Source organism: Streptomyces sp. PL-29 (genome assembly GCF_058344425.1).
In genome coordinates this window covers 2,371,569-2,428,363 of record NZ_CP136996.1, presented here as the reverse complement: position 1 = coordinate 2,428,363, position 56,795 = coordinate 2,371,569, and the positions used below count along the sequence as shown (strand labels likewise).

Annotated in this window: 48 protein-coding genes, 1 tRNA gene and 2 pseudogenes (2 of these 51 cut by a window edge); 17 read left to right on the top strand and 34 right to left on the bottom strand. The window is 73.5% G+C overall.

The window, feature by feature from the left end:
• A protein-coding gene (locus R4Z63_RS11090; RefSeq protein ID WP_052030847.1) for a LysR family transcriptional regulator crosses the window boundary here: on the bottom strand, positions 1-41 show its 5' portion. 952 nt of this gene lie to the left of the window's left edge; only the first 41 of its 993 coding nucleotides appear in the window; its start codon is at positions 39-41; its stop codon lies beyond the left edge, outside the window.
• A 90-nt stretch (positions 42-131) separates the two neighbouring features.
• Here R4Z63_RS11090 and R4Z63_RS11085 point away from each other — a divergent pair, with 90 nt between their 5' ends.
• The gene (locus R4Z63_RS11085) at positions 132-1,079 is read left to right on the top strand and encodes an EamA family transporter (RefSeq protein WP_384445947.1); all 948 of its coding nucleotides are present in this window, start codon (positions 132-134) and stop codon (positions 1,077-1,079) included.
• Here the strand turns inward: R4Z63_RS11085 and R4Z63_RS11080 are convergent.
• Both R4Z63_RS11080 and R4Z63_RS11075 read right to left on the bottom strand, forming a co-directional pair.
• A complete protein-coding gene (locus R4Z63_RS11080; protein ID WP_052030849.1) occupies positions 1,030-1,578 on the bottom strand; it encodes a GNAT family N-acetyltransferase in 549 nt (182 codons plus the stop codon). The genes R4Z63_RS11085 and R4Z63_RS11080 overlap by 50 nt on opposite strands.
• An 84-nt stretch (positions 1,579-1,662) precedes the next feature.
• A complete protein-coding gene (locus R4Z63_RS11075; RefSeq protein WP_384445945.1) occupies positions 1,663-2,190 on the bottom strand; it encodes a DUF937 domain-containing protein in 528 nt (175 codons plus the stop codon).
• Between the two features lie 278 nt (positions 2,191-2,468).
• Between R4Z63_RS11075 and recD2 the strand changes: the two genes are divergently transcribed.
• Together recD2 and R4Z63_RS11065 are read left to right on the top strand one after the other, a co-directional pair.
• The gene (gene recD2, locus R4Z63_RS11070; protein ID WP_384445944.1) at positions 2,469-4,724 is read left to right on the top strand and encodes an SF1B family DNA helicase RecD2; all 2,256 of its coding nucleotides are present in this window, start codon (positions 2,469-2,471) and stop codon (positions 4,722-4,724) included.
• 182 nt (positions 4,725-4,906) lie between these two features.
• Positions 4,907-6,196, top strand: a complete 1,290-nt coding sequence (locus R4Z63_RS11065) for a citrate synthase (protein WP_037923550.1) — start codon at positions 4,907-4,909, stop codon at positions 6,194-6,196.
• A 380-nt stretch (positions 6,197-6,576) separates the two neighbouring features.
• Here the strand turns inward: R4Z63_RS11065 and R4Z63_RS11060 are convergent, their stop codons facing one another.
• The 5 genes and pseudogenes from R4Z63_RS11060 to R4Z63_RS11040 form a co-directional block, all read right to left on the bottom strand.
• Positions 6,577-8,856, bottom strand: a complete 2,280-nt coding sequence (locus tag R4Z63_RS11060; protein WP_491522532.1) for a heavy metal translocating P-type ATPase — start codon at positions 8,854-8,856, stop codon at positions 6,577-6,579.
• Positions 8,857-8,969: 113 nt separating this feature from the next.
• Positions 8,970-9,204, bottom strand: a pseudogene (locus R4Z63_RS11055) (heavy-metal-associated domain-containing protein).
• Between the two features lie 139 nt (positions 9,205-9,343).
• Positions 9,344-9,544 carry a helix-turn-helix transcriptional regulator gene (locus R4Z63_RS11050; protein ID WP_037923554.1) on the bottom strand — a complete coding sequence of 67 codons (201 nt, stop codon included), beginning with the start codon at positions 9,542-9,544 and terminating at the stop codon, positions 9,344-9,346.
• A 240-nt stretch (positions 9,545-9,784) separates the two neighbouring features.
• A complete protein-coding gene (locus R4Z63_RS11045) occupies positions 9,785-10,798 on the bottom strand; it encodes a Gfo/Idh/MocA family protein (RefSeq protein ID WP_384445942.1) in 1,014 nt (337 codons plus the stop codon).
• Between the two features lie 20 nt (positions 10,799-10,818).
• The gene (locus R4Z63_RS11040; RefSeq protein ID WP_037923556.1) at positions 10,819-11,733 is read right to left on the bottom strand and encodes a sugar phosphate isomerase/epimerase family protein; all 915 of its coding nucleotides are present in this window, start codon (positions 11,731-11,733) and stop codon (positions 10,819-10,821) included.
• Positions 11,734-11,816: 83 nt separating this feature from the next.
• Between R4Z63_RS11040 and iolC the strand changes: the two genes are divergently transcribed.
• Genes iolC through R4Z63_RS11020 form a run of 4 tightly spaced genes read left to right on the top strand, consistent with a single transcriptional unit; the run spans position 11,817 to position 16,995 of the window.
• Entirely contained in the window at positions 11,817-12,740 is a 924-nt protein-coding gene (iolC, locus tag R4Z63_RS11035; RefSeq protein WP_384445987.1) for a 5-dehydro-2-deoxygluconokinase, read from the top strand.
• A gap of 7 nt (positions 12,741-12,747) precedes the next feature.
• Complete coding sequence (gene iolB, locus R4Z63_RS11030) at positions 12,748-13,602, top strand: 5-deoxy-glucuronate isomerase (protein WP_384445986.1); 855 nt, start codon at positions 12,748-12,750, stop codon at positions 13,600-13,602.
• Complete coding sequence (gene iolD / locus R4Z63_RS11025; protein WP_384445941.1) at positions 13,599-15,482, top strand: 3D-(3,5/4)-trihydroxycyclohexane-1,2-dione acylhydrolase (decyclizing); 1,884 nt, start codon at positions 13,599-13,601, stop codon at positions 15,480-15,482. Before iolB ends, iolD begins: the two co-directional genes overlap by 4 nt.
• A 13-nt stretch (positions 15,483-15,495) precedes the next feature.
• Positions 15,496-16,995, top strand: coding sequence for a CoA-acylating methylmalonate-semialdehyde dehydrogenase (locus R4Z63_RS11020; protein WP_037923561.1), 1,500 nt, complete (start codon positions 15,496-15,498; stop codon positions 16,993-16,995).
• 136 nt (positions 16,996-17,131) lie between these two features.
• On the opposite strand, the gene R4Z63_RS11015 is transcribed toward R4Z63_RS11020, so the two are convergent.
• The 6 genes from R4Z63_RS11015 to R4Z63_RS10990 form a co-directional block, all read right to left on the bottom strand.
• On the bottom strand, positions 17,132-18,355 hold the full coding sequence (locus R4Z63_RS11015) for a hypothetical protein (RefSeq protein WP_384445940.1): 1,224 nt from the start codon (positions 18,353-18,355) through the stop codon (positions 17,132-17,134).
• A gap of 59 nt (positions 18,356-18,414) precedes the next feature.
• A complete protein-coding gene (locus R4Z63_RS11010) occupies positions 18,415-19,509 on the bottom strand; it encodes a WxL protein peptidoglycan domain-containing protein (protein WP_384445939.1) in 1,095 nt (364 codons plus the stop codon).
• Between the two features lie 92 nt (positions 19,510-19,601).
• Positions 19,602-20,897, bottom strand: coding sequence for a hypothetical protein (locus tag R4Z63_RS11005; protein WP_384445938.1), 1,296 nt, complete (start codon positions 20,895-20,897; stop codon positions 19,602-19,604).
• 227 nt (positions 20,898-21,124) lie between these two features.
• Entirely contained in the window at positions 21,125-22,384 is a 1,260-nt protein-coding gene (locus R4Z63_RS11000) for a S8 family peptidase (RefSeq protein WP_384445937.1), read from the bottom strand.
• A 168-nt stretch (positions 22,385-22,552) separates the two neighbouring features.
• Positions 22,553-22,966, bottom strand: a complete 414-nt coding sequence (locus R4Z63_RS10995; RefSeq protein WP_384445936.1) for a GNAT family N-acetyltransferase — start codon at positions 22,964-22,966, stop codon at positions 22,553-22,555.
• A gap of 277 nt (positions 22,967-23,243) precedes the next feature.
• Entirely contained in the window at positions 23,244-23,729 is a 486-nt protein-coding gene (locus R4Z63_RS10990) for a hypothetical protein (RefSeq protein WP_384445935.1), read from the bottom strand.
• A 187-nt stretch (positions 23,730-23,916) separates the two neighbouring features.
• Between R4Z63_RS10990 and R4Z63_RS10985 the strand changes: the two genes are divergently transcribed.
• A complete protein-coding gene (locus tag R4Z63_RS10985) occupies positions 23,917-24,378 on the top strand; it encodes a phospholipase (protein WP_037923570.1) in 462 nt (153 codons plus the stop codon).
• On the opposite strand, the gene R4Z63_RS10980 is transcribed toward R4Z63_RS10985, so the two are convergent.
• The 3 genes from R4Z63_RS10980 to R4Z63_RS10970 all read right to left on the bottom strand — a co-directional run bounded on the left by R4Z63_RS10980 (position 24,375) and on the right by R4Z63_RS10970 (position 27,205).
• Complete coding sequence (locus R4Z63_RS10980) at positions 24,375-25,505, bottom strand: sulfite oxidase (protein WP_384445934.1); 1,131 nt, start codon at positions 25,503-25,505, stop codon at positions 24,375-24,377. The genes R4Z63_RS10985 and R4Z63_RS10980 overlap by 4 nt on opposite strands.
• A gap of 60 nt (positions 25,506-25,565) precedes the next feature.
• Positions 25,566-26,840, bottom strand: a complete 1,275-nt coding sequence (locus R4Z63_RS10975) for a phosphoribosyltransferase family protein (RefSeq protein WP_384445933.1) — start codon at positions 26,838-26,840, stop codon at positions 25,566-25,568.
• Between the two features lie 292 nt (positions 26,841-27,132).
• A tRNA-Arg gene (locus tag R4Z63_RS10970) sits at positions 27,133-27,205 on the bottom strand.
• 343 nt (positions 27,206-27,548) lie between these two features.
• On the opposite strand from R4Z63_RS10970, the gene R4Z63_RS10965 reads away from it, so the two are divergent.
• The 5 genes from R4Z63_RS10965 (at position 27,549) to R4Z63_RS10945 (ending at position 34,450) form a co-directional block, all read left to right on the top strand.
• Positions 27,549-29,174: a dynamin family protein gene (locus tag R4Z63_RS10965; protein ID WP_384445921.1), complete on the top strand. Its 1,626-nt coding sequence runs from the start codon at positions 27,549-27,551 to the stop codon at positions 29,172-29,174.
• Between the two features lie 4 nt (positions 29,175-29,178).
• The gene (locus R4Z63_RS10960; RefSeq protein ID WP_384445920.1) at positions 29,179-31,023 is read left to right on the top strand and encodes a GTPase; all 1,845 of its coding nucleotides are present in this window, start codon (positions 29,179-29,181) and stop codon (positions 31,021-31,023) included.
• Between the two features lie 100 nt (positions 31,024-31,123).
• Positions 31,124-31,531, top strand: a complete 408-nt coding sequence (locus R4Z63_RS10955; protein ID WP_384445919.1) for a single-stranded DNA-binding protein — start codon at positions 31,124-31,126, stop codon at positions 31,529-31,531.
• A 194-nt stretch (positions 31,532-31,725) separates the two neighbouring features.
• On the top strand, positions 31,726-32,889 hold the full coding sequence (locus tag R4Z63_RS10950; protein WP_384445918.1) for a thioester domain-containing protein: 1,164 nt from the start codon (positions 31,726-31,728) through the stop codon (positions 32,887-32,889).
• An 82-nt stretch (positions 32,890-32,971) separates the two neighbouring features.
• On the top strand, positions 32,972-34,450 hold the full coding sequence (locus R4Z63_RS10945) for a bifunctional phosphatase PAP2/diacylglycerol kinase family protein (RefSeq protein ID WP_384445917.1): 1,479 nt from the start codon (positions 32,972-32,974) through the stop codon (positions 34,448-34,450).
• 28 nt (positions 34,451-34,478) lie between these two features.
• Here R4Z63_RS10945 and R4Z63_RS10940 read toward each other — a convergent pair whose 3' ends face one another.
• The 5 genes and pseudogenes from R4Z63_RS10940 to R4Z63_RS10920 all read right to left on the bottom strand — a co-directional run bounded on the left by R4Z63_RS10940 (position 34,479) and on the right by R4Z63_RS10920 (position 36,598).
• Positions 34,479-34,706, bottom strand: coding sequence for a hypothetical protein (locus R4Z63_RS10940; RefSeq protein ID WP_384445916.1), 228 nt, complete (start codon positions 34,704-34,706; stop codon positions 34,479-34,481).
• Positions 34,707-34,929: 223 nt separating this feature from the next.
• Positions 34,930-35,193: pseudogene (locus tag R4Z63_RS10935) on the bottom strand (tyrosine-type recombinase/integrase); the annotation flags it as partial.
• 338 nt (positions 35,194-35,531) lie between these two features.
• Positions 35,532-35,975 (bottom strand): DUF6941 family protein, encoded by a 444-nt coding sequence (locus R4Z63_RS10930; RefSeq protein ID WP_384445985.1) that lies wholly within the window; start codon positions 35,973-35,975, stop codon positions 35,532-35,534.
• A gap of 64 nt (positions 35,976-36,039) precedes the next feature.
• Positions 36,040-36,372 carry a type II toxin-antitoxin system HicB family antitoxin gene (locus tag R4Z63_RS10925; RefSeq protein WP_384445914.1) on the bottom strand — a complete coding sequence of 111 codons (333 nt, stop codon included), beginning with the start codon at positions 36,370-36,372 and terminating at the stop codon, positions 36,040-36,042.
• Position 36,373: 1 nt separating this feature from the next.
• On the bottom strand, positions 36,374-36,598 hold the full coding sequence (locus tag R4Z63_RS10920; protein WP_384445984.1) for a type II toxin-antitoxin system HicA family toxin: 225 nt from the start codon (positions 36,596-36,598) through the stop codon (positions 36,374-36,376).
• Between the two features lie 352 nt (positions 36,599-36,950).
• Here R4Z63_RS10920 and ettA point away from each other — a divergent pair, with 352 nt between their 5' ends.
• From ettA to R4Z63_RS10905, 3 genes are read left to right on the top strand one after another with little or no spacing between them, the layout of a single operon-like run.
• On the top strand, positions 36,951-38,615 hold the full coding sequence (gene ettA / locus R4Z63_RS10915; protein WP_037923637.1) for an energy-dependent translational throttle protein EttA: 1,665 nt from the start codon (positions 36,951-36,953) through the stop codon (positions 38,613-38,615).
• Positions 38,616-38,632: 17 nt separating this feature from the next.
• On the top strand, positions 38,633-39,082 hold the full coding sequence (locus R4Z63_RS10910; protein WP_030031525.1) for an acyl-CoA thioesterase: 450 nt from the start codon (positions 38,633-38,635) through the stop codon (positions 39,080-39,082).
• The gene (locus R4Z63_RS10905) at positions 39,079-39,837 is read left to right on the top strand and encodes a DUF8010 domain-containing protein (protein WP_384445913.1); all 759 of its coding nucleotides are present in this window, start codon (positions 39,079-39,081) and stop codon (positions 39,835-39,837) included. The genes R4Z63_RS10910 and R4Z63_RS10905 overlap by 4 nt, the downstream gene beginning before the upstream one ends.
• Before the next feature lie 86 nt (positions 39,838-39,923).
• Here the strand turns inward: R4Z63_RS10905 and R4Z63_RS10900 are convergent, their stop codons facing one another.
• A complete protein-coding gene (locus R4Z63_RS10900; RefSeq protein WP_037923641.1) occupies positions 39,924-40,328 on the bottom strand; it encodes a globin in 405 nt (134 codons plus the stop codon).
• An 82-nt stretch (positions 40,329-40,410) separates the two neighbouring features.
• On the opposite strand from R4Z63_RS10900, the gene R4Z63_RS10895 reads away from it, so the two are divergent.
• Positions 40,411-41,400 carry a methyltransferase domain-containing protein gene (locus R4Z63_RS10895; protein WP_384445912.1) on the top strand — a complete coding sequence of 330 codons (990 nt, stop codon included), beginning with the start codon at positions 40,411-40,413 and terminating at the stop codon, positions 41,398-41,400.
• Here R4Z63_RS10895 and R4Z63_RS10890 read toward each other — a convergent pair whose 3' ends face one another.
• From R4Z63_RS10890 to R4Z63_RS10840, 11 genes are all read right to left on the bottom strand, one after another.
• Positions 41,401-42,393, bottom strand: coding sequence for an FHA domain-containing protein (locus R4Z63_RS10890; protein WP_384445911.1), 993 nt, complete (start codon positions 42,391-42,393; stop codon positions 41,401-41,403).
• Between the two features lie 45 nt (positions 42,394-42,438).
• A complete protein-coding gene (locus R4Z63_RS10885; protein WP_384445910.1) occupies positions 42,439-43,764 on the bottom strand; it encodes a VWA domain-containing protein in 1,326 nt (441 codons plus the stop codon).
• A 33-nt stretch (positions 43,765-43,797) separates the two neighbouring features.
• Positions 43,798-45,246: a PP2C family protein-serine/threonine phosphatase gene (locus R4Z63_RS10880; protein WP_384445909.1), complete on the bottom strand. Its 1,449-nt coding sequence runs from the start codon at positions 45,244-45,246 to the stop codon at positions 43,798-43,800.
• A gap of 48 nt (positions 45,247-45,294) precedes the next feature.
• Entirely contained in the window at positions 45,295-48,132 is a 2,838-nt protein-coding gene (locus R4Z63_RS10875) for a serine/threonine-protein kinase (RefSeq protein ID WP_384445908.1), read from the bottom strand.
• The gene (locus tag R4Z63_RS10870) at positions 48,129-49,415 is read right to left on the bottom strand and encodes a hypothetical protein (RefSeq protein ID WP_384445983.1); all 1,287 of its coding nucleotides are present in this window, start codon (positions 49,413-49,415) and stop codon (positions 48,129-48,131) included. Before R4Z63_RS10870 ends, R4Z63_RS10875 begins: the two co-directional genes overlap by 4 nt.
• 128 nt (positions 49,416-49,543) lie before the next feature.
• Positions 49,544-50,482, bottom strand: coding sequence for a glutamate ABC transporter substrate-binding protein (locus R4Z63_RS10865; RefSeq protein ID WP_384445982.1), 939 nt, complete (start codon positions 50,480-50,482; stop codon positions 49,544-49,546).
• A 143-nt stretch (positions 50,483-50,625) separates the two neighbouring features.
• On the bottom strand, positions 50,626-52,032 hold the full coding sequence (locus R4Z63_RS10860) for a GlnX family signal transduction membrane protein (RefSeq protein WP_384445981.1): 1,407 nt from the start codon (positions 52,030-52,032) through the stop codon (positions 50,626-50,628).
• A 209-nt stretch (positions 52,033-52,241) separates the two neighbouring features.
• Complete coding sequence (locus tag R4Z63_RS10855; RefSeq protein WP_384445907.1) at positions 52,242-53,231, bottom strand: N-acetylglucosamine kinase; 990 nt, start codon at positions 53,229-53,231, stop codon at positions 52,242-52,244.
• Positions 53,222-54,508: a family 4 glycosyl hydrolase gene (locus R4Z63_RS10850; RefSeq protein ID WP_384445905.1), complete on the bottom strand. Its 1,287-nt coding sequence runs from the start codon at positions 54,506-54,508 to the stop codon at positions 53,222-53,224. Before R4Z63_RS10850 ends, R4Z63_RS10855 begins: the two co-directional genes overlap by 10 nt.
• A 362-nt stretch (positions 54,509-54,870) precedes the next feature.
• Positions 54,871-56,109: an ROK family transcriptional regulator gene (locus R4Z63_RS10845; RefSeq protein ID WP_384445903.1), complete on the bottom strand. Its 1,239-nt coding sequence runs from the start codon at positions 56,107-56,109 to the stop codon at positions 54,871-54,873.
• Between the two features lie 140 nt (positions 56,110-56,249).
• Positions 56,250-56,795, bottom strand: the 3' portion of a protein-coding gene (locus R4Z63_RS10840; RefSeq protein WP_384445901.1) for a mechanosensitive ion channel family protein. The gene runs 537 nt beyond the window's last position; only the last 546 of its 1,083 coding nucleotides appear in the window; its start codon lies off the right edge, out of view; the stop codon is at positions 56,250-56,252.

Here is a 56,795-nt window from a genome sequence, read left to right as displayed (position 1 = left end):
GAGACGGCGTGCAGTGCGCGCAGCCGGGCGAGATCGAGCATGCCCCCCATGCTATTCGTCAGCGATGCTTCATCCATGGATGAAGAGATCCGTGCTGGTGCTACACGGTCGGGCCGGTCGATGCTCGGTTCATGCGTCCCGTACACACCGCACTCGCCGTGCTCGTCGCCGCCGTCTGGGGTTTCAACTTCGTGGTGATCGAGGTCGGACTCGACCACTTCCCGCCCCTGCTGCTGTCCGCGCTGCGCTTTCTCGTCGCCGCCCTGCCCGCCGTGTTCTTCGTCGGGCCGCCCAAGGTCGCCTGGAAGTGGATCGTGGGGGTGGGGGTCGCCCTCGGCATCGCCAAGTTCGGACTGCTCTTCACCGGCATGGACGCGGGCATGCCGGCCGGGCTGTCCTCCCTGGTCCTGCAGGTCCAGGCCGTCTTCACCGCCGTCCTGGCCGCCGTCGTGCTCCGGGAGCGGCCGGGCCGGGCAAGGGTGACCGGCATGGCCGTGGCGCTCGCCGGGATCGTCGTCGCCGCCGTGGACGGGGGAAGCTCCGGGCCGGTGCTCGGCTTCACGCTGGTCGTGGCTGCCGCCGCCTGCTGGGGCGTCTCCAACGTGCTGACCCGCAAGGCATCCCCGCCCGACGCGCTGAACTTCATGGTGTGGGTGTGTACCGTGCCGGTGCTGCCGCTGCTCGGGCTGTCGCTGCTGCTGGAGGGGCCCGAACGCGACCTGGCCGCGCTGCGGGCCCTGGACTGGTCCGGGGCGGGCGTCATCGCCTACGTCGCGTGGGTCTCGACCGTGTTGGGCTTCGGGGCCTGGGGCTACCTGCTGCGCCGCTACCCGGCCTCGGCGGTGGCACCGTTCAGCCTGCTCGTACCGGTCTTCGGGATGTCATCGGCCGCGCTGTTGCTGGGGGAGCAGGTGTCGGGCCTGCGCTGGGTGGCGGCGGTGCTGCTGGTGGGCGGGGTGGCACTGACGTCGCTGGCCCCCGCACGGCCGGGGCCCCGTACGGCCGCCCGCGCGCCGGTCGGCGGGGCCGTCAGCGCGGCGAGCCGTCCTGCAGCGGCAGACGCCAGTCCTGCCCGATGAGGGAGACCCCGTAGGAGCGGTGCGGGCGCTCGGCGACCAGGGTGAAGCCCGCCCTCAGGTAGAGCCCGCGGGCGTCGGTCAGCACGTCGTTGGTCCACAGCACCAGCTCGCGGTAGCCCACCGAGCGGGCGAAGGAGACGACCGTGTCGACCAGCAGGCTGCCGATGCCGCGGCCGCGTCCCGCCGGGTCGACCAGGAGCAGCCGCAGCCGGGCGGTGCCGGGTGCGCCCTCCTCGCGTACGCACATCACCGAGCCCACCGGCCGTCCGTCCAGCTCGGCGATCCAGACCCGTTCGAGGTACGGGTCGTGGTCCTCGGCGAAGTCGGCGACGATCCGGGCCACCAGGCCCTCGAACGAGGCGTTCCAGCCGTACTCGGCGGCGTACAGCGCGCCGTGCCGCTGGACGATCCAGCCCAGCTCGCCGGGTGCCGGGTCGCGCAGGAGCAGGCCCTTCGCCCCGGGGTCCGCAGGTGCCTGGGGTGCCGCGGGCGTGTCCATGGCGCCCGAGGATAGCGCGCGGGGCGGTCCGGGGGGACGCCCCGCGCGCGCCGGACCGCCCGGCCCGTGCGGGCACCGGGGCGGCTACTTCCTGTCGCCGCCGAGGACCTGGCCCAGCAGGTCGCCGAGGCCGCCCCCGCCCGCGGGGGGCGCGCCGGGGGCTCCTCCGGCGGGCGTGCCGGCGGCCCGGCCGGAGGCGGCGCGCTTGGCGAACACCGCCAGCAGGACCGGGATCAGCAGCTCGACGACCCGGCTGACGGTGGCCGCGGGGATCCCGGTCTTCTTCGCGACGGCGTCGGCCACGGGCCGGCTCAGCCTGGCCAGCACCCCGGCCATCATTCCGCCGCTCAGCAGCCCGCCGAGACCGCCGCCCAGCGTGGACACGCCCTGCAGCGGGGGCTCGGCGACCTCGGCGAGGGCCCTGCGGACCTCCGCGCCGTCCGCGTCGTCGGCGTCGGCCTGCTGCCGGAGGCCGCCGGTCATCGCCCCGACCGTGGTCGTCACCGTGTCGCGCGCTCCGGCGGTGTCCGTGCCGAGCAGCGAGGCGATCTCGTTCAGCCGGTCGTCACCGAGCTCGCCCAGCACGTCGTCCTGCAATGAGGATTCGCTCATGCCTGAAACGCTACGTCCGTACCGATTTGCCAGCACCTCGGATAGGCGTTGGGTAACGGAAACATAAAGGTGGGACTTCGGATGCAACCCTGCGGTGGGGGTCGAGGGTCGTAGGGTGCGTCGGGACTTCCGGGGAGGGATCCGGGGGGATCGGGAAGTCCGACACGGGAGGGGTAACCGTGAGGGGGTCCGGCCGCGAGGCGGGACCCCCTTCGCGCTGTCCGAGGCCTCGTCCACAGGCCTGACGGGATGTCGGCGCGGCCCGGTAGTTTCGGGTCATGGAAACGGACGGGGTACGGGCGGCGGTGCAGCGGGCGGTGGTCGAGGGCGTCCTCGAACGCATCACCTACGCCAATGAGGAGAGCGGCTACACCGTCGCCCGCGTCGACACCGGCCGCGGCGCCGGCGACCTGCTCACCGTGGTCGGCTCCCTGCTGGGCGCGCAGCCCGGCGAATCACTGCGCATGGAGGGCCGTTGGGGCTCCCACCCGCAGTACGGCAAGCAGTTCACCGTGGAGAACTACCGGACCGTCCTGCCGGCCACCATCCAGGGCATCCGCCGGTACCTCGGATCCGGCCTGATCAAGGGCATCGGACCCAAGATCGCCGACCGGATCGTGGAGCACTTCGGGACCGGCACGCTCGACGTGATCGAGGCCGAGCCGAAGCGCCTGATCGAGGTCCCCGGGCTGGGGCCCAAGCGGACGAAGCTGATCGGTGCCGCCTGGGAGGAGCAGAAGGCCATCAAGGAGGTCATGGTCTTCCTTCAGGGCGTCGGCGTCTCCACCTCCATCGCCGTGCGCATCTACAAGAAGTACGGCGACGCCTCCATCTCCGTCGTCAACAACCAGCCCTACCGTCTCGCCGCCGATGTGTGGGGCATCGGCTTCCTGACGGCGGACCGCATCGCGCAGGCCGTCGGGATCCCGCACGACAGCCCCGAGCGCGTCAAGGCCGGACTGCAGTACGCGCTGTCCCAATCCACCGACCAGGGCCACTGCTTCCTGCCCGAGGAGAAGCTCATCGCCGACGGGGTCAAACTGCTCCAGGTCGACACCGGGCTGGTGATCGAGTGCCTGGCCGAGCTCGCCGCCGACCCCGAGGGGGTCGTGCGGGAGTCCGTGCCGGACCCGCAGGGCGGGCCCGACCCGCTGACCGCCGTGTACCTGGTGCCCTTCCACCGGGCCGAGCTGTCCCTGGTCGGGCAGGTGCGCCGGCTCCTGCGCGCCGAGGACGACCGGCTGCCGTCCTTCCAGGACGTGGACTGGGACAAGGCCCTCGGCTGGCTCGCCGGGCGTACCGGGGCCGCGCTCGCCCCCGAGCAGCGGGAGGCGGTCAGGCTGGCGCTGACCCGCCGGGTCGCCGTCCTCACCGGCGGGCCCGGCTGCGGCAAGTCCTTCACCGTGCGCTCCATCGTCGAGCTGGCCCGGGCGAAGAAGGCCAAGGTGGTGCTGGCCGCACCCACCGGACGGGCCGCGAAGCGGCTGTCGGAGCTCACCGGGGCCGAGGCCTCCACGGTGCACCGGCTGCTGGAGCTCAAACCGGGCGGGGACGCCGCGTACGACCGGGACCGGCCGCTGGACGCCGACCTGGTCGTGGTCGACGAGGCCTCGATGCTGGACCTGCTGCTGGCCAACAAGCTGGTCAAGGCGGTGGCCCCGGGGGCCCACCTGCTGCTGGTGGGGGATGTGGACCAGCTGCCGTCGGTGGGCGCGGGGGAGGTGCTGAGGGACCTGCTGGCCGAGGACGGCCCGGTGCCCGCGGTGCGCCTGACCCGGATCTTCCGGCAGGCCCAGCAGTCCGGCGTGGTCACCAACGCGCACCGCATCAACACCGGGCTGCCGCCGATCACCGACGGGCTGCCGGACTTCTTCCTCTTCCCCGAGGAGGACACCGAGGCGGCGGGCGTGCTCGCCGTGGACGTGGCGGCCCGCAGGATCCCGGCCAGGTTCGGCCTCGATCCCCGGCGGGACGTCCAGGTGCTCGCACCCATGCACCGCGGCCCGGCGGGCGCCGGGAACCTCAACGGGCTGCTCCAGCAGGCGATGACGCCGGCCCGCCCCGACCTGCCGGAGAAGCGCTTCGGCGGCCGGGTCTTCCGGGTGGGCGACAAGGTCACCCAGATCCGCAACAACTACGAGAAGGGGGCCAACGGCGTCTTCAACGGCACCGTCGGGGTGGTTGTCGGCCTGGACGCGGACGAACAGCGCCTGACGGTGCGGACGGAGGAGGACGAGGAGATCGGCTACGAGTTCTCCGAGCTCGACGAGCTGGCCCACGCCTACGCCGTCACCATCCACCGCTCCCAGGGAAGTGAATATCCCGCCGTGGTGATCCCGGTCACCACCGGGGCTTGGATGATGCTCCAGCGCAATCTGCTCTACACGGCGGTGACCAGGGCGAAGAAGCTGGTCGTCCTCGTCGGGTCCCGAAAGGCTCTCGGTCAGGCCGTGCGGACCGTTTCCGCAGGTAGGAGGTACACGGCGGTGGCGGCGCGGCTCTCCGGCCGCATACCGGTGGGAAACATCACCTAAATGATCGATCATTTGGGGTTCCCGCCGCCGTTCGGAGGGGGCAGGATGGACAAGTTGGCGGCACTCAGTGCCGTCGGAAGGACCAAACGCCGACCCCGAGTGCACTCTCCTGCGCCAAATGGGGGAAGGTAGAGGCAGTCAGGGCACCTCGAAGAAGAGGCACTACGTCGGTGAGGGATGACGTGAGCGACAACTCTGTAGTACTCCGGTACGCGGACGGCGAATACACCTACCCGGTGGTGGAGAGCACCGTCGGCGACCAGGGCTTCGACATCTCGAAGCTGCGGGCCCAGACCGGGCTCGTGACGTTGGACAGTGGCTACGGCAACACCGCCGCCTACAAGTCCGCGATCACCTACCTCGACGGTGAGCAGGGCATCCTGCGCTACCGCGGCTACCCGATCGAGCAGCTGGCCGAGCGGTCGTCCTTCATCGAGGTGGCCTACCTGCTGATCAACGGTGAGCTGCCCACCGTCGACGAGCTCGCGTCCTTCCGCAACGAGATCACCCAGCACACGCTGCTCCACGAGGACGTGAAGCGCTTCTACGACGGCTTCCCGCGCGACGCCCACCCGATGGCCATGCTGTCGTCCGTGGTCAGCGCGCTGTCCACGTTCTACCAGGACAGCCACAACCCGTTCGACGAGAAGCAGCGCCACCTCTCGACGATCCGCCTGCTGGCCAAGCTCCCGACGATCGCGGCCTACGCGTACAAGAAGTCGGTCGGCCACCCGGTGGTCTACCCGCGCAACGACCTCAGCTACGTCGAGAACTTCCTGCGCATGACCTTCTCCGTGCCGGCCCAGGAGTACGACCTGGACCCGGTCGTCGTCTCCGCGCTCGACAAGCTGCTGATCCTGCACGCGGACCACGAGCAGAACTGCTCCACCTCCACGGTGCGCCTGGTCGGCTCCTCGCAGGCGAACATGTTCGCCTCGATCTCCGCCGGCATCTCGGCCCTGTGGGGTCCGCTGCACGGTGGTGCCAACCAGTCCGTCCTCGAGATGCTGGAAGGCATCAAGAACGACGGCGGCGACGTCGACGCCTTCATCCGCAAGGTGAAGAACAAGGAGGACGGCGTCCGCCTGATGGGCTTCGGGCACCGCGTCTACAAGAGCTTCGACCCCCGGGCGAAGATCATCAAGGCGGCGGCGCACGATGTCCTCTCGGCACTCGGCAAGAGCGACGAGCTGCTCGACATCGCGCTCAAGCTGGAGGAGCACGCGCTCGCCGACGAGTACTTCGTCTCGCGCAACCTCTACCCGAACGTGGACTTCTACACCGGTCTGATCTACCGGGCCATGGGCTTCCCCACCGAGATGTTCACCGTGCTCTTCGCGCTCGGCCGCCTCCCGGGCTGGATTGCCCAGTGGCAGGAAATGATCAAGGAGCCGGGTTCCCGCATCGGGCGCCCCCGCCAGATCTACACGGGCGAGGTCCTGCGCGACTTCGTTCCCGTCGAGGCCCGCTGACCCGAGGCCCCAGGGTGCCCCGCCGAGCCGCGCGGCACCGCCCCAGGCACACAAGAAGCGCCCCGCCGTCGATCCCCCCACGGGTCGACGGTCGGGGCGTTTCCCATTCCCCCCGAAACGGATTCCCCCCACGGGACCCGGATCGGGGCGTCCTTGAGCCGGGACCCGTTCGGGTCGGGAGGGCCGCTCAAAGCCTCCCGCGGGCACGTGTCCCGGCCGGCGGGTGCCACGGAAAACCCCCAAGGTTTCCGTGGAACGTCCCCCAAGACGTTCCTGGCACCGCCCCATTAGACCCGTCACGGCCCCGGATGGTTACGCCGAGGTCACTGTGATCTGCGTCTCCCGTGAAGGAAGTGTGGGAACGATGCGAAGGTCATCCCCTATCGGAAGGACCTCAACCGCAGGCTGTTGGTCACCACGAAGACCGAGGAGAAGGCCATCGCGGCTCCCGCGATCATCGGGTTGAGCAGGCCGGCCGCCGCCAGCGGCAGCGCGGCGACGTTGTAGCCGAAGGCCCAGAAGAGGTTGCCCTTGATGGTGGCCAGGGTCCGGCGGGAGAGCCGGATCGCATCCGCCGCCACCCGCAGGTCGCCCCGTACGAGGGTCAGGTCGCCGGCCTCGATGGCTGCGTCGGTGCCGGTGCCCATGGCCAGCCCCAGGTCCGCCTGGGCCAGCGCGGCCGCGTCGTTGACCCCGTCGCCGACCATGGCGACCGTGCGCCCCTCGGCCTGGAGGCGGCGCACCACGTCCACCTTGTCCTGCGGGAGCACCTCGGCGATCACCTCGTCGATGCCCACCTCGCGGGCCACCGTCTCGGCCGCGGCCCGGTTGTCGCCGGTCAGCAGGACCGGGGTCAGGCCCAGCTCCCGCAGTCGCGCGACCGCCTCGGCGCTGGTCTCCTTGACCGCGTCGGCCACGATCAGGACCCCGCGCGCCGCTCCGTCCCAGGCCACCAGTACCGCGGTGCCGCCCTCGGCCTCGGCGGCCGCCTTGGCCTGTGCGAGCCCCTCGGGCAGGGTGATCGACCAGTCGGCCAGCAGCCGCTCGCGGCCCACCAGGACGGCATGCCCGTCGACCACGCCCTGGACGCCGAGCCCGGCGATGTTCTCGAAGCCCTCCGGCACGGGCAGGGCGCCCGCCCGGTCGGCGGCGGCGGTGGCCACGGCCCGGGCGATCGGGTGCTCCGAGGCGTGCTCCAGGGCCCCGGCCAGGCGCAGCAGTTCGAGTTCGTCGATCCCTTCGGCGGTGACGGCGCGGGAGAGGGTCATCCGGCCGGTGGTGACGGTGCCGGTCTTGTCGAGGACCACGGTGTCCACCCGGCGGGTGGACTCCAGCACCTCGGGGCCCTTGATCAGGATGCCGAGCTGTGCGCCCCGCCCGGTGCCGACCATCAGCGCGGTCGGCGTGGCCAGTCCCAGGGCGCACGGGCAGGCGATGATCAGGACGGCAACGGCGGCGGTGAAGGCGGCCGTCGCGTCGTCGGTGGCGAGCAGCCAGCCGGTCCAGGTGGCGAGCGCGAGGACCAGGACGACGGGCACGAAGACCCCGGAGATCCGGTCGGCGAGGCGCTGCACCTCGGCCTTGCCGCTCTGCGCGTCCTCGACCAGCTTGGCCATCCGGGCGAGCTGGGTGTCGGCCCCGACCCTGGTCGCCTCCACGAGCAGGCGCCCAGAGGTGTTGACGGTGGCGCCGGTGACGGAGTCGCCCGCGGACACCTCGACCGGGACGGATTCACCGGTCAGCATGGAGGCGTCCACGGCGGAGCTGCCCTCGACGACCGTGCCGTCGGTGGCGATCTTCTCGCCGGGGCGCACGACGAAGCGGTCGCCCACGGCGAGCTCGGCCACCGGGATGCGCACCTCCCCGCCCGCGCGCAGGACGACGACGTCCTTGGCGCCCAGTTCCAGCAGGGCCTTGAGGGCCGCGCCGGCCTTCCGCTTGGAGCGCGCCTCCAGGTAGCGGCCGAGGAGGATGAAGGTGACGACCCCGGCCGCGACCTCCAGGTAGATGGCGGAGGAGCCGTCCGTGCGGGAAATGGCGAAATCGAAGCCGTGCCGCATGCCGGGCATGCCCGCGTGGCCGAAGAACAGGGCCCACAGCGACCAGGCGAAGGCGGCGAGCGTGCCGACCGAGACCAGGGTGTCCATGGTCGCGGCACCGTGCCGGGCGTTGGTCCAGGCGGCCTTGTGGAAGGGGAGGGCCCCCCACACCACGACGGGCGCAGCCAGGGTCAGCGACAGCCACTGCCAGTTGTCGAACTGCAGGGCGGGGATCATCGCGAGCAGGACGACGGGCAGGGCGAGTGCCGCGGAGACCAGCAGGCGCTGCCGCAGGGCGGACAGCACCGGGTCGGGCGCCGGTGCCCGGTCCGCTTCCTCGCCGCCGCTTCCCCCGGCGGCCGCGGGGGCGGCAGGGGTGGGCGGCGCGGGCTCCTCGGCGGTGTAACCGGTCTTGACGACGGTCGCGATCAGGTCCGCGACCCGGACGTCGCCGCTGTAGGAGACGTGGGCCTTCTCGGTGGCGTAGTTCACCGTGGCCTCGACGCCGTCCATCCGGTTGAGCTTCTTCTCGATGCGGGCTGCGCAGGAGGCGCAGGTCATCCCGCCGATCGAGAGTTCGACCGCCGCCGTTATCGGTCCGTCGTGCACTGTGCTGGTCATGTTCCGGCTCCAGGGGGATGGCCGGGCCGTGCGGGTCCAGTATGAGCTGGCCGGCACGGCCCGGCGGGTGCTGCGCAATGCCGCGGGTGCGGCCGAAGGGGGACGGGTGTCGCTCAGAGCCGTCCGGCGAACTCGTAGCCGGCCTCGTCCACGGCGGCGCGGACGTCCTCGTCGGCCAGCGGGGCGGCGGAGATCACGGTGACCTCGCCGGACGCGGCGACGGCCTTGACCGAGGTGACGCCCCGGCAGCGCGGCGATCTCGCTGTTCACCGCGCCCTCGCAGTGGCCGCAGGTCATGCCGGTCACCCGGTAGACGGTGGTGGTCTGGGTGTCCGTCTCGGCGCTCATGTCGTTCTCCTCTTCAGCGGTGTGTCCGGTCGCCGGGGTGGCGGCCGATGCTCCCACCGTCCTCCCGACGACCCAAGAGTATACCCCTGGGGGGTATAAAGCGAGCATCGGCGTCCGGTCCCTCTCCGCCGTGGCGGGCTCAGTCCTCGCGGCGCCCCCGGTTGCCGGGCCGCCGGGCCACCCATGCGCGGACCGTGTCGGCGTACCAGTAGGGCCGGCCGCCCTCCACGTGGTCGGGCGGGGGGAGAAGTCCGTGCTTGCGGTAGGAGCGCACGGTGTCCGGCTGGACCCGGATGTGTGCGGCGATCTCCTTGTACGACCACAGCTGTCGGTCGCTCATCTGGGACACCCTCCTGGTCCACACCGCCGGGCCGGCCGGGAGGCCGTCGGGGGATCCGGCGCGCGGACGCTGACGATCACGTGCCCGGGGAACGACGCGGGCCGGGGGCCGGGGAGGGGCTGTCGACCGCCTGTGACGGAAGACCCGCGTAACGCGGACATGCGTGACACGAGGGCGACCCCCGTGACCGAAGAGTCACGGGGGCCGAAGGGGAGAACGCCGGGGGATGGGCCCCGTGAATCAGCGGTATAGGGCCGGCCGGTCCGCCAGCTCCACCACCGTCCGCGCACCGGTGCGCGCGGCCGCGAGGCCCGCCTCCGAGACGGCCGCCGCCGCGTAACCGTCCCACGCCCCGGGCCCCGTCACGCGGCCGCGTGCGGCCGCGGCCACCCAGCGCCGCAGTTGCCGGTCGTAGGCGTCGGCGAAGCGCACCGTGAAGTCCTGGACGATCTCCCCGCCCCACCGGCCCGCCGCCTGCACCACCATCGCGTGGCCGTCGCCGATCCGGGCGCTGCCCGCCTCACCGACCGCCTCGCACTGCACCTGGTAGCCGAAACCACAGTTGACGAAGATCTCCACGTCGACGACGGCCCCACCGGAGGTCTCCAGCACCACCATCCGGGGATCGGCCAGCCCCTCGGGCGCCGCCGACGTGGGCCGCGGCGACAGCACCGTCACTGCGGTGATCTCGTGCCCCAGCAGCCAGCGGGCCGCGTCCACCTCGTGCACCACGGAGTCGCTGATCAGCATGTCGCTGGTGAAGAAGGACGGCGAGGAGGCGTTGCGGTGCCGGCAGTGCAGGAAGAGCGGACGGCCGATCCCGCCCGCGTCCAGCAGCTCCTTGAGTCGCTCGTACTCGCTGTCGTACCGCCGCATGAACCCCACCTGGACCAGGCGCCGCCCCAGCCGCTGCTCGGCTTCCATCACGCGCAGCGCCCCCTCCGGCTCCGGAGTCAGCGGCTTCTCGCACAGCACCGGCAACTCCCGCTCCAGGGCCCGCAGGATCGCCTCTTCGTGGGCGGGCCCCGGGGACGCGATCAGGACGGCCTGCACCCCGGGCGCGGCTATCGCCGCCGCCGGGTCGGTGTGCGCACTCGCGCCGTCGAGGGCGCCCGCGACCTCCTTGACCCGATCCCCGTCCGGGTCGGCCACGGCCACCACCCGGGCGCCACCGACGGTCCGCCCGAACCGGCGCACGTGGTCCGCGCCCATCTTCCCGGTGCCGATGACGGCGATGCCGAGCGTGCTGGTCATGTGGTGTTCCTTCCGGAGTGTCAGCGGGCGCCGCAGGAGCGGAGGTAGGCACGGGTACGACGGGCGATCGGCAGCGGCCGGTCAGGCGGGCAGGGATACATGTCCTGCTCCACGATGGCGAACAGGTCCACGCCCAGACGCTGGGCCGCGGCCAGTACGGGTTCCAGCGCGGGCACCCCCGACGGCGGTTCGCACATCACCCCGCGGCCCACCGCCGGCCCGAAGGGCAGCTCCTCGGCGACGACTTCGGCGAGGATCCGCGGATCGACCTGCTTGAGGTGGAGGTAGCCGATCCGCTCGGCGAACGTCTCGACGGCCTGCACGCTGTCGCCGCCGCAGTACGCGTAATGGCCGGTGTCCAGGCAGAGCGAGACCAGGGCGGGGTCGGTGGCGTCCAGGAAACGGGCCACGTTCTCGGGGGTGTCGATGTGGGTGTCGGCGTGCGGGTGGACGACGATCCGCAGCCCGTACCGGTCCTGGACCTCGTGGCCGAGCCGCTCGGTCTGGGAGGCCAGGTCGCGCCACTGGGAAGCGGTGAGGGTGCGGTCCTCCAGCACCTTCCCGGTCCTGTCGTCCCGCCAGAAGGAGGGGATGACGACGAGATGGGCGGCGCCCACGGCCCGCGTCAGCGCCGCGATCCGCGACACGTGCTCCCAGGTCTCCTCCCACACGGCGGGTCCGTGATGGAGTCCGGTGAAGACCGTTCCGGCCGAGACGCGCAGGCCGCGAGCGGCCGTTTCCTCGGTGAGCCGGGCGGGATCCGTGGGCAGGTAGCCGTACGGGCCGAGCTCGATCCACTCGTACCCGGCGTCGGCGACCTCGTCGAGGAAGCGCCGCCAGGGGGTCTGCTGCGGGTCGTCGGGAAACCAGACACCCCAGGAGTCCGGAGCCGAACCGATGCGGATACGGGTCAACGCGGGCGGGGAGGACGTCATAACGGCCACCTTAGGGTGGAGGACGAGTGGGAGGACTGACTGTGACCGGCACCGGCGATCCGTATCCGTTCGACCTGATCACGATGGGCCGGATCGGGGTGGATCTCTACCCGTTGAGGACCGGCGTACCACTGGCCGAGGCGGAGACCTTCGGCCGGTTCCTGGGCGGTTCCGCGGCCAACGTGGCCGTCGCCGCGGCCCGCCTCGGGCGGCGGACCGCGCTGATCAGCCGTACCGGTGCGGACCCTTTCGGCACGTATCTGCGCACTGAGCTGCGGGGCTTCGGGGTGGACGGCCGCTGGGTGGCCGAGGTCGCCGGGCTCCCCACACCGGTCACCTTCTGCGAGATGTTCCCGCCCGACCGCTTCCCGCTGTACTTCTATCGGCTGCCGAAGGCGCCGGACCTGGAGATCGCAGCGGACGAGGTGGACCTGGCGGCGGTACGGGCGGCCCGCGTGTTCTGGATGACGGGCACCGGCCTGAGCGAGGAGCCCTCGCGGGCGGCGACGCTGGCGGCACTGGAGGCCAGGGGCCGGACGGGCACGACAGTGTTCGACCTGGACTGGCGGCCGATGCTGTGGCGGGAGAAACCGGAGCCGTACTACGCGCGGGCGCTCGCGCACGCGACGGTGGCCGTCGGCAACCCGGAGGAGTGCGAGATCGCCACCGGCGAGTCCGAGCCGTACGCGGCGGCCCGGGCGCTGCTCGCCGCGGGGGTGGAACTGGCGGTGGTCAAGCGGGGGCCGCTGGGCGTGCTGGCGGTCCACCGCGACGGGACGACGGTGGAGGCTCCGCCGGTCGAGGTCGACGTGGTCAACGGGCTCGGCGCGGGTGACGCGTTCGGCGGGGCCCTGTGCCACGGGCTGCTGGCGGGGTGGGAGTTGGGGCGTACCGTGCGCTACGCCAACGCGGCGGGGGCCATCGTGGCCTCGCGGCTGGCGTGCTCCAGCGCGATGCCGTTCTCCCCCGAGGTGGAGGAGGTGCTGGGGCGTGCCGGTGGTGTCTGAGTGGGGGATGGAGTGGACCCGGCTGAGCGTGCTGGAGCTCGATCCGGGGGAGGCGTACCGGTTCCCGTCGGTGGACTGCGAGTGGATCGTGCTCCCGCTGTCGGGCGGCTGCGAGGTCCGCTGCCGGGTCCTGCCCGGACCCGGGGGCGCCGACCCCGCGGCGGAGCAGCACGTCTTCGAACTGCGCGGCCGCAAGGGGGTCTTCGGCGGACCCACCGACTTCGCGTACCTGCCCCGCGAGGCGCACACCGAGATCCGCTCCGCCGCGGGCGGCAGGTTCGCTCTCGCAGGTGCCCGCTGCCCGCGCCGCCTGCCCCCGCGGTACGGACCGGCCGAGGGCGTGAGCGTCGAGTTGCGCGGCGCCGGCCGGTGCTCGCGGCAGGTCAACAACTTCGCCGCCGCGGGCCCGGAGGGCTTCGACTGCGACCGGCTGATCGCCGTCGAGGTGCTCACCCCCGGCGGGAACTGGTCCTCGTACCCGCCCCACAAGCACGACGAGCACCACCCCGGCGAGGAGTCCCGCCTGGAGGAGATCTACTACTTCGAGATCTCCCCCCACGGGGACACCCCCGGCCTCGGGTACCAGCGCGTCACGCCCTCCCCGGCCGGGAAGACCGACATCCTGGCCGAGGTGCGGACCGGCGACGCCGTGCTGATCCCCGATGGCTGGCACGGCCCGTCCATGGCCGCCCCCGGGCACGACATGTACTACCTGAACGTGATGGCCGGACCGGGCGGCGGGCCGCGGGAGTGGCTGATCCGCGACCACCCCGACCACGGCTGGATCCGCCACACCTGGGCGGGGCAGGACGTCGACCCCCGGCTGCCCTTCCCCCGAGCAGGAACGGAGGACCACCGATGAGGCTCACCGTCGCCCAGGCGCTCGTACGCTTCCTCGCCGCCCAGTACACCGAGCGCGACGGCCGCCGCCACCGGCTGATCGCCGCCACCTGGGGGATCTTCGGGCACGGCAACGTGGCCGGCATCGGCCAGGCCCTGCTGGAGACCGGCGGGACCGGGCCCGGCGCCATGCCCTTCCTCCAGGGCCGCAACGAACAGGCCATGGTGCACGCCGCCGTCGGCTACGCCCGCCAGAGCGGCCGGCTCTCCACCCACGCGGTCACCACGTCCATCGGCCCCGGTGCCACCAACCTCGTCACCGGCGCCGCCCTCGCCACGATCAACCGGATCCCGGTCCTCCTGCTGCCCGGTGACACCTTCGCGACCCGGCCCGCCGATCCGGTCCTCCAGCAGCTGGAGGTCCCGTACGCCGGTGACGTCTCCGTCAACGACACCCTGCGACCCGTCTCCCGCCACTTCGACCGGGTCACCCGGCCCGAGGCCCTGATCCCGGCCGCCCTCCAGGCCGTACGCGTCCTCACCGACCCGGTGCAAACCGGCGCCGTCACCCTCGCGCTGCCGCAGGACGTGCAGGCGGAGGCGTACGACTGGCCCGCGGAGTTCTTCGCCGAGCGCGTCTGGACGGTGCGCCGTCCGCGGCCCGACCGCGCCGAACTCGCAGCCGCCGCGGACGCCGTACGGGGCGCCGCGCGCCCGCTGGTCGTCGCCGGCGGCGGAATCCGGCACAGCGCGGCCCAGGACTCCCTCGCCGCCCTCGCCGAGGCCACCGGGATCCCGGTGGCCGTCACGCAGGCGGGCAAGGGCGTGCTGCCTCACGGCCATCCCGCCGACGTCGGCGGGATCGGCCACACCGGTACGGCCACCGCTGCCGCTCTCGCCCGGGAGGCTGACCTGGTCCTCGCCGCCGGAACCCGGCTCAGCGACTTCACCACCGCCTCGGCGACCCTCTTCCAGAACCCGGCCGTCCGGTTCGTCGGGCTCAACCTGGATCCGCACGACGCCCACAAGCTCGCCGCCCGCCCGCTGGTCGCCGATGCCCGCGAGGCCCTCGACGCCCTCCGGGAGGCGCTGGCCGGCCACCGCGTGGACGCCGGCTACGAGGCGGTGTACCGGCAGGAGGCCGCCCGCTGGGAGGCCCGCGTGGACCGGGCCTACGCCGTAAGCGCGCCCGAGGAGGAGCTCCCGCCCACCCAGGCCCAGGTGCTCGGGCTCCTCGACCGCCTCGTCGACGGCTCCGACATCCTGGTCAACGCGGCCGGCTCGCTCCCCGGTGACCTGCACAAGCTGTGGCGGGCCCGGTCCGCGGACCAGTACCACCTGGAGTACGGCTACTCCTGCATGGGCTACGAGATCCCGGCCGCCCTCGGGGTCGCGCTCGCCGCCCCCGGCCGGCCCGTGTGGGCGCTGGTCGGCGACGGCACCTACCTGATGAACCCGACCGAGATCGTCACCGCCGTCCAGGAGGGCGTCCCCATCAGGGTGGTCGTCCTCGACAACCACGGCTACGCCTCCATCGGCGGCCTCTCGGGGGCGGTGGGCGCCGAGGGCTTCGGCACCGCCTACCGCTTCCGGGCGTCCGACGGCGCGTACACCGGAGACCCCCTCCCGGTGGACCTGGCCGCCAACGCGGCCTCTCTCGGAATGGCCGTGATCCGCGCCCACACCGTACGTGACCTGCGGGAAGCCCTCACCGAGGCCCGTTCGGCGACGCGCCCCACATGTGTCTACGTACAGACCCGAACGCCCGACACTGTGTCGGGCCCACCCCCGGCACCGGCGTGGTGGGATGTTCCTGTGGCCGAGACCGCGACCCGCAAGGCGGCGTCCCGGGCCCGTGAAGAGTACGACCGGCAAGCCGCGCAGCGACGTCGCCATCTGTGAAGGAGCAATAGGCATGAAGACCGTCAACCACTGGATCGGTGGCAAGACCGTCGAGGGCGCGTCGGGCACCTACGGTCCGGTCACCGACCCGGCCACCGGCGAGGTCACCACACAGGTCGCCCTCGCCTCGGCCGAGGAGGTCGACGCCGCGGTACAGGTCGCCAAGGAGGCCTTCCTGTCCTGGGGCCAGTCCTCGCTGGCCGCCCGTACCAAGGTGCTGTTCGCCTACCGGGCCCTGCTCGATGCCAACCGCGACGCCGTCGCCGAGCTGATCACCGCCGAGCACGGCAAGGTCCACTCGGACGCGCTGGGCGAGGTCGCCCGCGGCCTTGAGATCGTCGAGCTGGCCTGCGGGATCACCACACAGCTCAAGGGCGAGCTGTCGACGTCGGTCTCCAACCGGGTGGACGTGGCCGCCATCCGCCAGCCGCTCGGCGTCGTCGCGGGCATCACGCCCTTCAACTTCCCGGCGATGGTCCCGATGTGGATGTTCCCGCTGGCCATCGCCTGCGGCAACACCTTCGTCCTCAAGCCGAGCGAGAAGGACCCGTCGGCGTCCAACAAGCTGGCCGAGCTGATGGCCGAGGCCGGTCTGCCGGCCGGCGTACTGAACGTCGTCCACGGCGACAAGGCGGCCGTCGACGCGCTGCTCGCCCACCCCGACGTGGCGGCCGTCTCCTTCGTCGGCTCCACGCCGATCGCCCGCCACATCCACACCACCGCCTCCGCCCACGGCAAGCGCGTGCAAGCGCTCGGCGGTGCCAAGAACCACATGCTGGTCCTGCCCGACGCCGACCTGGACGCGGCCGCCGACGCGGCGGTCTCCGCCGCCTATGGCTCGGCCGGTGAGCGCTGCATGGCCATCTCCGCCGTCGTCGCCGTCGGCTCCATCGGCGACGCCCTCGTCGACAAGATCCGCGAGCGGGCCGAGAAGATCAAGATCGGCCCCGGCAACGACCCGGCCTCCGAGATGGGCCCGCTGATCACGGCCGCCCACCGCGACAAGGTCGCCTCGTACGTGAAGGGCGCGGCGGCGCAGGGCGCCGACGTGGTCCTGGACGGCACCGGATACACGGTCGAGGGCAAGGAGAACGGCCACTGGATCGGCCTCTCCCTGCTCGACCACGTCCGCACCGACTCCGACGCCTACCGCGACGAGATCTTCGGCCCGGTGCTGTGCGTCCTGCGCGCCGAAACCTACGAAGAGGGCGTGGCCCTCATCAACGCCTCGCCGTTCGGCAACGGCACCGCGATCTTCACCCGCGACGGCGGCGCCGCCCGCCGCTTCCAGTTGGAGATCGAGGCGGGCATGGTCGGCGTCAACGTCCCGATCCCGGTGCCGGTGGGCTACCACTCCTTCGGCGGCTGGAAGGACTCGCTCTTCGGCGACCACCACATCTACGGCAACGACGGCATCCACTTCTACACCCGCGGCAAGGTCGTCACGACCCGCTGGCCGGACCCCTCGGACGCCCCCGCCGGCGTGGACCTGGGCTTCCCGCGCAACCACTGATCCACGCCCGCGCCCGTCCGGGAGCCCGGGCCGCCGTACGTACGATCCGTACGGCGGCCGGGCCGCGGGCCCCGAAGGACCGACCCGCCCCCCCCCGCGACCTCACCGCGGGGGGCGGGTTCCGTGTTGCGGCGGGTCAGAACCTCGACCAGACGTCCGACGCGGCCGCGCCGGCCCGGACCGCGTCGCCGTGGCCGTAGCCCGGGACCACGTCGAAGGAGACGTGCGCGTTGCCGCCCGCGCGGATCAGCTCCGCACCGCGCGGGTGGTCGCCCCGGCCCAGCTCGGTGTTGAGCCAGACCACCTCCGCGGTGATGCGGTCCCAGGCGATCCGGTACGTGTCCTCGTCGCCCGCCCAGACCGCCGCCAGATCCCGCAGCAGCGCCGCCGGAAGCAGGCCGCTGCCGAGGGCCGCGGTCGCCGCGTGCCAGGTCGCCAGCGAGGTCCGGGTCAGGGCGAAGCGGTCCTCGGCGGGAGTCGCTCCGAAGTCGTAGGTCCCGGCGGAGCGCCCCTGGGTGTGGATCCAGTTCGTGGGCCCCGGAAGCGCGGCCGTGCGGATCAGGGCGAAGTGGGCGAGTCCGGCCTGGGTGAAGCGCAAGGTCCGGTCCGGCGGCCACGGCGCCGGGGAGACGCCGTCCGGATCGGCCACCGCCTTCGAGATCAGGGCCGCGAGCCCCGGATCGACCCCGGGGACGCCCTGTGCGAGCTGGGTGGCGTACGCGTCCCGGGCGTCGGCCGCCCGCAGCGCGAGATCGCCCGTGTAGGGCCCGGTCGTGTCCAGGGCCACCACCCGGCGCAGCCGGGGCGAGGCGTCGTGCGAGGCCGCGTCCAGCGCGAGGGCGGCCCCCGCCGCGTGCCCCACGTACGCGTAGGGGAGTCCCAGTTCGCAATCCAGCGCGTCCACCACTCGGGCCAGGTCCCGGCGGTGCGCTTCGAGGCCCCAGGCGGCGGAGACGTCGGCGGGAGCGGCGGCATCCTCGCGCGGGGTGACCCCGACGACGAGCAGGCCCCGGCGGCGCAGCGTATGGGCGAGGTTGCGCTCACCCCGGCCGCCCTCGGTGACCACACCATGCGGAGCGCCCGCATTGGCCGGAGTGATCGGAGTGATCGGAGTGAAGAATTCCGCCGCGAAGTTCAGTCCGCCGCCGGGCAGCAGGTACGCGATCCCCTCCGGTTCCCGGGCCGTGTCCGCGACCACGTCCACCGTGACGGGGGCCGGGCCGCCGTCGTCGAGCGGGAGGGTGAGGCGGATCCAGCCGTCGCCGGGCAGGTAGGCAGCGGTGCCGGTGCCCAGGGCGCGCTCGATGCGGGTCAGCAGTCCGATGCCCCCGGCCGCGTCGCCGTGCTGTCGTTCCCTCACAGGTGTCCCCCTTGAGCCGGTGATGGCCGAATACCGTCACCTGGGGACACCCTTGCCGGTCAGCGCCTTCCAGCCAAGTCCAGGACGGAATCATCCTGTTCGCTCTCGGCGCGACGGCGGCCGCGCAGCACCCGCATGGTGATGCCCGCGCCCGCCAGGACCAGCAGCAGGCCGGCGGCCGGCCAGGGAACGGCGACGAACTCGGTCTCGGACCGGGAGGTGAGACCGGGGTGGGCGGCGGCACCCGCCGTGACTCTGACGGTCACCCGGTCCGACTGGGGCGCGTCCGGCCACGGTTCGGTCAGCTCGATCCGCCGGCCCGGCAGCAGCGTCAGCTTCAGTTCCCGTGCCGGCCGGTCCAGCACCCGGCGGCCGAACAGTCCCTCCGCGGACACCGCCACCGTCGGCTCGACCACCACGTTGCCACGGTTGACGAGCGTGTAGCGGACCGTAGCGCGGGCCTCCCGCACCCAGGGCAGCAGCGGCGCGGACCGGGTGACCCGCACGTCCTCCACGCTCAGCCCGGGCGTGACGGGACCCGGCACCCGCAAGTACAGGCGGGCGCCCACCGAACGCCGCACCCCGACCTGGACCTTGCCGTCCTGCTGTACGCCCTCCACCGCAGTGCCCAGGGCCACGATCCCGCCCACGTGGTCACCGGGCGTCGCGTCCGCCGGGACCCGCAGGGTGAAGGGGATGTCCTTGCGGCCCCCGGCGGGAACGGTGACGTTGCCCGCCGTCTCCGGCGCCAGGGTGATCCACGCGCCGACGTCCTCCGGCGCCGTCTCCACCGGCAGTAGCGCGAACGCGCCGCCGTCGGTGGTGTTCACGGCATCGGTGGCGAAGATCCGGAAGGTCAGATCCCGGTCCGAGGAGTTCAGCACCGTCACGCTGTCGGAGAGCGTGGTCCCGGCCGCGCCCTGGTGGAAGAAGTACCCACGGCCGGTCATGGCAGCGCCGGCCGATGGCGTCGGGAACACCGCCCATGTGCCGTTGTCCGCGGCCGCCGCCGGGCCCGCCGCCAGCGGGCCGGCGCCCAGCAGCAGCCCGAGGAGCAGGCAGCTGAGAAGCAGACCGGGGAGACCGGTGCGGGTGCGGGAGCGGCCGGGTATGCGCGTGCGGGAGCGGCCGGGCGTGCTGCTGCGGGTGGGCATGGGCGGTCTCCAGGCGGCGCGGAGAAGGGGAGGGGGTGGTGCGGCGCCGGAGCGCCGCACCACCCGGGCGGAGCGGGCCGTACGGGTGCCGGTCAGGCGATCGAGAAGGTCACGACCGTCTGGTAGGTGTCGGCGAACATGAACGCCGGGAGCTGGATCATCCCGGCGCCGCCGACGGCGAACTCGCCACCGGTCAGCTCGTCGCCCCCGGCGGCCTGGGAAGCCACCTTCATCGGGACGTCGGTGATCGCGCCGGGCGTGCCCGCGGTGCAGGTGCTCGGGCTGTCCGGGTTGGTCACGGTGCAGGTCGGCTGGATGCCGATCTGCGCCTTCGGCATCGAGTGGCCGGTGGTCTGGTTCAGGAACGGGGTGCGGGTGGCCGTCACGTCCCAGCCGAGCGAGCCGCCGCGGAAGTCCTGGACGGTCGCGGCGTTGAAGACGCCGACCACCGACTGGGCCTTGCCGTTGATGGTGACCGAGCCGAAGCTGACCGCCGGCTGGCCGTCCTTCGGGCCCAGGGCGAGCGGTCCGGGAAGGACCTCGACGTCGACCGGGTTCTTCACGCCCGGCTGCTCCTCCACGAACACGAAGGCCTTGTACGGAGTGATCGAACCGTCGATCCTGATCGCGTCGGCCTTCTTGGTGATCGTGATGTCGCAGGTGGCGGCGCCGGAGGCGTCCGCGGTGCCGGTACCGGTGTCGCCGGTCACCGCCCCGGCGAGCAGTGCGGAACAGGTGACCGCGCCGGCCGGGAAGTTGGCGCCGCCCACGACGACGGCGGTGCCCGCCGGGCCGCTGTTGGGTGTCAGCTTCGTGGTGACCGGGTCCTTGGGCAGGGCCTCGACGGCGACCGATCCGAGCGAGGCACTCGGGCGGGGCGCCGGGGTGCAGGTGGTGGTGAAGACCGACCCGGAGAGGTCCGCGTCGGTCACCGCCAGGTCGAGGGCGATCTGGACGGTCGTCCCCTCGGTTCCGTCCGGGATCTTGATGGTCCCGGAGAACGCCTTGGGGTCGAGCGGCTGCCCGGCCACGACCGACACGGTCTCCGGCGGGCTGGTGACCACCTGGGTGGTCGTACCGACCTTGAGGGTGATCCTGGTCGTGTTCACCGTGGTGACGGAGAACGACGGGATCAGGGGGCTCGCACCCGGGTCGATCGTGATCGGGACGACGTCGCCGGCCTTGGCGCCGTCGGGCAGCGTGACCGTCCAGTCCTGGTTGCCCGAGCCGTCCGGCTGCGGAGCCGGGGCGTCGCAGTTCTCGAAGACGGCGGTGGTCTTGGTCGCGGCCTGCGCGGAGCCCGCCAGGCCCACCACTGCGCCGGTCAGGGCCAGCGACAGGGCCCCCGCCCCTGCCAGCACCTTGCGTAGATGCGTTCTCGTAGTCACTGGGTCGCGACTCCTTCGTCATGACGAACCCCTCCCCCCACCCGCTGTGTGGGGGAGGCCGAGCCGGTGCGGTGGCCGATATTGACGCGTCATGGTGATGAGAAGTCAATGGCTTGCTTTCCCCTGAAGCACACACACATTGATGGGCCATCAGAGAGAGGGCGATGGCCCATCGCATACCGACCGGTCGGGGTGGACCGGTGCCGGTCTGCCGCCGTCGGCCGAAGTCAGTTCGGGCCGGCGGCGACGTGCAGCAGCCGGTTGGGGGTGCCGGCCGGCAGTCCGGTGATCCGGTCGCGTACGGCGTCGCGCACCAGCACCTCGGACACCTGCGCCGGGGTGCGCGCCGTACCGGCGGCCAGGAGCAGCGCGGCGGCGCCCGCCACGTGCGGGGCGGCCATCGAGGTGCCGGAGGAGCGGGCGGTGGCGGTGGCGGAGCCCTTCCAAGCGGAGGTGACGGCCACTCCCGGTGCGAACAGGTCCACGCAGGAGCCGTGGTTGGAGAACGCTGCGCGGCGGTCCGCGGCGTCGGTCGCGCCGACGGTGAGGGCCTGCGGGACGGAGGCGGGGGATCCGCCGCAGGCGTTCCGGCGGTCGTTGCCGGCGGCGGCGACGAAGGTGACCCCGGAGGACACGACCCGTACGACGGCGGCGTCGAGGGCGCGGCTGCGGCTGCCGCCCATGCTCATGTTGGCCACGGCCGGGGTGCCCGGCGCGCGGGCGGCGTCCCGCACCACCCAGTCGAGCCCATTGATCATGGCCGAAAGGCGCCCGTCGCCGCGGCAGTCGGCCACTTTCACCGAGACGAGCGCGACGCCCTTGGCGACCCCGTAGGTCTTCCCGCCCACGGTTCCCGCGACATGCGTGCCGTGACCGTTGCAGTCGCGGGAGCTCTCCATGAACACCGCGTTGTGTCCGGTCCGGGCACGGCCCGTGAACTCCTGGTGGCGGGTGTTGATGCCGGTGTCGAGGACGTAGACGGTGACGCCTCCGGCCTTCGTGGCGTACGTGTACGAGCCGTCCAGCGGCAGTTCGCGTTGGTCGATCCGGTCGAGGGGCCAGGGGGCGGGCGCCTGCGGCAGCGTCTGCGGTGTGTCGGCGGTGCCGGTGACGTGGAAGACGGCATCCGGCTCCACGAAGGCCACTCGGGGGTCGGCGGCCAGGGCGGCGGCCCGCGCGGCGGTGGCGCGGACGGCGAAGCCGTTCAGAGCCGCCTCATAGACGGGACCGACCACGTCCCCGGCGTCCGCGGCCTCGGCGGCGAGCGCGCGGGTCGGGGCGCGGGAGGCGGTGTCCTTGAGGACGACGACATAGGGGGCGGTGGAGTCAGGGCCGGAGGCGGAGTCAGGGCCGGAGGCGGAGGCGGAGGCGGAGGCGGGGCCGGGCCCGGGGCCGGAGGCGGGGCCGGGCCCGGGGGGTGGGCCGGTGACGGCTGCCGCGAGCAGGGCGGTCGCGGGCAGGAGCGTGGCGAATGCGGTGGGGGTCATGCGCCCGATGCTCCGTCAGGGGTGGCGCGGGCGCGCGGAGGGTGCGCCGAGTGGGCTCACGACACGCCGCCTCCGGGGGCGGCCCGTGCCGTGTGGACCGGGGCGGGTCCGCAGCGCCCCGATCCCCACGACACGGCCTGGAGCCCGCTCCGGCCGAGGCGGCGCGCCCTACCGGGCGAGGGGCCAGCCGCGCATCGAGAACACACCCTCGTCGCGGGCCCCGGCGGCGTCGTAGGTGGCCAGCGCGGCCTCGTTGTCGGTGTCGACCCCCACCCACATCCCATAGCAGCCGCGTTCCCTCGCCTCGTCCGCGAGGGCCAGCGTCAGGGCCCGGCCGATGCCGCGCCGCCGGTAGCCCTCGTCCACGGAGAGCTCGTACAGGCACATCTCGGTGCCCTTGTCCGGGTGGACCATCTCGATGCCGGAGACTATTCCGGCGGGCACGCCGTCGACGTAGGCGATGAGCATCAGGTGCCCGGGGGACGTGAGGAAGCGCTCGGACCATTCCTGGCGGGCGGGCCCGTCGAAGAGGGATTCGGCGGCCGAGAGCTCGGCGGGTGTGAAGGCCCGGCGGATGTCCATGACGGTCACGATAGTGCGCGCCCGGCCGCGGGCGGGGCGCGGCCGGGCGCGGCGTGGCGACCTGCTGCCCGAGGCGGACGGACCGCTCCCGGGTGCCGACGCCCTCCGGGCCGCGGTGCCGACGCCCTCCGGGCGCGGGTGTTGCTGCGGTGCCCGTGCCCGATTGCGGCCACGACATCATGCTCTCGCGCTGGTCGCCGTCCTCGCGGGACACGCCTGCGCGGAGCCGTTGGACCTGGTGCGGGCACCGCCGGTGAAACCCGCCGCCGCGCCCCGCTCAGCCGCGGGCCGGCGGGGACGGCGTGCCGTCGGTCCACGCATAGACCCGCTTGCCGCGCACCGCGACCTGGTACTGGTGGAAGTCCCGGCACTCGGCGTGCACTTCGGCCCGCAGGGAGCGGCGCGGCCACCACCTGGCGTGCAGGTCCGGCGCACCCTGCCGCCGAGGGGTACCCGCCGCGCACTGCGGACCGTCCAGCGGGGTCTTGCCGAGGTCGAACCGTATGAGCCGGTCGTCGCCGCCGGTGCGCACCCGTATGCGGACGTCGGTGGCATCCCTCGGTATCCAGGACGGCAGGGCGAACGGCGCTGCCGCCCGTGTGGGGGCATCGCCGGCGGTCGCGAAGCGCTTGCCCTTCTCCTTGAACACCTTCTGGTCGATCGCGTCCGTCACGGGATTGGGCGGCAGGTTGGGGAGGGCGAAGGCGGCGGTGGCGAGGACTCCTACGGTGGCGGCGGCGACGACGAGCGGGCGGCGGTTCATGCGTCCAAGTCTCGGTCGGGCGAACTTCTTCGCGCGTCCCTCCACAGAACGAACCGCGCCTTGGCCGGAGGTCGCACACGGTGTCATACCTGCGAGGGTCTCCGGTCACGGGCACGCGACGCCCAGTAACCGGCCGGCGCCCGGCCCCGTTGGCCGGATGACCGTCCGCCCGGCCCCGAGGACCCCCATGCCGCGTCGCCTCCTGCCCGCCCTCGCCACCGCCACGGCCACCGCCGTGCTCGCCCTCGCGCCCGCCGCCTGGGCCGCCCCCGAGGTCCCGGCCGACAAGCCGCAGGTGCTGAGTCGCTGGACGCAGCCCAGCGCGGCGAGTTACGAGGCCTGGGCGGACGCGCGAGAGCACCGTGCCGCCTGGGCCGCCTATGCCTTCGACTGGTCGACCGACCAGTGCACCACATCCCCGGACAACCCCTTCGGCTTCCCGTTCGCCGCGGCCTGCGCCCGCCACGACTTCGGCTACCGCAACCACCGGGCGGCAGGTCTGTTTCCGGCCGCCAAGGGTCGGCTCGACGAGGCGTTCCACGCCGACCTGAAGCGGGTGTGCGCCCGCTACTCCGGCGGCCGCAAGCGTTCGTGCGACGGCACCGCGTGGACGTACTACCAGGCCGTCAGGTTCCTCGGCATTTCCTAGCGAGCCGCGAGGCAGAGCACCGGGACCCGCTGGACCAGGTTGTTGCCGAACCCGCCGCGATTCCACGGCTGTTCGAGGGGCTGTGTGTGCCCTTCGGTGTCCGTGGCGCGGACGGTGAGGGTGTGGCGGCCCGGTGCGGCGGTCCAGTCGCAGCTCCAGGCCTGCCAGGCCCACGGATGCGGGTGTGGGGCGGCCAGCTCGGCCCGGGTCCAGGCCAGGCCTCCGTCGGTGCTCACCTCGACCCGGGCGACGGCCCCGTGGCCGGACCAGGCCCGCCCGTGCAGGTGCACGGGGCCGGGGTGCACGACGCGGGTGCGCGACATGAAGTCGGGGAAGCCGGGCGGGGCCATCAGGGCGCGCGGCGCGATCCGGGTGACCGGCTCACCGGGATCGTCCGGGTCGTCGGCGGACCACCGGAAGCGGTAGGCCGCGGACTGCTGGAAGCCGGTGAACGGTGCGTCGACGAGGGTGATCCCGCGCAGCCATTTGACGTGTGCCATGCCGTACCAGCCGGGCACGACCAGGCGCAGCGGGTACCCGTGCTGCGGTGGCAGCGGCGCGCCGTTCATGGCGTAGGCGATCAGCACGCCCGAGTCCTCCGCGGCGGCGTACGGCAGCGGCAGGCTGCGCCGGTAGTCCTGCTCGACACCGCGCTCCACACCGTGGTCGGCCCCGGTGAACACGGCTTCGACCGCATTCGGCCGCACCCCCGCCCGGTCCAGTACGACGCCCAGTGGGACCCCGGTCCAGTCGGCGGTGCCCACCGCCTCGACCAGCCACGGCTGACTGACCGGGCGGGGCGACAGAAGAGCCCGGCCGTTGCCGGCGCACTCCATCGTGACGCGGTGGGTGACGGCGGGCAGCGCGCGCAGGGCGTCGAGGTCCAGCGCGAGCGGTGAGGCGACCTGGCCGTCCACGTCCAGCCGCCAGCCGTCCGCGTCCGCGGCGGGGATGTCGTAGTGGACGAGGACGTAGTGCAGCCCGGGGGGTGTGACCTCGTAGCGCAGTGCCTCCAGCGGCAGGCCGTGGTTGCGGGCGGCGAGTGCCAGCTCCTCCGGGCCGATGCCCTCACCGGCCGGGGCGATGCGCGCCGGGGCGCTGACCTCCCGGGCGGACGTCTGCTCCATCTCCCCATGGTCGCGCGCCCCGCTCCGTGGGGCACGTCGTCGCGTCCCCGGACCGTCCCGTCACAGGTGCCGGGCGAACCAGGCGCGGGCCAGGGCAGCCACCTGAGCGAGGGCGCCCGGCTCCTCGAAGAGGTGCGTGGCGCCCCGGACGACCTCCAGCCGGTTCTCGCAGCGCAGCTCCCGCTGCGCCGCACGGTTGAGGTTGAGCACGGTGGTGTCGCGGCCGCCGACGACGAGCAGCGTCGGTGCCCGCACGGCGGCCAGCCGGGGCCCGGCGAGGTCGGGCCGGCCGCCGCGGCAGACCACGGCGCCGATGTCCGCGTCGGACGCGGACGCGGCCCACAGCGCGGCCGCGGCCCCGGTGCTCGCCCCGAAGTACCCGATGGGGAGGGACGCGTGCCGGCGCAGCCAGGCGGTGGCGCCGGCAAGGCGTGCGGCCAGGGTCCCGATGTCGAAGACGTTGGCCCGGTCCGCCTCCTCGGCGGGTGTCAACAGGTCGAAGAGCAGTGTGCCCAGGCCCGCCCGGTTCAGGTCCGCCGCGACCGCCCGGTTGCGCGGGCTCCGGCGGCTGCTGCCGGAGCCGTGGGCGAACATCACGACCGCCCGGGCGTCGCCGGGCAGGGCCAGGTCACCGGCCAGGGTCGGGCCGCCGGCGTCCACCTCGACGGCGACCGTCCGCGGGGCCGGCCCGGGCGGGGAGCCGGCCGCCGCCCGCGCCAGCAGGGAGACGACCTCGTCGTCGGGCGTCTGGGAGAAGTCCCGGTACCACTCGCCGACGGCCCGGAAGGCGCGCGGCGTGGACAGGCACACCACTTCGTCGGCCTCGGCGCGCAGCCGGGCGATCGCGTCGGGCGGCGCCACCGGGACGGCCAGCACCACGCGGGCCGCGCCCTGGGCCCGTACGACCTGGCAGGCGGCGGCGGCCGTGGAGCCGGTGGCGATCCCGTCGTCCACGACGATCGCCGTCCGGCCGCCGAGCGGGACCCGCGTGCGGTCGCCGCGGAACCGGCGGGCCTGCCGGGCCAGCTCCGCCTCCTCGGCGTGCTGGACGGCCGCCAGGTCCTGCGGCGTGACACGGCTGATGCGGACGATGTCCTCGCTGATGACCCGAACGCCGCCCTCCCCGATCGCGCCGAACCCGAGCTCACGGTGGTGGGGGACGCCGAGTTTGCGGACCACGATCACGTCGAGCGGGGCGCCGAGGGCCCGCGCCACGGGGAAGGCCACCGGGACGCCGCCGCGGGGCAGGCCCAGTACGACCGGACGTTCGCCCTCCAGATGGCGGACGGCTTCGGCGAGTCGTTCTCCGGCGTCCGCGCGGTCGGTGAAGAACACGGGAGTTCACCCCCAACCCGAGGGGAGACGGAAGTGCGGGCACCCGCTTCCGACGCAACCCCACGCGGGGCCGTCCCGCAACTCGGGGGAGTCGGCGGGCCAGGGGCTTGGTACGTCGAAGAGGACCGACCGCTTCCGGTGAAGGGCTCGCCGTGCCGCCGCTTTCGGCCGATCTGCGGCCGGGCGCAGGCGTGTTCGGCCCGCGGACCGCCCTCCTCGGCGGCCCGGCCGACCGCTGCGACCTGCACGGAAGCCCTCCACGGAGGGAGGGCTTCGGGTGATGGAGAATATGTGCCCCCGGCAGGACTCGAACCTGCGGCCAAGTGCTTAGAAGGCACCTGCTCTATCCACTGAGCTACGGGGGCCGGAAGGTGACCCTGGTGGGCCTGGAGCCCCTGGTGGGGGTGGGACTTCGGTCCGTGCCGGGTCAAGGATAGGGCTCCGGTTGCCTTGTCCCGGTTGCTTCACCCGCGTGCCACGATGTGGAGGTTCGGTGAAGCGGTCCCGATAATCGCAGGCAGGTGCGATTCGCGCATCGCTTTTGCGCCGCGCCGCCGTGGGTGTTGTGCACTCGTTATGCCTGCGCCACGCCTGCGCCCCACTCGTCCGCCGTGCCCGGAATATCCCGTCCGAGTCGCCGTCGGCGCGCAGAGGGCGTATAAGCTTCAAAAATGGTCCTAAATTGGGCATTCTTCGCATGTGGTGACCTTGGATGTTCGGCCTCAGCTGCTCGAAGCCCTGTCCGCCCTGCGCGACCGGGTCGCGTCCGTACGTCTGCCGTTGCCCCTGCCCGGCGCCCCGCGGGCCCGTCAGACCAGATCCGAGCTGCTCGCGCAGCTCGACGACTACCTCGTACCGCGCCTGAAGGCGCCCGAGGCGCCCCTGCTCGCCGTGGTCGGCGGGTCCACCGGGGCCGGTAAGTCCACCCTCGTCAACTCCCTCGTCGGACGCCAGGTCAGCGAAGCCGGCGTGCTGCGCCCGACCACCCGCACACCCGTGCTGGTCTGCCACCCCGACGACCACCACTGGTTCGCCGGAATGCGCGTGCTGCCGGATCTGATGCGGGTGTGGGTGCCGCACGAGGACGACGACACGCCCCCCAGGCCCTCCTCGCGCCGCCGGGGCCGCAGCCACACCGGCGCCCAGGGCGGCCACGAGACCCGCGAGATGCGGATCGAGACCGTCACCAGCCTGCCGCGCGGACTCGCCATCCTCGACGCCCCCGACATCGACTCCCTCGTGGTCGAGAACCGGACACTCGCCGCCGAACTCATCTGCGCCGCCGACGTCTGGGTGATGGTCACCACCGCCTCGCGGTACGCCGACGCCGTCCCCTGGCACCTCCTGCGCACCGCCAAGCAGTACAAGGCCACCCTCATCACCGTCCTGGACCGGGTGCCGCACCAGGTGCTCGCCGAGGTCTCCCGCCAGTACGGGGCCCTGCTCACCAAGGCCGGACTGGGCGAGGTACCGCGCTTCACCGTCCCCGAACTCCCCGAGTCCACCGGCGGCGGCGGCCTGCTGCCCGCCAGTGCCGTCGCCCCGCTGTTCGCCTGGCTCGCCCACCACGCCCAGGACCCGGCCGCCCGCCAGTACGCCGTCGGGCGCACCGCCCTCGGGGCGCTGGACTCGCTCGGGCGCCGGATGCCCGAACTCGCCTCCGCCGTCGCCGCCCAGCACGCCGCCGCCGTACGACTCACCTCGGCCGTCGAGGACGCCTACCGGCGCGAGGGCAAGAGGGTGCGGGGCCGGCTCGACCGCGGTGCCGTGCTGGCCGGGGACGCGCTCACCCGGTGGCGCGGCTACCCTCTCGACACCAGCGCCGACGAACTGCTGGACTCGCTCGCCGAGTCCCTGGCCGCACTGCTCCAGTGCGCGGTCGCCGCAGCGGACGAGCGGATCGCCGAAGCCTGGCGGCGCGAACCGGCCTCCGGGGCGCTGGTGCTGCCCGCGCCCGACAGGGAGGCGGGGGAACGCATCGGCGTGGCGGTACGCCGCTGGCGGCGCGTGCTGGAGGAACTCGCCGAGGAGGAGGTCTCCCGGCTCGACAAACAGCCGGTGCCCGACGCCGACGGCGTCGCGGCCCTGCTCGCCGCCACCCTGCTCGGCGGCAAACGAGCCCGGCCCGCCGGGGAGAAGCTCGCCGAGCGGATCGGCGCCCAGGCCGCCCTGCGGCTGCGCGACAGGGGCGGAGAACTCGTCGGCGACCACCTCGACGAGGTGCTCCGCGGCGAACGCGACCGCCGTCTCGCCCCGTTGGAAGCACTCGAAGTGACCCCGGAACCCCAGGCCGAACTGATCGCCGCGCTGTCCGTACTGCAGAAGGAGAGGTGACGCCGTGACCGCCCTGACCGACCGCACCGACGACCGCTGGGACGACGGGCTCATCGCGCGCTCCCGCCCCCGCCCCGCCGAAGCGGACGAGGAGGGCGCCGCGGACACGGGCGACGAGGGCGACGAGGCGCTCGTACGGGCCGTCTCGGGCACCGGCAGCGACGGCGGCAAGGCGTCCGCGCCCCCGCTCAGCCCCGAGGCGCAGGCCCTGCGTCAGCGCCTGGACGCGCTGCGCCAGCTGGTCGCGCTCTCCCGGACCCGGCTCGACGGCAAGACCCTCGCCGAGGCCGGACGGGTGCTCGACGAGGCCGCCGCCCGCCGCGGGCTCTCGCCCCAGCACACGGTCGTCGCGATCGCCGGGGCGACCGGGAGCGGCAAGTCCACGCTCTTCAACTCACTTGCCGGAGTGCAGATCTCCGAGACCGGTCTGCGCCGCCCGACCACTGCCGCGCCCATCGCGTGCAGCTGGTCCGACGGCGCCGCCGGGCTGCTGGACCGGCTGGAGATCCCGGGACGGCTGCGCCGCCGGCCCCGGGAGACCTCTGAGGCCGAGACACTGCGCGGGATCGTCCTGGTGGACCTGCCGGACCTTGACTCCGCGCTCGGCGCGCACCGCGACCACGTGGACCGGGTACTGGCGCTCGTCGACGCGGTGGTGTGGGTCGTGGACCCGGAGAAGTACGCCGACGCGGTGCTGCACGAGCGCTATCTGCGGCCGTTGGCCGGGCACGCCGAAGTGACCTTCGTCGTGCTCAACCAGGTGGACCGGCTCCCCGGCGAGGCCGCCGACCTCGTCCTGGACGACCTGCGCCGGCTGCTCGACGAGGACGGCATCGCACTCGGCGAGCACGGCGAACCCGGCGCCACGGTCCTCGCACTGTCCGCGCTGACCGGCGACGGCGTCGGGGAGCTGCGCGAACTCCTCGGGCAGTTCGCGCAGGAGAAGGGCGCCGCGACCCGGCGGATCTCGGCGGACGTGGACCGCGCGGCGGTGCGGCTGCAACCGCTCTACGTCGCCGACGGGCACCCCGGACCCGAGATCGGGGAGGCGGCGCGCGCCGAGTTCGAGGACCGGCTCGCCGAGGCGGTCGGGGCCTGCGCGGCCGGACTCGCCGCCGAACGGGCCTGGCGGCGCAACGCGGGCAAGGCGTGCGGCACCCCGTGGCTGCGGCTGTGGCGCTGGTACGAGAACCGGCGCGCGCCGCACACCCTGGCGGGCCTGGCCGCCCTCGCAGCCATCGGCGGACGGGGCCAGACGGCCGCGCAGCCACCGGTCGAGGAGGAGGTGACCGCGCGTCAGCGGGTGGAGCAGGCCGTACGGGCGGTCGCCGACGAAGCGGTGACGGGCCTGCCCGAACCCTGGGCGCAGGCCGTCAGGGAGACGGCGGTGCGCGGCGCCGACCGGCTTCCGGAGGCGCTGGACGAGATCGTGGTGACCCTCGGGCCCGCCGCCACGCCGCCGAACGTCAAACCGCCGCGGCCCGCGTGGTGGCCGGTGGCGGTCCTGGCACAGGCGGCCATGACGCTGCTGCAGATCTTCGGCGGACTGTGGCTCGTCGGGCAGATCGTCGGCGTCCTGGAACCGGAGCTGATGCCGCCGGTGCTGCTGATGGTGGCCGGCATCGTCGGCGGGCCGCTCGTGGAATGGGCCTGCTCGATCGCGGCCCGCGGTCCGGCACGGCGGTACGGGCAGGACGCGGAGCGCAGGCTGCGGCAGGCGGCGGCCGGGTGTGGGCGGGCCCGGGTGCTGGAGCCGGTGGCGGCGGAGCTGCTGCGCTACCGGGAGGTGCGCGAGCAGTACGCCACGGTTGCCGCAGGGGGGAGCCGGTTGTCCACAACCCGCCAGTAGTCCACAGGCCGGAGCGGGGACCCTGCCGCCGGCCGCAGCATGGGCCGTAGCCCGTACGGATGGTCCGCGCGGGCCACGACGACGGGGGAGGGCGACCGGGATGTACGACACCCAGGTGACGCTGGTGGGCCATGTGGCGACACAGGTCGACTACAAGGAGACGGCGCACGGGCCGTCGGCACGGTTCCGTTTCGCGGTGACACCGCGGTACTTCGACCGGCGCAAGGACGCCTGGACGGATGGGGCCACCAGCTTCTACACGGTGTGGGCGCGGCGCACCCTCGCGGTGAACCTCGCCGGTTCCGTCTCCGTGGGCGAACCGCTCGTGGTGCACGGGCGGCTGCGCGTGCGGGAGGATTCGCCCGACGGGGAGGGCACCCGGTGGTTCGGCGCGGAGATCGACGCGACCGCCGTCGGGCACGACCTGAACCGCGGCACGGCGGCCTTCAGGCGAGTGGCGAGAACCGATCATCCGCTGATGGACACTCAGAAGGCGCTGGTGGGGTGAGTGTTCGAGGCGGTTAGGATTCCCCGGTACTCACGGGCACCTGGGTCTTTGGCCCGAAGGGGAAGACTGTGTCGATTGCCGTTCCCGCATCCTCCGTTCCTGCTCCCGCTCCTGCTGTTCCCACATCCGCCATCCCTGCCGTTTCCGCCCCTGCTCCCGCCCCCGCCGAACCCGGCCCGGCGGTCCGGGGCTCCGTGCGCCGGCCGCTCGCGGCCGTCCTGCTGGCCGCGGCCCTCGCCGCCGCGCCCGGAGCCCGGGCCTTCGCCGACTCCGGCCCGGTGGCGCCCCGAGCCCCGGAGGGCGCGAGCGCCGTGCTGGACGGTCTCAAGACGTACGGGGAGGCGGTCCTCCACGCCGGCGACGGATCGGTGCGGCACATCCCCGCCGGCCTGTACGAAATGCGGGTCGACGGCGGCGGGATGCTCCAGACCTACGGGGTCGGGGTCGACGGCAACGCCCAGCCGCAGGCCCGGTACACCGAGAGCGGCTGGAGCGGCAGCGCGCTGGCGGGCAACGGGCAGGCCGGCCGGATCCGCTGGGTGCTGGAGCACTCCTACCCCCAGCTGAACGACCTGGCCGGGCTCGCCGAGGCGGCCGGGGCCGCGTCGCTCACCGCGGAGAGCGCGGCGGCCGGGACCCAGGTGGCGATCTGGCGGCTCGCCGACGGGGCGCGGGTCGAGGCAGCGGACCCCTCCGCCGAGAAGCTCGCCGACTACCTCCAGCGGGCGGCCGGACAGAGACCGGAGCCGCCCGCCTCGCTGGCGCTCGACCCCGGCGACGTCTCGGGGCCGGTTGGCACGCGGCTCGGCCCGGTGACCGTGCGTACCGGCGCGCGCAGCGTTTCGGTCATCCCGGACGCGGCGGCAGCGGCCATGGGCGTGCGCGTGCTGGATGCCGACGGGCAGCCGCTGACCTCGGCGGTCAACGGGAGCCGGATCTACTTCGAGGTGCCCGTGGGCACCCCCGACGGGACGGCCTCGGTGACCGTCCAGGGCGCCACCAGGGTGCCGGTCGGTCGGGTCTTCACCAGTGGCGTCCCCGCCCAGACGCAGATCGTGGCCGGCTCCAGCGAGTCCGTGGCGACCGCCACGGCGTGGGCCGCCTGGCAGCTGGCCCCGGCGTCCGGGGCCGGCGCGGACCCGGCCCCCGCCCCGGCCCCGGGCAGTGGCGCGGAGGCGGTCGTGCTGGGCGCGCAGTCCGGGCCGCTCCCCGTCACCTCGCCGGACGAGGAACGGCTGGCGACCAGCGGCAGCTCGGCCGCCACGCCGGTCATCGCCTCCCTGGCGGTGGGCCTGGTCGTACTGGGCGGCCTGGTCGTCCTGCTGCTGCGCAAGCGCCCGCTCGACGAGGAGGAGTAGGACGAGGAGCAGCGGTGGAGGCAAGGCCGGCCCGCGGAGCGCCGGGCCGGTTGCGATGCGGGATCCGGGGTAGAGGCAGGAAATGGTTGATCAAGAACTGACCTGGACCGGCGCCTTCGCGCGGTGGGACCGCCGGCTGTTCGACGCCGTGGCCCGCAGGCACTGGCCCGGCGCCGACCGGGTGCTGCCGCGTCTGGGGCGGGCCGCGAACCACGGCGTTCTGTGGGGCGGGGCCGCCGCGGCCATCGCCGTCCTCGGGCCGACCGGCGCGCGCAAGGCGGCCCTGCGCGGGGCCGCCTCGCTGGCCCTGGCCTCCGCGACCATCAACACCATCGGCAAGTGGTCCGTACGCCGCCCCCGGCCGTTGCTGGAGGGGGTGCCCGCGGTGCGGCAGCTGGCCGTGCAGCCGCACACCACCTCCTTCCCGTCCGGGCACTCGGCGTCCGCCTTCGCCTTCACCGCCGGCCTGGCGCTGGAGGCCCCCGCCCTGGGCGCCGCACTCGCCCCGGTCGCCGCGTCGGTGGCGTTCTCCCGGGTCTACACCGGCGTGCATTACCCCTCCGACGTCGTCGCGGGCGCGGCGCTGGGCGTCGCCGCCGCGTTCGTCGTACGCCGGCTCGCGCGGGACGTGAAGGAGGCCCGGGCCGTGCCGGGCGACGAGCCGAGGGCCGTCGGTGTCCCCGCGCTGCCCGACGGGGACGGGCTGACGGTGGTGGTCAACACCGCCTCGGGCACGGCCGCCGAGGTGCGCGAGGTACTGCGCACCCGCCTCCCCAAGGCCGAGGTCGTCGCATGCGAGGGCGCGGAGCTGCTTCCCGCACTGGCGGAGGCGGCCTCGCGCGCCGCCGTCCTCGGCGTGTGCGGCGGCGACGGCACGGTCAACGCGGCCGCCGGCGCCGCCCTGCGGGCCGGGGTGCCCCTGGCCGTGTTCCCCGGCGGCACGCTCAACCACTTCTCGCTCGACCTCGGTCTCGTCGGACCGGAGAGCACCTGCGAGGCCCTGGAACACGGGGAGGCCGTCCACGTCGGCGTGGGCCGCTTCTCCCCGGGGCCCGGCCCCGACGGCGAGCCCGGCTACTTCCTGAACAACTTCAGCATCGGCGCCTACCCGGAACTGCTGCGCCACCGGCTGCGCTGGGGCCCGCGCATCGGCGGCGGCCCGGCCGCGCTGCTGGCCGCCTGGAAGGTCCTGCGCGCCGAGCGGCCCGTGCGGCTGCGCCTGGCCGGGCGGCCCCGGAGCGTCTGGCTGCTCTTCGCCGGCAACGGCACCTACCACGGCACCGGCCCCACCCCCGGCCGCCGCGACAGCGTCGGCGAGGGCCTGCTCGACCTGCGGGTCGTCCACGGGGGCGGCCGGCCCGGGCCCCGGCTGCTGGCCGCCGCCTTCGCCGGCCCGCTGAGCCGTTCCCCGGTCCACGCGGCCACTCACCTGCGGAGCCTGCGCGTCGGGGCGGTCCCCGAGGGCACCCCGCTCGCCTACGACGGTGAATACGCCAAGGCGCCGGGCGAGCTGGTCCTCGACACCCTCCCCGGCGCCCTCACGGTCTACCGCCCCCTCTGACCTCCGGCCCGCCGTCGGGATCCGCCGCTCAGGCGGTCTCCCGGCGCCCGGGCGCCTTCCGGGTCCCGACCCCGACGGCGACGAGCGCCAGCCCCGCGGCGACGACGCCGAGGTAGGCGGCGGGCGGAAGGCCGGCGACCCGGTGCAGCCAGCCCCATTCCGTGCCGAAGAAGGTCTGCGAGGCGAAGCCGACGAGCCCCTGGGCCCCGACGACGTAGCCGATGTTCTCGACGGTGTATCCGATGGTTGTTCGCACGGATCAACCCTCCCGCGGCGGTGCCGCGGGATCGTCCTCCGCAGGGCCGAGAACGCGGTAGGCCGAAGGATGCAGCCGCCGCGGGGGACGCCGCGGGCCCGGGGGCCCGGACCATACGGGTTTCCCCCGGGGTATGGACGCCTGGCAGTATGGGGTGTTTCTCTCCGAGTGAGGGTACAAAAGAGCCCCTCACCAGCAGGTTTCCCGCCGATGAGGGGCCGTCTCAGGCAGCCTGGGCCGTCTCTGGGCCGTCGTGAGCGTGACCGGCGGCCCGGTACATGGCGCTGATGGCCTTCCGGGTCCGCGTCTCGCTGCTCGGCATCAAGCGCGTGTACACCCGGAGCGTGAACCCGGGGTCGCTGTGCCCGAGGTAGAGACTCAGCGCCTTGGTGTTCTCGCCGGTGTCCAGGAGCACCGAGGCGTAGAAGTGCCGGAGCGCGTGCATCCCGTGCTCGCGGGCGGCTGCGTAGCGGCGCCCCTTCTCGGGGACCGTTTCTCTACTTCATCAAGGGCGCTTCCGCCGCGACAACGCGGCGTCGCGCGCCCGTCGCCCCAGGCCTGCGCTCCTGTCTACGCCCCGCTCCAGTCCGGGCCGCCGGCCGCGCGCCAAGGCGAGGGCTGGATGAGGTGGAACCCCTCTGTGGCTGGGGCGGTCGGCTCCACGGCTTTAGGCAGCCGCTCTGGGGCGAGCCTCTAAGATCATGTCCCCAGATCGGGCCTTAGGGGCAGGCGGTGAAGCCTGCCCGATCCGCGTGCCAGCGTAAGGGGCCATGATCACTCGCCCCAAAGCAGCTCCAGCCTAAAGCCGCTCCGCCGACCTAGGCTCTATTCCTCGGCCCGGGGGGAGGTTGCATGCGCTTGCCCTGGCGGTCTCCGCACAGTGAACGACAACTGCCAACCTTCTTCAGTTCGCCCATTCAGCTCCAGACGCCACGTGTAGCGTCCTCCTGGAGTTAGAGGGAGCGCTGTAACCCCGATCGCCAGAGGGACGTCCAAGGGCGTTCCAGGCACAAGCCCGGGGGGGCGGCCGACCTCCACCTGCCCCTCTACTCGGAGAGGCTGCAAGCCGAGTGGCCCCTGCTGTTTAACTGGCTTGCCATCTTGATCGACTAGCTCCAAAGCAAACTTGATGGGCGTGTTTGCCTGGTCCCAAGGAACTTCGATCTTGATTGCTAGGGCACTCGGGCTGGGCGTAGGGCCGGTGACGCTCCACCCGCCTCCGGAAATGAAGAGCTTGCCCTCCGCCACCTGAGCGTGGTCGCAGAGCATCAAGGTCACCCTCATAGGGCGAAACGGTCCTTTCAGGAAACCAGTGTCCTGCCGTCCCGGGTCGTCAGGCGTAGGTCGGGCTGTTCGTCACGACCTGGAACGCCGGCGAGGAGCCGGTCACGACAACTACTGGTGCGACATCGTCTTCCGAGTCCTGCAGCCACAGGGGCGCGCTGGGATTGGTGTTGAGAACCTTGATTGAGGTCTCAACCTGCGGCCGAGCCATCTGCTCGCGAAGTTCGAAAGGCTCGTCCTCCAGATAGAAGGGCAATCCCTCCTGCACCAGATGCCGTACCTCGGCAAGTGACTCGCCTGCGGCACCGAACCCGCTCACGTCCAGAGACTCCGCCCACCACGAGCTATCTTCCTGGTGGTAGAGCACGGTGATCGTCCGCATCTCACTTGCCTCCCAGTAGCCGCAGCGCTTCGTTGACACTCAGACCGATGTCGTTCACAAGGTACTTCCGAACGAGCCCGGGTGGAACGGTGACCCCGTCATGGAACGAGAAGAGCAACTGTGGGTAGTTCTCTGACCTCAGGATGCGATGTGACCCCTTCTGTCGAACTATGACGTAACCGAGTGGTTGGCGCAGCAAGACCCCGAGCAGGGCACTTGCCTTCATAGATGGAAACTCGGGCACTCGCCAATCATTCCATGCAAGGCGACGCGGCATGGGTGGATCAGGGAGGTTCCTCAGCACCCCAATCCTGGAGGGGGTCACCGGTTCACACGGGAGCGCGCCCTTCGTCTCCCGAGGAATATCCGTGGGTCTGTGAGCGTCCCGGGGGCCGTCTCTGGGCCGTGCGAGGGGGCTCAGGGGTGACCGGTGGCGACCAACGGTGACAGATCGGCTACCCGGGTGAGCCGGGAACGTGCAGGTCAGGAGGCCCGCCACCTACTGGTTCGCTCGCGGGGGTAGCCGTCGGGCAAGATGGGGTGTATCTGCCCACCATCGATCTGCCGGACGGTTTCTCTTGGCTGAGTACATCTACACCATGCGCAAGACGCGCAAGGCGCACGGTGACAAGGTGATCCTCGACGACGTCTTCCTGAACTTCCTGCCGGGGGCCAAGATCGGTGTGGTCGGCCCGAACGGTGCCGGTAAGTCCACCGTTCTGAAGATCATGGCGGGCATCGAGCAGCCGTCCAACGGTGACGCCTTCCTCGCACCCGGCTACACCGTCGGCATCCTCATGCAGGAGCCGAAGCTCGACGAGTCCAAGACGGTCCTGGAGAACGTCGAGGACGGTGTCGGCCCGATCAAGCAGAAGCTCAACCGGTTCAACGCGATCGCCGAGGAGATGGCGACGAACTACACCGACGAGCTCATGGAGGAGATGGGCAAGCTTCAGGACGACCTGGACCACGCCAACGCGTGGGACCTCGACGCCCAGCTGGAGCAGGCCATGGACGCCCTGGGCTGCCCGCCCGGCGACTGGCCGGTCACCAACCTCTCCGGTGGCGAGAAGCGCCGCGTGGCCCTCTGCAAGCTGCTGCTGGAGGCCCCCGACCTGCTGCTCCTCGACGAGCCCACCAACCACCTCGACGCCGAGTCCGTGAACTGGCTGGAGCAGCACCTGGCCCAGTACAAGGGCGCCGTCGTGGCCGTCACCCACGACCGCTACTTCCTCGACAACGTCGCCGAGTGGATCCTTGAGCTCGACCGCGGCCGCGCGCACCCCTACGAGGGCAACTACTCCACCTACCTGGAGAAGAAGGCCGAGCGCCTCAAGGTCGAGGGCAAGAAGGACGAGAAGCGCGCCAAGCGCCTCAAGGAAGAGCTGGAGTGGGTCCGCTCCAACGCCAAGGGCCGCCAGGCCAAGTCCAAGGCCCGTCTCGCCCGCTACGAGGAGATGGCGGCCGAGGCCGACAAGATGCGCAAGCTCGACTTCGAGGAGATCCAGATCCCGCCGGGCCCGCGCCTGGGCTCGATCGTGGTCGAGGTCAGCAACCTCTCGAAGGCCTTCGGTGACAAGGTCCTCATCGACGACCTGTCCTTCACGCTGCCGCGCAACGGCATCGTCGGCATCATCGGCCCGAACGGCGCGGGCAAGACCACGCTCTTCAAGATGATCCAGGGCCTGGAGAAGCCGGACTCGGGCGAGATCAAGGTCGGCGAGACCGTCAAGATCAGCTACGTGGACCAGGGCCGCGCCAACATCGACCCGAAGAAGACCCTCTGGGCGGTCGTGTCGGACGAGCTGGACTACATCAACGTCGGCCAGGTCGAGATGCCGTCCCGCGCGTACGTCAGCGCCTTCGGCTTCAAGGGCCCGGACCAGCAGAAGCCGGCCGGTGTGCTCTCCGGCGGTGAGCGCAACCGCCTGAACCTCGCGCTCACCCTCAAGCAGGGCGGCAACCTGCTGCTCCTCGACGAGCCCACCAACGACCTCGACGTCGAGACCCTGTCCTCGCTGGAGAACGCGCTGCTGGAGTTCCCCGGCGCGGCCGTGGTCGTCTCCCACGACCGCTGGTTCCTCGACCGGGTCGCCACGCACATCCTGGCGTACGAGGGCGACTCGAAGTGGTTCTGGTTCGAGGGCAACTTCGAGTCCTACGAGAAGAACAAGGTCGAGCGGCTCGGCCCGGACGCCACCCGTCCGCACCGTGCCACCTACAAGAAGCTCACCCGAGGCTGAGGGCTGAGGTCACGGCCATGGCCAGACACCAATACCGCTGCCCCCTGCGCTGGGCGGACATGGACGCCTTCGGGCACGTCAACAACGTCGTCTTCCTCCGCTACCTGGAGGAGGCGCGGATCGACTTCATGTTCCGCCTCGCGCCGGGGGAGGGCAGCGAGTCCTTCACGGGCGGATCCGTCGTCGCCCGCCACGAGATCGACTACAAGCTGCCCCTCGTGCACCGTCACGAGCCCGTCCTCATCGAATCCTGGGTGACCCGGATAGGCGCGGCCTCCCTGACCATCCGCTACGAGGTCAAGGACGAGGCGACCGAGGACCGGCCCGAGACCGTCTACGTGCGTGCGGAGACCGTGGTCGTGCCCTACAACCTCGCCGCGGGCCGGCCGCGCCGCATCACGGCCGAGGAGAGGCACTTCCTGGAGGAGTACCTCGACGAGCCGCGTTCCGAGGCCATCGCGGCATGAACGAGCAGCTGCGCTTCGCCGATCCCGGGGAGGCGGCGGACCTCGCCGCCTTCCTGGGCCGGCTGGTGCACTACGACCGCGCCGCCGCCGTCCGCCTCCAGGGGACACCTCTCGCGCCGCAGGCCGCGGGCGGGGGCGGCGGCGCGCTCGGCGTGTTCGGACGCCCGCCCTCCTTCGAGGTCCTGGCCATTCGCACCGTGCGGCTGGCCGTCCCCGTGGCGGCGCCGCTGGACGTGACCGTGTCCGCCGGGGAGCTCCTGGAATCCGTGGACGAGGCCGCGGCCGGAGCCACCGTGCCCGGGCCGGTCACCGGCCCGCCCTGGACCGGGGTCCTCCCGCCCCGCGGCGGCTGGCGGCAGTTGCCGGGGCTGCCCGGCACCGAGGCGATCGTCCAGGCCGTGGCGGCCTCCGTGACCGAGTTCCGGGCCCGTGACGAGGCCCTGCCCGCCCAGCACCGGACCCGGTCCGAGCGCGACCGCATCGGCCGCGAGATCTGGTCCCGCACCCTGGGCGACACCGAGCTCCCGCTGCGCGTCGCGCACGCCGCGCAGTCCCTGGGCTTCCTGCGGCCGGTACGCGCCGCGGTGTCCGCTTCGGCGTCCGCGTCCGCCGGGTCCGCGTCCGCAGCGTCCGATCCCGTGGCGCTGCTCGCCTCCGGGAGCTGGCTGCGCCTGCGCACGCCGTACGGCTCGGTCGCCACCCGCCGTCCCGGCGCCACCGGCGGCCTCGGCGCCTTCCGGGTCAGCCCCCGCTGAGCCCGCCGCAGGGCCCGCCCCCGACGGGGCCCGGGCCTGCGGTCGGCGTCCCGACCGGCCCGCCGCGCCGGTCCGCCGGACCATCCCTAGCCCGCCGTGTTGATCATCGACGCGGCGGCGTACGTGAGGTACTTCCACAGCTGCGCCTCGTGCTCCGGCGCCAGGCCCAGCTCGTCCAGCGCCACCCGCATGTGCTTCAGCCATGCGTCGTGAGCCGCCGAGTCCACCGTGAACGGTGCGTGCCGCATCCGCAGGCGCGGGTGCCCGCGGTGTCGGCTGTAGGTGGTCGGACCGCCCCAGTACTGCATCAGGAACAGCGCGAACCGCTCCTCGGCCGGACCGAGGTCCTCCTCGGGGTACATCGGGCGCAGTAGCGGGTCCTCCGCCACTCCTTGGTAGAAGCGCCGCACGAGGCGGCGGAAGGTGTCCTCGCCACCCACCTGCTCGTAGAAGGTCTGCTCCTGAAGGCCGCCCCGCGGAATCTCATTCACCCGACCATCGTCTCAGACGCCCGGCACCGCCCGGAGGCCCTTCGCGCTCGCACCCGGCGGCCGGGCGCAGGACAGTGGAGGCATGGGCGCACACACCACACGCACGGGGACGCGTGACCTGCGCGAGACGGCGCACGCCGCCCAGGTGCGGGAGCTGACCGCGGCCGGCGTGCTGGAGGACTCGCGCTGGCGGGCCGCGTTCGCGGCCGTGCCCCGGCACGTCTTCGTCCCGTACTTCTGGTCCGACCGCGGCGCCGGCCAGGAACGGCTCTGGGCCGAGGACCCCGACCCGGAGATCCGGGCCCGATGGCTGCGCGGCGTCTACGCCGACACCCCACTGGCCACCCGGCTGCGCGACGGCCGCCTGGTCTCCTCCAGCAGCCAGCCCTCGCTGATGGCGAAGATGCTGGCCGCGCTCGACGTGCGCGACGGCGACGACGTCCTGGAGATCGGCGCGGGCACCGGCTACAACGCGGCCCTGCTCTGCCACCGCCTCGGCGACGAGCACGTCACGACCGTGGACCTGGACGAGGAGATCACCGAGTCCGCCCGGGCGCACCTGGCCCGGCTCGGATACCACCCGGCCGTGGTGACCGGCGACGGCGCCCGCGGCTGCCCCGCCCGGGCCCCCTTCGACCGGATCCTGGTGACGTGCACGCTCCCGCTGGTTCCGCACGCCTGGCTCGGACAGTGCCGGCCGGGGGCGCGCATCCTCGCCCCGCTGTCGACCGGGCTGATCGCGCTCACGGTGCGGGACGCCGAATCCGCCGAGGGCCGCTTCCTGCACACCGCGGCCTACTTCGTCCCGCTGCGCGGGGCCACGGCCGTACCGCCGCCCGACCGGATGGCGATGGTCCGCGGCCTTCCCTACGAACTGGTGGAGAACGAGCGCTTCCAGTTCATGCTCGTGCTGACCGCCGGGGTGCTGACCCCCCGCGAAGCGCTGGACCTATGGCGCAGCGAGGGCCGTCCGGCCCGCGAACGCTTCGGGGTATCGGTCGGCCCGGAGGGCCAGTGGTCGTGGCTGGACGATCCCCAGGGGCCCTACGTATGGCCCCTGGGGGAGGCGTGATCAGCCGCGACGGATGGTGATGGTCGTCCAGGCGCCCACGTGGACCCGGTCGCCGTCGGCGAGCGGCACCGGGACGTAGGGCTGGATCGGGTCCTCGCCGCCGTTGATGGTGGTGCCGTTGGTGGAGTTCTGATCCACCACGGCCCAGCTCCGGTCGGGCTGCTGCACCAGCACTGCGTGCTGGTGGGACACGCCCGGGTCCTCCGGGGGCACCGACAGGTCGATGTCGGGGGACTCGCCCGTGGAGGCGCGGCGGCGGCCGATGGTGATCTGGCCGCCGGACAGCGGGAGGTGCTGCTCCGGTGAGTACGCGGGCAGGTTGAGCCCGGTCGCCTCGGGCCCGCTGCGCTGCATCATCGCCATGAAGTACGAGCGGTCCGGGCCGATCGTCGCGGTCCAGGACCCGCTCTGGGGCGGCAGGGGCTGGTACGACGGGCTCTGGGGCTGCTGCCGGTACTCCTGCTGGTACTCCCGCTGGTGTTGGGGCGGGGGCTGCTGCTGGTACTGGGGCTGCGGGGCCTGCTGGTAAGCCGGCGGCGGCTCGTGCGCGGGCGGCTGCAGCAGCCAGTCGTCCTCGCGGTGCAGCGGCTCGGCTGGGCGGTTGACCCGGGACGGCCGCGAGCCCTGGTAGTCGAAGTGGTCCTGCGTGTACGGCCCCGGCACGGGCGGCGGAGGCGTGCCGCCGGGACGGGATCCCGCGGCACCCGCGCCGGGCGGCGGCCCCGTGTCCCCGGCCGGCGGCGGCGTGTACGAGGTCGCCGAACGGGTCAGGAAGTTGTACCGGCACTCCTCGCAGAACGGGGCCATGGCCTCGCGCGGGGTCCGGCACTGCGGGCAGAGCTCTGCCTGGGCGGTCGGCTCACCGGCGGTCGGGGGGAAGCCGTAGCCGTAGGAAGGCACCGCGGGGGGTCCCTCCGGGGTACCCATGCGGTGGCCGCAGACCTCGCACCAGTCGTCGGAGGCGGACTGGTGCCCGTTCGGGCAGGTCGGCATGGCGGCTCTTCCCCCTTCTTCTCCCTGCGTCATCGCGGGAGGCTCTCAGGACTTCTTCACTCGGACGGTCTGCGTCGAACGTGTTTCGAGAGTCATCTCGTCGGCGTCGGCGACCTTCGCTTTCAGCCGCACAGTACCTGCCACCGCGTCCACCACATCCACCACCTTCGACAGGAGCCGTGCTGTGTCGGCGTTGCCGGAGGCGCTCGCCAGTTGTACCGCCCGTCCGAGTTTGGCCGTGGCGCCGTCGACATCGCCCATTTTGCGGGCTTCGAGGCCCTGCTGGATAGCCTGCGCCAGCTCCGCCTGCCCGGTGTAGTGGGCGACCTGCGGGTTGATCGCGGTGGACGCGGCCAGGTCGTCCGTCCACACCGCGCGCACCAGACCCTGGGCCAGGACGGCCTCGGGCTCGCCGCCCGTCGCGGGCCGGACCAGTGTGACGCGGGAGGCGAGCATCTCCTGGCCGACAGCCGCACCGGGGACGCGCACGCACACGTGGTACTCGCGGGACTCGTCCCCCCACGATCCGGTCGGGTAGTCGCCCGCGCGCGGGCCCGTGTCGGTGCGCCGGTCGGTGAGGTCGTGGACGGACGGCGCGACCTGCTTGACGTACTGGATCTCCGCGCCGACCGGGGTCCACAGGCGCAAGGAGACGTCCGCGACCTCCTTGCCCATGACGTTCTCCATCATGCGCGTGAAGTCCTCGGTGAGGTGGGCCGGATCGGCCACGATGTCGGCGGAGCCGAGCAGCGCACTCGCGATGCCGGTGACCTCCTTCACCTCCCAGTCGGTGCCCACACCGCGGGCGTCACAGGTGAAACGGCCCGCACAGGCGTCGAGGGCGGCGCGCAGGACGGCCGGCTCCTCGTGCTCGTTGCGTCCGTCGGTGAGCAGGATGCCGTGGCGGATGGCGGCAGGGGAGCCGCGCAGCAGGCCGTCGGCCAGCCGCAGCCAGGTGCCGATGGCGGTGCCGCCGCCGGCGCTCAGGCCGCGCAAGGCCTCCTTGGCCCGGGCGCGGGTGGAGGCGTCGGCGACGGCGAGGCGGCCCTGGCCCGGGTAGACCTCTTTGGCCACGTGCGTGCCGGCGACCACCGCGAAGGCAGTGCCGTCGCGCAGGGTGTCGACGGCCGCCGCGGTGGCCTCGCGGGCGCCGCGCATCTTCTCCGCCGGGTACTCCATGGAACCGGAGCAGTCGACCATGATCACGACGGCTGCCGTGCCGTCGGCGGACGTGCCGCGGGTGACGCTCCCGCCGCCGGTGGCGGTGACGGTGACGATGGCGTGGACGTCCCGCCCGCCTTCGGGGAGGAACTCGTTCTGGTACACGTCCACGCTGAAGCGCGGTGCGCTCGGCTTGGCGAAGTTCGCCATCGGCTGGACTCCTAGAGGGCTCGGGCAGGCGGGTCAGACCTGCGGGCGCGCTTCCACTTCCGGTTCCCGTCCGGGCTGCGCGGCGAACGGCACGACGGCCACGGTGATGTTGTCGTGGCCGCCGCCGTCGAGGGCGTGGCCCACCAGCACCTGCGCGCCGTGCAGCGGGCGGACCGCGGCGTCGGCGGGCAGCACCTGCGCCATCTCGCGCGCGGACTCCGCGTAGTTCCACAGTCCGTCGGTGCAGACCACCACCACGCCGGGGTGGTCCGGCTTGAAGATCGCGGTGTGCGGTTCGAGTTCGTACGCGTCGGCGCCCAGCCAGCCGGTGATGGCGTGCGCGCGGACGTCCGCGTAGGCCTCGGCCTCGCCCATCAGGCCGGCGGCGACCATCTGGGCGGCCCACGAGTCGTCCTCGGTGAGGCGGCGGGGCAGCGCGGCACGGTCGTCGGGCACCCAGTAGGCGCGGCTGTCGCCCACCCAGCCGATGGTCAGCAGCCCGCCGCTGACGACGGCGCCGACCAGGGTGCAGGCGGGCGCGTTCTGCGCGCCGGGGACCTCCGGGGCCAGGGCGTTGACCGCCGCGGCGGCGGCCAGGATCGCCTCGTGCATCGCCTCCTGGGGGTGCGCACCGCGGGGGAGGGCCTCCAGCAGGGCCTCGTTGGCGGCGCCGGCCGCGGCGGCCGACGCGTCGTCGGGGCGGCTCGCGGAGGAGACCCCGTCGCACACGATGGCCACGGTGGCGGCCGAACCGTCGGGCAGGGCGGTCGCCGACACGGCGAACGAGTCCTCGTTGCGGTGGTGGCGCAGCCCCCGGTCACTGACGGCGGCGACGCTGCCCAGCTCCTCCTCGACGTGGTCGCGCTCCCGGGGCTGCGCGTGCCCGCAGTGCTCGCAGTACCCGTCGGTGTCGACGTGCCCGGCCCGGCAGGCCACGCAGGTCTTCCCACCGGGTGCGGCACCGGACGGGGGCGCGCTGTCGTAGGCGTTCTCGTACGGGTTCTCCGGGCCCGGGCCCCAGGGCGTCCCCGCGAGGGGCGCGCCGGGGTCGCCGCCGGGCCGGTCGTGCCGGGTCTCGGGGCCGCCCGCCGGGTCCTGCGCGGCCGCGGACTCGGCGCCGCTGCCGTACGGGCTGCCGGGCCCGGGGCCGGGGGTGGGTCCGGGGTACGAGGCTCCGGCCGGGCTCGGCCGGAGCTCCGGTTCCGGCTCCGGATCAGGCTGCGCCGGGGTCGCGGACCAGTCGGCAGGGTCCCCCACCAGGGTCGGCGCGGCCGCGGCCACGCTGCCCCAGCCGGGGGCGGGTCCGCCGCCGGGGGAGCCGTGCGAGCCGGCCGGGGCCGCCACCGCGTACCCAGCCGCGGGCGCGGCCTGGGCCGGCGGCGCCGGTGGGATGGGGAGGGTCGGCTGGTCCGTGGACGCGGCCGCGGGAGCAGCAGTCAGGGCGTAGCCGCAGAGGCCGCAGAAACGGTCCCCCTCTTCCATGGGCTCCGCGCAGCTCGGGCAGCCCGACGGCCGATGCATCGACATCAATCACACCCACGTCCGGGGACGGAAACGGTTGGCCCGTTCCACCAGTTCGATCCTCTCCTCGCCACGCCGCGCCAGCCGTGCAAGGACGCGGTACGAGCGCTCCAGTCCGAAGCGCAGGCCCCGCTCGTCCAGTTGACTGCCGAGCAGCGAGGTCCGGCCGGGGTCGGCACCCCGGCTGCCCGACAGTACCCAGTCCAGGGCCGAGCCCAGAACCTCCGTCGCCAGCAACTCCTGCCGCTCCGGGTCCAGCCCGAACCGCCGCAGCGCCTCCACCTGGTCCGCGGCGGCCGAGAGATCCGCCAGCAGCGGCTCCTGCGGTGACCGGTCGCGCAGACGTGCGCGTACGGCCGCCACCCGCGCGGCGGTGTAGTGGATGGACGCCTCGGGTACGGATTCCAGCGTGTGCACGGCCCCGTCCCGGTCCCCGGCGGCCAGTTGGACCCGCGCCAGTCCGAAGGCCGCGCTGACGAAGCCCGGATCGGTGATCCAGACCAGGCGGTAGTACTCGGCGGCGTTGTCCAGCTGGCCCAGCACCTCCGCGCACAGCCCGAGGGCCAGCTTCGGCGCCGGCTCGCCCGGGAAGGCGTCGTAGACCGCGTCGAAGGACAGGGCCGCCGTCTCGTCGTCACCGGTGGCCAGCGAGGCGATGCCGCGGGCCCACACCACCCGCCAGTCGTCCGGGTGACGGGCCTCCAGCTCGGCCAGCGCCTCCCCGGCCGAGGCCGGATCGCCGAGCTCCAGGCGGGCGCGCAGCTCGCGCAGCCGCAACTCGGCGGAGTCGGTGGGCGCCGAGGCCAGCGCGCCCAACAGGTCGCCGGGCGCGGAGGCCGCCAGGCCGGTCAGGAAGCCGGCATTGGGGTCGGCGGCGTCCACCAGCGGTACCGGCAGTGCCAGCGCCGTGTCGCGGGCGTCGACGGTCGTGGCGGGCCGCACGGCTCCGGCGTGCGGCGTGGCCGCAGGCTCCGGTGCGGCCGCCGCCGCGGGAGCCCGCCGGGCCCGGGGCACGGCCGCCCCGGCCAGGTGCGTGGCGCTGTCCCCCAGCACGGCTCCCGCGGGGGCCGTCCCGGTCAGCGCCGGACCACCGGGCCCGGCGAACGGCCCCGAGGACGCGCCGGCCGATACGGCCCCGGAGGGCGCCGGAGACACGGCGGCACCCCCGGCCGCCGTGCCGAACGGGGCTGGGTGGGCCGCGGCCGGTGCCGGAGCTGCGGGCCCGCCCGGTGCCGGAGCCGCCGGCAGGGCGCGGCCCACGAGGCTGCGCAGGCCGGCGCCCCGGCGGGCGGCGGTCTCGCGGCCGCCCAGCCGGGAGACCACCGTGTCCGCCGTGTCCGTGCCGGCGAACAGCCGGGTGTCCGGCACCCGCAGTTCCGGGCCGAAGAGGGTGGACAGCTGCGGTCGCGGCTGCCCCGTCTGCAGGGCGACCACCTCCCGCAGGACGCCGGTCAGCTGGTCGGCCATCTCCTCTGCGGAGGCGAACCGCCGCCCCGGGTCAGGGTCGGTCGCCCGGACGAGCAGCCGGTAGAAGGACTCGTACCGCCGGAACACCTCGATGTGCTCCGGATCCGGCAGCGAGTCCGCGAACACGTTGGTGTAGCCCTGGAAGTCGAAGGTCAGGACGGCCAGCGTGCGCGCCACCGTGTACAGGTCGGAGGCGACCGACGGGCCCAACTCCGCCACCTCCGGCGCCTGGTAGCCCACCGTGCCGTATATGGCCGACTCATCGTCGTCCATCCGCCGCACCGCGCCCATGTCGATCAGCTTCAGCTGGTCCTGCTGCTGGATCGCGTTGTCGACCTTGAAGTCGCAGTAGAGCAGGTTCCTGCTGTGCAGGTGCCCCAGCGCCTCCAGCGCCTCGATGCCGTACGCGCAGGCCTGTTCCACCGGCAGTGGGTCGCGCCGCCCGTCGGGCCGGCGCCGCTCGTTCGCGATCTCCTTCAGCGACTTGCCGCCGACGTACTCCATGACGATGTACCCGTCCAGCGAACCGGTCCGCTGGTCCAGGTGCTCCACGAAGTTGTAGATCCGCACGATGTTGGAGTGCTCGATCTCCGCGAGGAAGCGGCGCTCCGAGATCGCCGCCTCCATCGCGTCCTGGTCGCCCGTGTCGAGCAGGCCCTTGAGGACCACCCACCGGTCCGCGACCGCCCGGTCCACCGCCAGGTACACCCAGCCGAGGCCGCCGTGCGCCAGACAGCCCGCCACCTCGTACTGGCCGCGCACCACATCACCGGCGCGCAGCTTGGGCACGAAGGAGTAGGGGTGCCCGCACTTGGTGCAGAAGCCCTCGGTCCGGCCCGGCCGGTCCCCGCGGGCCCGGCCCACCGGAGCGCCGCAGTCCGAACGCGAGCAGAACCGCTTGCGCTCGGGCACCTCCGGGTTCTCCAGGACCGCCGTCGAGGGGTCGGGCCGCGGCACCTCCGGAACGCTGACCAGACCGGCACCCAGCCGGCTGCGTCCCGAGGAGGCGGCCGAACCCGAACTGCGCACCGAGACCGAGCGGGTTGAAGCCTGCCCCGCCAGGGAACGCGACAGCCGCCCCGACACCGAACGGTGCGAGGAGGAGGATCGGGAGGACCGGGCCGAGGCCGAGGAGCGCGCCGAGCCGTGGGACCCCTGGGAGCCCTGCGACCCGTGGGAGCCCCGGGACCCGCCGGAGCCCAGGGAACCGCGCGCCGGGCTCGTCATTCCCGTCGGCGGTGACACCAGCTCCTCGGCGCCCGCCGCGACCGCGCCGACCGGGGCCAGGCCGCAGGTGTCGCAGTACAGCCCGCCGCCGCCCATGTCCTCGTACGTCCCCGGGCAGCCGGGGCGGACGCACGCCGTTCCGCTCAGGCTCATGCGTCCTCCGTCCCCGGCCCGCCGGGCCGCTCTTCTTCGTGCTGCTCCGGTCCCGGCCGCTGCCGCGGTGCCAGCGACTCCCCGGCCGCCTGTTGGTAGCGCAGAACGGCCTGTTCGGCGGCCCGCAGGTCGCAGGGCGCGCTCCACAGCATCCGCCGGGCCGTGTCGTACCTCTCGATCAGCAGGGGGTCCTCGGCCAGGCCGTGCCGGGCCACCTTCGCCCGGTACGCGTCCAGCCGCCCGCGCAGCTCGGCCCGTACGGCCAGCGGGGCCGTCACCGCGGTCAACGATTCGCGGGCCCTGCGCAGTTCCTCCTCGGCCCGCTCCTCCAGCGATTCCAACAGGGGCGAGAGCCGGTGCCAGCGCGCGTGGCGCCGGTGGTCGGCGGCCGCCGCGAGCTGCTCCTGGAGCACCGTCGGCGGGCCGCTGACCACGGGCACCTCGGAGGCGGCGATCTTCGCCAGCACCTCGCCGCGCGCCGTCCGCGCCTCCGCCAGGGTGCGGTCGGCCCGCGAGAGCACGTCACGCAGGCCGATCAGCCGCTGCTCGGCGTCCTGCCGGACGGCCAGCACCGCCTCCACCTCGCGGCGCACGTCCTCCAGGGCGAGCGCGGCCCGGTCGTAGCGCCCGGTGTCGGGGCGGCCGCCGCCGGGCGCGGAACTGCCTGCGGCGGACTGCCAGAAGGCCAGCGGATCGGCGATCACCTCGGCGCGCAGCTCCGTGAGCTCGGCGGTGATGTACTCCAGGTCGTCCCCCGAGGGGTGCTCGCCCGGGCGCACGCCCACCGAGTGGGCCAGCGAACGGGTGCGGTGCAGCTCGGCGGCGAGCAGGTCGATCCGGGCGGGCAGCGCCGACCACACGGCGTCGGCCGCGACCACGACGTCCAGCGAACGGGCGTAGAGGTCGTTCATCCGGGCCACGAGCTCGGCGAGTGAGAGCCGCTCCGCCAGCGCGGCGCCCTCGGTGGCCGCCCCGGCGATCAGGACCCCGGGCCCGCGCAGCCGCTCGGTCAGCTCGGTCAGGTCGTCGCGGTTGGGCCAGCGGCGCCGCTCGCGGATCTCCCGGGCGGCGGCCAGTGCCCCGCTGTAGGCGTCGAAGTACGTCCACAGGCGGGTGATGTCCGCTTCGGCGCAGGTCCAGCGCTCCTTGGTGAGCCCACTCAGCTCGGCGCCTTCCAGCAGCCGGCGCCCGGCGTGGTCCTGGAGGGCGAGCAGTGAGGTCTCGACGGCCTCGTGCTCGGCGCCCAGCCTGGTCAGGGCGCGGTCGACGCCGTCCCGGTCCATCACTGCAGACCCCACCTCCACCGACTGTGCCTCCGCTTCCGCCGCCTCCGTGTCCGCTCCTGTCCTTCCCTTCCTTCCCTCCGTGTCCGACCTCGTGCCCGGTCCCGTGCCCGAAATCGCCACCGGTCTCAGCCCTCCCGGTACTTGGGCGCGGGCGGCCCGGTCACGCCGGGCAGCACGGGTTGGAGGTGTTTGAGGTACGCCTTCATCCACGGGCTGTCATTGCCGCCCGCGCGGTAGTCCTCCAGCACCTTGTTGACCCGGCGGACCAGGTCGGGGGCGTCCTTGTTCATCGCGACCCCGTAGAACTCGCGGGTGAAGGGCGAGCCCACCAGCCGTACCGCCGGGTCCTGCGCCGCCTGACCGGCGGCCAGTGCGTTGTCCGTGATGATGCCGTCGACCTCGGCCAGCTGGAGCCGGACCAGGCAGTCGAGCTGGTTGGCCACGGTGACCGCCGCCGCGCCGAAGGACTGGGCCTTGAGCGCACTCTCGGCCGTGGAACCGGCCGCGACGCAGATCCGCTTGTCCTTCAGCGAGGGGTCGTATCCGGTGATCGGTGAACCCTTCGGTGCCAGTACCTGCTGCCCGGCCTCGAAGTAGGCCGTCGAGAAGGCGACGTCCTCCAGCCGCTCGCAGTTGATCGTCATGGTCCGCACGACGATGTCGACACGGCCCTCCTGGAGGGCGGGGATGCGCTGGCTCGTCGGGACGGCCCGGTAGATGACCGCGTTCTCGTCGCCCAGGATGTCCTTGGCGATGGCCTTGACCAGGTCGATGTCGAAGCCGTCGAGGCGGACGCCCTCTGCGGTCTGGTTGCGGTACCCCCAGCGGAAGCTGCTCTGGTCCACGCCTGCGACGAGCTTGCCCGCCTTCTTGATCCGGGCGATGGACGCTCCGTCCAGGTCGGACGGGCGCAGGCTGGCCTCGGGGTCCTGACAGGGGCCCGACAGGACCCAGGGGGCCGCCGGGGCGGGTCCGTGCGCGGGGGCACCGGACGTCGTGTCGGGCGTCGCGTGGGCCAGCGGCAGCAGGACCCCCGCGGCGGTCACGGCACAGGCGACGGCCATCGCGCTCACGCCGCCCCAGCCGCGCAGCCGGCGCGCGCCCCGCCGGACCACGGAGACCGAGCCCGGGGCGCGGGTGCGGACCTCGTGCTCCTCGTGCTTTCCTTGGCCCTCGGCGGCCCGCCTCGCCCGTATCCGCATCGCTCTCACCTGTACTCCGAAAGCCTGCGCCCGATACCGAGCAGGGCCGCTGTGGCGCCGATGACCGCCAGTACCGCCGAGCCGGTCACCAGGCCGGCCAGCGCGCCGAGCCCGTCCTGGGCGGCGCGGGTGAACTCCCGCTGCTCGTGGGCGACAGCCTGTTCCAGGGAGGCGTCCACCGTGTCGAAGGCGGCGCCGCTGCTCTCCTTGTGCTGCGCGTCCCCGACGACCTGGGGAAGCGCGGCTTCGTAGTCGCCCTTCAAGTCCGCCTCCCGGGCCGCCGTGTGCCGCCGCTTCCACTGCTCGACGCCGTCGACGGCCTGGCTCACGGGCGTCCGGCCGTCGTCGTCGGCCAGCCGCAGCGCGGTCGCGAGCCCCGCGTCCAGCTGCTTCATGTTGTTCGTGAAGTCCACGTCGTACTTGTCCGACTTCTTGTCGTCGGCCAGTACGGCGCCCCGCGCGATCAGGGTCAGGTTCTCACTCGCCCGTGCCTGGAGGGAGGCGATCCGCGCGTCGTTGAGCACCTTCATCGACTCCTGCCCGTCCGTGCGCGCCTCAGTCAGCGACGAACGCGCCACCGTGTGGCCGACGGACAGCCAGAGCAGCACCACCACGGAGGCGGCGGTCGCGGCCACCAGCCCGTGGTTGAAGACCCGGTTCGTGTGCCGGTAGTTGCGCCGTTGCGTCCAGGCCAGCGCGGCCACGGTCAGCAGACCGAGCGCCAGCGAACCCAGCGGCCAGGACCGGGCGTCGTCGTCGTCCGTGTACAGCCGGCGGGTCTCCGCCTCGTACAGCCGCTGGGCGGCGGGCAGCAGTTGGGTGGTCATCTGTTCGTTGGCGTAACGGAGGTACGCGCCACCCAGTGGCAGTCCCTGCCGGTTGGTGGCCCGGGCCTGCTCGATCAGGCCGGTGTAGCGCGGAAGCTGTTCACTCAACAGGGTGATCTGCTCGCGGGACTCCTCGCTGCCGCCGGTGTTGGCGGCAGCGCTCACGAGCAGGCGGGAGGCATTGGCGATGTCCTTCTCGTACCGCTGGCGGACCTCGCGCGGCTCCTGCGCGCCGAGGAGGAACCCGCTGGAGGAGGTGGTGTCGGCGTCGGCGAGCGAGCGGTAGATGCTGGCCGCGTCTGCGCTCAGCGGCTGGCTGCGGCCCACCACGTCGTCCGCGGCGGTGGCCCGGGCGGAGATCTCCCACACGCTCACCGCGCCGAACAGCATGATGAGGGCGGCCAGTACCGCGCCGATGATCCGCAGCCGGCCCGGCTCGGTGGTGGCCGCCTCGCGCACCCGCTGGACGCCCTCGGACCAGGCGGTGCGCCGCCCCGGCGGGCCGGCGGGCGGGGACGCCGGCGGTCCGGCGGGCGGCGCGGAGACACCACCCCCGGGCGCGGGCGTGCGTGAAGTGATCGCCACCGTGACCTCCCCCTCGGTCCTGTCGTCCCGCAGCCGGCGCAGGAGGGTCCCCCCGCGCAGCAGCAGTATGGCCGTAGTGCCGGTGGACCACAGCACCCGGTGCTGGATCCGGGGCGATCCGCCCCCGCGGGCGCCTTTCGTCACCCCCTCACCGTCAATACGCCCTTACGGCCGTAACAGTTCCAGACCGGGCGCCTTCCGGGGTGGGTTCAACCGAAATGGGCACGGAGTTTTCCGTGGGCCCGGGCCGGGGCCCCGATCGAGTCCAGGCCCAGTAGCCCGGCGCCCAGCACCGGGGGCGCCGTGACCACCGTGATCCGGGCGTGCGGGGCGCGTTCGGCGAGGCCGGCCGCGATCCGGTCGTCGAGTGCGGGGTGCCGGGCCGCGAGCACCCCGCCGCCGAGGACCACCGGCACCTCCTCGCCCAGCAGCCCCAGCCGGCCCAGCGCCACCGTGGCCATGGCCACGACCTCGTCCGCCTGGCGGTGCACCAGAGAGAGCGCCACCGGATCCCCGGCGGCGGCCACCTCGAACAGCACCGGGACCAGCGCGTGTCGCCGTACCGCAGGCACGTCCCCCAGGTGCATCGCCTCGATCAGCGAGGCCATCGAGCCGTGGCCGAGGCACGCGGGCAGCGCCCGGGCCAGCTCCGTCGCCGCGCCCCGGCCGTCCTCCGCCCGGGCCGCGAACCACAGGGCCTCCTCGGCCAGTCCGCCCCCGCCGCCCCAGTCGCCGGAGAGCCGCCCGACCGCGGGGAAGCGCGCGGTCCGCCGGTCCGGGGTCATCCCGACGCAGTTGATGCCCGCCCCGCACACCACCGCGACGCCCCGTGGTTCGGTGCCCGCGGGCAGGCCGGCGCGCAGCAGCGCGAAGGTGTCGTTGTGCACCGCGGTGGCACGCCCCCAGCCGCGGCGCCCGATCTCGTCCGCGAGCCGCCGCTCCTCCACCGGGAAGTCGGCGTTGGCCAGGCAGGCCGACACGTGCTCGGCGAGGGGCCCGGACCCGCCGCCGGGATTCCACCCCGCCGAGGCCAGCGCCTCGGCCAGGACGTCCACGGCGGCGGCCACCCCGGTGCGGGGCGGCTGGAAGCCCCCGGCCTGCCCGGTGGCCAGCACGGATCCGTCGGCGCCGAGGAGCGCGACGTCCGTCTTGCTGTTGCCCGCGTCGATCGCGAGGACCGCGGGGAGGGTCAGGCCCACGGCAGGTGCTCCTTGTTGTGCGCCAGGAGCCGGTCGGTCAACCCTTCGGCCAGGTCGTACTGGCCGACCAGCGGGTGCGCGAGCAGCGCCTTGAAGACCCGCTCCCGGCCGCCGCGCAGCGCCGCGTCCAGCGCGAGGTCCTCGTAGGCCGTCACCTGCGAGATCAGCCCGGCGAACAGCGGGTCCAGGCGCGGCACCGGGAGCGGCACGGGGAGCGGCACGGGGCTGGAGCCGCCGGGGGCGCGGACGCGGGCCTGCACCTCGACGACGGCGTCGTCGGGCAGGAAGGGCAGGGTGCCGGCGTTGTACGTGTTGACCACCTGCACGTCCGCGCCGCCGCCTCCGAGCAGTGCGGCCGCCAGGTCCACGGCCGCCTCCGAGTAGAAGGCGCCGCCCCGTCGGGCCAGCAGCGCGGGCTTCTCGTCGAGTGCCGGGTCCGCGTACAGGGCGAGCAGTTCGCGCTCCATCGCGGCGACCTCCGCGGCCCGCGAGGGCCGGGTGCCCAGTTCCCGCACCACCTCGTCGTGGGAGTAGAAGTAGCGCAGGTAGTACGAGGGGACGACGCCGAGCCGGTCCAGCAGGGCCCGCGGCAGCCGCAGGTCCGACGCGACGGCCTCCCCGTGCTCCGCGAGCAGGTGGGGCAGCAGATCCTCGCCGTCCGGGCCGCCCCGGCGCACGCCCAGCTCCCAGGTGAGGTGGTTGAGGCCGACGTGGTCCAGGTGGACGTCGGACGGGGCCAGTTCGAGCAGGGCCGCGAACTTCCGCTGGAGGCCGATGGCGACGTTGCACAACCCGACGGCCTTGTGTCCGGCCCGCAGCAGGGCCCGGGTGACGATCCCGACCGGGTTGGTGAAGTCGATGATCCAGGCGTCGGGATTGGCCCGGCGCACCCGTTCGGCGATGTCGAGGACCACCGGGACGGTGCGCAGGGCCTTGGCCAGCCCGCCCGCTCCGGTGGTCTCCTGCCCGACGCAGCCGCACTCCAGGGGCCAGGCTTCGTCCCGGAGCCGGGCGGCCTGTCCGCCGACGCGCAGCTGCAGGAGGACGGCATCGGCCCCGGCGACGCCCGCGTCGAGGTCGGTGGTCGTGCTGACCAGGCCGGGGTGGTCCTGCCGGGCGAGGATCCGGCGGCCCAGGGCGCCGATCAGCTCCAGCCGCTCGGTGGCCGGGTCGATCAGCACCAGCTCCTCGACCGGCAGGGTGTCGCGCAGCCGCGCGAAGCCGTCGATCAGTTCGGGGGTGTAGGTGGAACCGCCGCCCACCACTGCGAGTTTCAACGTCGTCAGCCTTTCACTCCGGTCGGGTTGGTGCGGTGCGGTGCGGTGCGGTGCGGTGCGGTGCGGTGCGGTGCGGTGTGCCCCGTGCAGGATCCCGGTCCGCAACCGGGCGTTCGGGCGCCAGCGCGGACCGGCGGAGCGCGACCGCCGGGATCGCGGGCCCCGGCACCGGTCCGGCCGTGCGCGGCGGACAGCGCCCGCGCCCGCGGACCGCACGCGGCATGCGGGCGGCGGACGGCCGCGGGGGGCGTGGGTCCGGTGCCGGTCACGGCGGGGCTCGCTCTCTGCGGGAGGGAACTTCCGGTGGGGCTGGCGGGGGTGCAGGCGGAGCGTGGTGGGGGAGCGGGCGCAGGGGTGCGGGGTCAGCGCGAGGTGTCGAAGACCTCGTTCCGGGTGGCGGCCAGCGCGCTCTCCAGCGCGCCGCGCAGGACGGGCCGCTGGAGGACCTCGCCCGGGACCAGCCGGGGCCGGGAGGGGGCCAGTTCGGCGAGCTCGGCCTCCAGCAGCTCGCGCAGCGGTTCACCGCCCGCGCCGATCGCGGCCCCCGCCAGGACCACGACCTCCGGGTCCAGTACGGAGACCAGCGAGGCGAGACCCGTGGCCAGGGCGGTGGCGTACCGCTGGAGGAGGCGCAGATGCGCCCCCTCGGGCGCGGCGGCGGCCCGCGCGAGCAGTGCGACGGCGGCGGCGACCTCCGGGCTGTGCGGGCCGGCGTCCTGGCCATCCGGCGGGTGCGCGGCCGGGCCGGGCGCCGTCGCGACGCCCAGTTCCGCGGCGAGGCGGGGCAGCCCCGCCACACCGGCGAGCTCCTGGTAGCCGCCGGAGTTGGCCCGGGTGACCTGCCGGACCAGAGGGCGGCCCGGCACCGGGAGGAAGCCCACCTCGCCCGCGCCGCCGGTCCAGCCGCGGTGCAGCCTGCCGCCGAAGACCAGCGCGGCGCCGAGCCCTTCCTCGTTCCAGAGCAGGACGAAGTCCTCGTGCCCGCGGGCGGCGCCCAGGCGCTGCTCCGCGACGGCGGCGAGGTTGACGTCGTTCTCGTAGTCGACGGGCACCGGTAGGGCCGCGGCCAGGTCGTCGAGGAGAGTCGGGGAGTGCCAGCCGGGGAGGTGGCGGGCGTAGCGCAGCCGGCCGGTCCGCGGGTCGAAGGCGCCCGGTGTGCCGATGACCACGCGGTGCAGGTCGCGGGGGTTCAGCCCGGCGTTCCCGACGGCCCCGCCCAGCGCCTCGGTCACCTGCTCGACGGCGTTCGCGCCCTCCGCGTAGGGGACTTCGTGGGTCGCGATCACGGTCCCGGTCAGGTCCGCGACGGCGGCCAGGACGCGCCCCGGGGTGACGTCGATTCCGCCCACGTGGGCGGCCCGCGGGTTGATCGCGTAGAGCTGGGCGCTGGGGCCGGGGCGGCCTCCGTCGGTGCCGGTGGCCACGACGAGTCCGGCTGCCTCCAGGCGGGCCAGCAGCTGGGAGGCGGTGGGCTTGGACAGTCCGGTCAGCTGCCCGATGCGGGTCCGGGACAGCGGGCCGTGCGCCAGCAGGAGGTCGAGCGCGGCCCGGTCGTTCATGGCGCGCAACAGGCTGGGTGTTCCGGGCGTGGCGGCGGGCATGCGGGGGCTCTCCCTCAGCGGAGATATCTGTCAGGTAAGTTTCCTGTCACTGTTCCGGCCGTGTCAATGCCGCTGCCCCGCGGGCTGTGTCCGTACGGACACGCCCCGCGGGGCAGCGCGGGCGGAAGCGGACCGGGCCGCTACTTGGTGATCCGCGGGCCGGCCGGCGGCGGGATCGGGGCGGTGGCCAGGGACTGCGGGGAGATGGGGTTGGCCAGCGCGGACGGCGCGGCGACGGAGGCCGTCGGGTCCGCGGGGGCCCCTTCCTCCTCGTCCGCGGCCGGGGCGCCGCCGATGATCCGGATGCCCGCGGTGTCGAAGGCCTCCTTGATCCGCCAGCGCAGCTCCCGCTCCACCGCGAACTGCTTGCCCGGCATCGTCTTCGCGGACACCTTCACCGTCATGGAGGCGAGCAGCACCTCGTCCAGTCCGAGCACCTCCACCGGGCCCCACAGGCGCTCGTCCCAGGGGGACTCCTTCGCCATCGAGTCGGCGACCTGCTGGACCACCTCGCGGATCCGCGTCAGGTTCTCCGTGGGCTTGACCTGGACGGCCACGGACGCGGTCGCCCACCCCTGGCTGAGGTTGCCGATCCGCTTGATCTCGCCGTTGCGCACGTACCAGATCTCGCCGTTGTCGCCGCGCAACTTGGTCACCCGCAGGCCGACCTCGATGACCTCGCCGGA

Excerpts from the sequence above, each read along its gene's own strand:
- R4Z63_RS11085 (WP_384445947.1), top strand. The coding sequence starts at position 132 with ATGCGTCCCGTACACACCGCACTCGCCGTGCTCGTCGCCGCCGTCTGG.
- R4Z63_RS11080 (WP_052030849.1), bottom strand. The coding sequence starts at position 1,578 with ATGGACACGCCCGCGGCACCCCAGGCACCTGCGGACCCCGGGGCGAAG.
- R4Z63_RS11075 (WP_384445945.1), bottom strand. The coding sequence starts at position 2,190 with ATGAGCGAATCCTCATTGCAGGACGACGTGCTGGGCGAGCTCGGTGAC.
- recD2 (WP_384445944.1), top strand. The coding sequence starts at position 2,469 with ATGGAAACGGACGGGGTACGGGCGGCGGTGCAGCGGGCGGTGGTCGAG.
- R4Z63_RS11060 (WP_491522532.1), bottom strand. The coding sequence starts at position 8,856 with ATGACCAGCACAGTGCACGACGGACCGATAACGGCGGCGGTCGAACTC.
- R4Z63_RS11050 (WP_037923554.1), bottom strand. The coding sequence starts at position 9,544 with ATGAGCGACCGACAGCTGTGGTCGTACAAGGAGATCGCCGCACACATC.
- R4Z63_RS11045 (WP_384445942.1), bottom strand. The coding sequence starts at position 10,798 with ATGACCAGCACGCTCGGCATCGCCGTCATCGGCACCGGGAAGATGGGC.
- R4Z63_RS11040 (WP_037923556.1), bottom strand. The coding sequence starts at position 11,733 with ATGACGTCCTCCCCGCCCGCGTTGACCCGTATCCGCATCGGTTCGGCT.
- iolC (WP_384445987.1), top strand. The coding sequence starts at position 11,817 with ATGGGCCGGATCGGGGTGGATCTCTACCCGTTGAGGACCGGCGTACCA.
- iolB (WP_384445986.1), top strand. The coding sequence starts at position 12,748 with ATGGAGTGGACCCGGCTGAGCGTGCTGGAGCTCGATCCGGGGGAGGCG.
- iolD (WP_384445941.1), top strand. The coding sequence starts at position 13,599 with ATGAGGCTCACCGTCGCCCAGGCGCTCGTACGCTTCCTCGCCGCCCAG.
- R4Z63_RS11020 (WP_037923561.1), top strand. The coding sequence starts at position 15,496 with ATGAAGACCGTCAACCACTGGATCGGTGGCAAGACCGTCGAGGGCGCG.
- R4Z63_RS11010 (WP_384445939.1), bottom strand. The coding sequence starts at position 19,509 with ATGCCCACCCGCAGCAGCACGCCCGGCCGCTCCCGCACGCGCATACCC.
- R4Z63_RS11000 (WP_384445937.1), bottom strand. The coding sequence starts at position 22,384 with ATGACCCCCACCGCATTCGCCACGCTCCTGCCCGCGACCGCCCTGCTC.
- R4Z63_RS10995 (WP_384445936.1), bottom strand. The coding sequence starts at position 22,966 with ATGGACATCCGCCGGGCCTTCACACCCGCCGAGCTCTCGGCCGCCGAA.
- R4Z63_RS10990 (WP_384445935.1), bottom strand. The coding sequence starts at position 23,729 with ATGAACCGCCGCCCGCTCGTCGTCGCCGCCGCCACCGTAGGAGTCCTC.
- R4Z63_RS10985 (WP_037923570.1), top strand. The coding sequence starts at position 23,917 with ATGCCGCGTCGCCTCCTGCCCGCCCTCGCCACCGCCACGGCCACCGCC.
- R4Z63_RS10980 (WP_384445934.1), bottom strand. The coding sequence starts at position 25,505 with ATGGAGCAGACGTCCGCCCGGGAGGTCAGCGCCCCGGCGCGCATCGCC.
- R4Z63_RS10955 (WP_384445919.1), top strand. The coding sequence starts at position 31,124 with ATGTACGACACCCAGGTGACGCTGGTGGGCCATGTGGCGACACAGGTC.
- R4Z63_RS10945 (WP_384445917.1), top strand. The coding sequence starts at position 32,972 with ATGGTTGATCAAGAACTGACCTGGACCGGCGCCTTCGCGCGGTGGGAC.
- R4Z63_RS10930 (WP_384445985.1), bottom strand. The coding sequence starts at position 35,975 with ATGCTCTGCGACCACGCTCAGGTGGCGGAGGGCAAGCTCTTCATTTCC.
- R4Z63_RS10925 (WP_384445914.1), bottom strand. The coding sequence starts at position 36,372 with ATGCGGACGATCACCGTGCTCTACCACCAGGAAGATAGCTCGTGGTGG.
- R4Z63_RS10920 (WP_384445984.1), bottom strand. The coding sequence starts at position 36,598 with ATGAAGGCAAGTGCCCTGCTCGGGGTCTTGCTGCGCCAACCACTCGGT.
- R4Z63_RS10910 (WP_030031525.1), top strand. The coding sequence starts at position 38,633 with ATGGCCAGACACCAATACCGCTGCCCCCTGCGCTGGGCGGACATGGAC.
- R4Z63_RS10905 (WP_384445913.1), top strand. The coding sequence starts at position 39,079 with ATGAACGAGCAGCTGCGCTTCGCCGATCCCGGGGAGGCGGCGGACCTC.
- R4Z63_RS10895 (WP_384445912.1), top strand. The coding sequence starts at position 40,411 with ATGGGCGCACACACCACACGCACGGGGACGCGTGACCTGCGCGAGACG.
- R4Z63_RS10890 (WP_384445911.1), bottom strand. The coding sequence starts at position 42,393 with ATGCCGACCTGCCCGAACGGGCACCAGTCCGCCTCCGACGACTGGTGC.
- R4Z63_RS10885 (WP_384445910.1), bottom strand. The coding sequence starts at position 43,764 with ATGGCGAACTTCGCCAAGCCGAGCGCACCGCGCTTCAGCGTGGACGTG.
- R4Z63_RS10880 (WP_384445909.1), bottom strand. The coding sequence starts at position 45,246 with ATGGAAGAGGGGGACCGTTTCTGCGGCCTCTGCGGCTACGCCCTGACT.
- R4Z63_RS10875 (WP_384445908.1), bottom strand. The coding sequence starts at position 48,132 with ATGAGCCTGAGCGGAACGGCGTGCGTCCGCCCCGGCTGCCCGGGGACG.
- R4Z63_RS10870 (WP_384445983.1), bottom strand. The coding sequence starts at position 49,415 with ATGGACCGGGACGGCGTCGACCGCGCCCTGACCAGGCTGGGCGCCGAG.
- R4Z63_RS10865 (WP_384445982.1), bottom strand. The coding sequence starts at position 50,482 with ATGGCCGTCGCCTGTGCCGTGACCGCCGCGGGGGTCCTGCTGCCGCTG.
- R4Z63_RS10845 (WP_384445903.1), bottom strand. The coding sequence starts at position 56,109 with ATGCCCGCCGCCACGCCCGGAACACCCAGCCTGTTGCGCGCCATGAAC.